The following is a 56,907-nucleotide window of genomic DNA, read 5'->3' as shown; positions in this document are numbered from 1 at the left end:
GAAATCACCGCACGCACGATCGCGCCACTGATTCCCGGCGCCGCAGGGGCAGTCTACCTGCTGCGCGCATCGCGCGATCGCGCCGAGCAGGTGGTGGCCTGGGGCGCAATGGCCGACGGCGACAGCCCGAGCATTGCGCCGGACACCTGCTGGGCGCTGCGTCGCGACCGTACCCATGTGGTGGATGACGCCAGCGCCGGCATGCTGTGCCGCCACGCCGACGCCAATCTTCCGGCGCATGCCAGCACGGTGTGCATTCCGTTGTCGGCCCAGGGCACACAGCTGGGCATGCTGGCACTGCGCAGCGACGACCCCGGCGGCCTGGCCACGTTGACGGTGGCCGAAGCGGCGGCCGAACAGCTCTCGCTGGTGCTGCACAGCCTGCGTCTGCGCGAGACGCTGCGCCAGCAGTCGATCCGCGACCCGCTCACCGGCCTGTACAACCGACGCTATCTGGAAGAAGCGCTCAACCACGAACTGGCGCGCTGCACACGCCGGGTGCAACCGCTCTCGCTACTGATGCTGGACGTGGACCATTTCAAGCGGTTCAACGACCTGCACGGCCACAGCGGCGGCGATCGGGTGCTGGCGGCGATCGGCGAGCTGCTGCTGGCGCAGACGCGCGGCGAAGACATCTGCTGCCGCTACGGCGGCGAGGAATTGACGATCATCCTCCCGGAGGTGGACCTGCCGGTGGCCTGCATGATGGCCGAGAAGCTGCGCGCCGGCATCGAGGCCTTGCAGGTGATGGCCGATGGCGTGTCGCTGCCGAAGATCACCGCATCGTTCGGTGTGGCGAGCTTTCCCGAGCATGCGGGCAACGCCGGGCAACTGCTGCGGCGCGCAGACGAGGCGCTGTATCGGGCCAAGCAGGCCGGACGCAATCAGGTGGTGGGCGCCGCGGTGCTGGCGCGTGCAGAGCCGGCCCCGCTGCCTTTGAGCGATATGGCTGCTCGGCAGCTGTGATCAGCCCAATGCGGCCAGGCGGTGATGGAGTCTGCTGGCCGATCCTGCTGGAACTATTCGTCAGCAGTTATAGCGACTGGCGACGCGCCAGCTAGTGGCAGGCCCCTTGATGGTCTGGGCGGCTATGGGATACGACATGGCGTGCAATGCAAACGCTGCATCTCAATCCGGCACACGGCGCTCGCACCCGCAGCAACTCCAGGCGCAGCGTACCCGCTACTACGGCGCAGCCTCAGCGACAGGCGTGCCCGTCTTCATCGGTGGGAATCAGCCCGGCGCCCGCCAGCATGCCGTCGACGCGGGTGCGGACATACACCGCGTCCTCGGGCTCGGCACTGCGCAGCAACGCTTCAGCGCGCGCCTGAAAATCCAGGTAGTCGAAGTCCGCATCGTGGTCGGCAGCCAGGTGTGGCAGTTCGTCCTGCAGTGCATCCAGGCGGGTATCGAGTTCTTCGCGGCTAGGCATGGCGGACTCCAACGACAAAGGCCATACGGTTGCGGCAAGGCCGTCAAGAATGTGCGAAGCCCTGCCGTGCAACGCTTCATTTTCCTACCCATTGCGGTGGTGTTCGCATACTCAACTTTGTCAGGGCCCGGCCGATAATGGTGCCGACTCCTACAGAACCTTCCATGTGATCCTCCACCTGCGGCGGGATTTCCGCCTCGGCATCGTCAAGATGCTCGGGCCAATCACCGCGCTGTTGCTTTGCCTCTATGCGGTGTACCTGGCCATGACCGGCCAGGTGGCTGCGTGCCTGATCACTGCGGTCGTGGGCGTGCTGGCGATCTGGCGCGGCTGGCAGATGCGCGATGCCGAACGCACCGGCACCGGCGGCGTCTGGCTGGCGTCGATCAATGTCGCCGGCTGCCTGGTGGCCTGCTGGACCGGGGGCGACGGTGCCCTGCCCTGGCTGTTTCCGGTGCTGGCAACCAATTATTTCTTGTGCGGGCCACAACGCGCGGTGTTGCTGAGCCTGCCGTTGATGGCAGCGCTCTTGTTCTTGCCCGGCCTGATCGTCAGCCCCGGCCAGGGCGTGTCGACGGTGGTGGTGACGCTGGTGACGCTGGCGGTGGGCTATGCGTTCTCGTTGCGCATGCAGGACGACCGCGTGCATCTGGAAGAATTGGCCTCGCTGGACGCGCTGACCGGGTTGCCCAACCGGCGCATGCTCGAACGCGCGCTCTCCCACCAGATCGACCAGCGCCAGCCGCAGGAGCGGCTGAACAGCCTGATCATTCTCGACCTGGATCATTTCAAGGAGGTCAACGATCTCTACGGGCACGCCGCCGGCGATGCGGCGCTGTCGGACCTGGCGACCATCCTGCGCTACGAAGTGCGCGAGCCACATCAGGTCTTCCGCTTCGGTGGCGAAGAGTTCGTGGTGCTGCTGCGTGCCGGCTCGCTGGCCGAACTGGAAGCGGCTACCGAGCGTCTGCGCAAGGTGATCCGTAACGGACTGCGTGGCCCGGGCGGGCGGATCACGGTGTCGCTGGGGGCCGCGCGCCACGATGGCGAGACCCACTGGCAGGACTGGTTTTCGCGCGCCGATGCGGCGCTGTATCTGGCCAAGAACAGTGGCCGCGACAGCGTGCGGGTGGCTGACTGAGCGCAGCGCGCGCCAACCCGGACGGCGGCACGCGCGCCATCTGCCTGCCGATGGCGCACCCTGAGCTGGACGCCCCACTGCGGTCGTGCGACGGGGCGGTCCACTGACCGCCCCGCGCGTCCATCAACGCTTGACCACCACCGCCACCGGAGCGGCGGGTGCTTCGCCCTGCTTCCAGCCGCCAAGCGCCTTGTACACCCCGACCACACCGACATTGACCGCCGCCTCGGCCCGCGCCAGGGCATCGTCCGCCGCCAGCTGGGTGCGCTGTGCATCCAGCAGGGTGAGAAAGTCCTCCGAGCCCTCGCGATAGCGGATCTGCGCCAGCTGCTCCGCTCGCCGCGCAGCGTTGGCCTGCTCCACGACGATCGCCAGACGTGCCTGCTGGCGGCCGTACCCGATCAAGGCGTTTTCGGTATCTTCCAGTGCCAGCAGGACGGCCTGCTGGTACTGCGCCAACGCGCCCTCGGCCTGCGCCTTGCTCGCACGCAGGCGCGCACGCACGGTGCCGAAGTCGAACGCCGCCCAGCTGATCGACGGGGTGATCGACCAGGCCTTGGCATTGCCCTCGGTCAACCTGGCGGCATCGCCGGACAGGAAGCCGACAAACCCACTCACGCTGATGCGCGGGAACAGATCCGCCGTGGCCACGCCGACCTGCGCGGTGGCTGCGGCCAGCCGGCGTTCGGCGCTACGCACATCCGGACGCTGACGCAGCAGGCCGGCGGTGTCGCCCAGCGGCAATGGGCGTGCGAACGCCGGCATGCTGCGCGCCACCAGGGTGGCATCCAGCGCGTCGGGCTGTTGCCCCAGCAACACTGCCAGACGATGGCGGTACTGCGCTTCTGCGGTTTCCAGCAACGGAATATCCGCTTCGATCGCCTTCAACCGCGCCAGGCTGCTCTGCACATCCAGCTCGCTGCCGGCGCCCAGGTCCCAGCGCGTCTGCGTGAGTTTCTGGGTGTCGCGCAGATTGGTCAGGGTGCGCTTGGAGACGTCGAGCTGCTTCTGGGTGCCGCGCAATTCGAAGTAATTGCGCGCCACTTCCGCGGCGACAGTGACCTGCACGTCCTGCAGGTTGGCCTGCTCCGCATCCAGATCGGCGCGTGCGGCTTCCGACGCGCGACGCTGGCGACCGAACAGGTCCAGTTCCCAGGCCGCATCCAGACCGAGCGTGGTCTGCTCGGTGAGGAAGCGCTGATTGCCGGCGATCACCTGCTGCTGCTCGCGGCGATCGAAGCTGCCTTGTGCGGTGATGTGCGGGGCCTGGTCGAGCCGGCGCTCCACAAACACCGCGCGTGCCTGCTTCACCCGCGACACCGCAATGCGCAGGTCGTGGTTGGCGAACAGCGCATCGCGCACCAGTTGCTCCAGCACCGGGTCGTCGAATTGCGACCACCAGTTGCCGACCGGCGATTCGGCGCTGAAGGCCGCGTCCTGCGCGCCCTGCAGCGTCACCGAGGCGGGTGGGTCGGGCCGGTAATCCGGCCCGACCGCGCAACCGCTGAGCACCAGCGCGGCCAGTGCCGCGCCGAGCAATGTTCTTACCATGGCAAGGTCTCTCCCAGGTGGGTGTAGCTGCCGGTGGCGCCGTGCGCGTCCAGCAGCGCCATCTGCACGCTGCTGTGCGCGCCCTGCTCCACCTCGATCTCGCCGCCGCCACCGTTCATGTCGGTCTTGACGTAGCCCGGATGCACGGTGTTGACCTTGATCGGGGTGTCGCGCAGTTCGTAGGCCAGATGCACGGTCCAGCTGTTCAACGCGCTCTTGGAGGCGTTGTAGGCCGGCACCTTGAAGTCATAGATCGGCGAGCCGGGCTGGCTGTGCAAGGTCAACGAGCCGAGGATGCTCGACACGTTGACGATGCGCCCAGCCAGCGAACGACGCAGCAGCGGCAGGAACGCCTTGGTCACGCCAACCACCGCGAACAGGTTGGTGTCGAAGGTCCGCTTCCACGCATCCAGGCTCTGCTCGGAGGGCTTGCGCTGGATGTCTTCGACCATGATGCCGGCGTTGTTGACCAGGATGTCCAGGTGACCATGGCGCTGCTCCACCGTGCCCACGGCAGCGGCGATGCTGATGTCGTCGTTGACGTCCAGTTGAATCGCTTCCACCGGCAGGCCTTCGGCCTGCAGCTTGAGCGCGGCGGCGACGGCGTCGTCGCGCTTGCGGCCGGCCAGCAGCGTGTGCACGCCGGCCTGGGCCAGTTGCCGAACGGTTTCCAGGCCGATGCCGCGAGTGGCGCCGGTGACCAGTGCGATCTTGGTGTTGCTCATGTGGTGAATCCTCTTTAATTGGGGGAAGTGACGGGCTTACGCCTTGACGGCGTCATGCGAAACGGCAGCCGGTGCAGCGGGACCGCGACGGGTCACCCACTTGCGCAGTGCCACATAAAACACCGGGGTCAGGAACAGACCGAACAGGGTCACACCCAACATGCCGGCGAAGACGGTGATGCCGGTGACCGAGCGCACTTCGGCGCCGGCACCATGGCCGAACACCAGCGGCACAGTGCCGGCGATGAAGGCGATGGAAGTCATCACGATCGGGCGTAGACGCAGGCGGCAGGCTTCCAGTGCGGCTTCCACGATGCCCTTGCCGTGCATTTCGAGTTCGCGGGCGAACTCCACGATCAGGATCGCGTTCTTGCACGCCAGGCCCATCAACACCACCAGACCCACCTGCACGAACACGTTGTTGTCGCCACCGGTCAGCCACACACCGAACAGTGCAGACAGCAAGGTCATCGGCACGATCAGGATCACCGCCAGCGGCAAGGTCCAGCTTTCGTACAACGCGGCCAGCACCAAGAACGCCAGCAGCACCGCCATCGGGAACACGATCAACGCCGAGTTGCCCTGCGTGGACTGCTGATAACTCAGGTCGGTCCACTCGATGTTCATGCCGTTGGGCAACACCTGCGGTGCCATGCCGGCCAGCTTCTGCATCGCTTCGGTGGACGAGAGTACGCGCGGGTCCGCTTCACCGATGAGGTCGGCGGCCGGGTAGCCGTTGTAGCGGATCACCGGGTCCGGGCCATACGTCTGGCCCAGCGTGACCATGCTGCCGATCGGCACCATTTCGCCATTGGCGTTACGGGTACGCAGGTTGGCGATGTCTTCGACGCTGTCGCGGAACTGTCCATCGGCCTGGGCAATCACCTGATAGGTGCGACCGAAGCGATTGAAGTCGTTGATGTACGACGAGCCCAGGTAGGTCTGCAGCGTGTCGAACAGGTTGGTCAGCGGCACGCCCTGCGCCTTGGCCTTGTCGCGGTCGACCTTGGCATCGAGCTGCGGCACGTTGGCCTGGTAGGTACCGATCGGGAACTGCATGCCCGGCGTCTGCGAGATCGCACCGGACATCGCGTTGACCGCGCTCTGCAGCTGGCCATAGCCCAGGCCCGCACGGTCCTGGATGTACAGCGAGTAGCCCGAGCCCTGGCCCAACCCCAGGATCGGCGGCGGCATGAAGGCGAACGCAAAGCCCTGCTGGATCTGGCTGATGCGTGCATTGAGCTCGGCGTTGATCTGCACCGCGCTGCGGCTGCGCTGACTGAACGGCTTGAGCGTGATGAACACCGTGCCGGTGTTGGGCGTGTTGGTGAACTGCAGCGGATTCAGGCCGGGGAACGCGATGGTGTGATCCACGCCTTCGGTCTGCATTGCGATCTGGCTGATCTGGCGGATCACCTCATTGGTACGTTCCAGCGAGGCGCCTTCCGGCAGTTTGGTACCGGCAATCAGGTACAGCTTGTCCTGGGTCGGAATGAAGCCGCCCGGCACCAGCTTGAACATGAAACCGGTGCCGACCAGCAGCAGCAGATACACCATGAACACCGCACCGCGCTTGCTCAGGGTACGCGACACCGCGCCCTGATATTTGTGCGAGCTGCTGTTGAAAAAGCGGTTGAACGGACGGAACACCCAGCCGAACAGACGGTCGATCAATCGCGACGGGCCGTCCTTCGGCGCGTCGTGCGCCTTGAGTAGCATGGCCGCCAGTGCCGGCGACAAGGTCAGCGAGTTGATCGCCGAAATCACCGTGGAAATGGCGATGGTCACCGCGAACTGCTTGTAGAACTGGCCGGTCACGCCCGACAGGAACGCCATCGGCACGAACACCGCGCACAGCACCAGCGCGATGGCGATGATCGGCCCGGACACTTCGCGCATCGCCTGGTGCGCAGCGGCCAACGGGCTCAGCCCTTCTTCGATATTGCGCTCGACGTTTTCCACCACCACGATCGCGTCGTCGACCACAATGCCGATCGCCAGCACCAGCCCGAACAGGCTCAGCGTATTGATCGAAAAGCCGAGCAGATACAGCGCGGCAAACGTACCGACCACCGACACCGGCACCGCCAGCAACGGAATGATCGACGCACGCCAGGTCTGCAGGAACAGGATCACCACCAGCACCACCAGCAGCACCGCTTCCAGCAAGGTGTGCACCACTGCGCTGATCGAGTCACGCACGAACACGGTGGGGTCGTACGCGGCCGACCAGGCCATGTCCTGCGGGAACTGCTTTTCCAGCTCGGCCATCTTGGCGCGTACCGCGTCCGACAGTTCGATCGCGTTGGCACCGGGCGACTGGAACACGCCCATGCCCACCGCGTTCTGGTTGTCCAGCTGCGAGCGCAGGGTGTAGTTGCCGGCGCCCAGTTCCAGACGCGCCACATCGCTCAACCGCACGATCTCACCGCTGTTGCCGCTGCGGATGACGATGTTGCCGAACTCTTCTTCGGTGGTGAGGCGACCCTGCGCATTGATCGAGAGCAGGAAATCGCTCTTGTTGGGCATGGGTTCTGCGCCGAGCTGGCCGGCGGAGACCTGCACGTTCTGCTCGCGGATGGCGGCAACCACATCGCTGGCGGTCAGGCCGCGCGCGGCCACCTTGTCCGGGTTCAACCAGATGCGCATGGCGTAATCGCCGGCACCGAACACGCGGATCTGGCCCACGCCAGGCAGGCGCGACAACTCGTCCTTAACCTTCAAGGTGGCGTAGTTGCTCAGGTACAGCGAGTCGTACTTGCCCTTGGGCGAGGTCAGATGCACCACCATGGTCAGCGTGGGCGACTGCTTCTGCGTGGTCACGCCCTGGCGGCGCACGTCCTCGGGCAGACGCGCCTGCGCCTGGCTGACGCGGTTCTGCACCTGCACCTGCGCCTGGTCCGGGTCGGTGCCCGGCTTGAAGGTCACGGTGACCATCAGCACGCCGTCCGAGCCGGCGACCGACTTCATGTACATCATGTTTTCCACGCCGTTGATGGCTTCCTCAAGCGGCGTGGCGACGGTCTCGGCGATGACCTTGGGATTGGCGCCCGGATACACCGCGCGCACCTGCACGCTCGGCGGTACCACTTCGGGGTATTCGCTGATCGGCAGCAGCGGCATGGCGATCAGGCCGGCCGCGAAGATGATGATCGACAGCACCGCGGCAAAGATCGGCCGGTCGATGAAAAAACGGGAAAAGTCCATTCGGGTGGTCCTGGAAGAGGTTGCCGCCGGGTGGCGGCGCGGCACGGCGGCCCCGAGCCGGCCTAGTGAAAGGGCCGGCGGTCATGGGCTGCGCTGCAGCGATGAATCAGTTCGAAGCGGTGCGTTTGTCCGCTGCCGGCGCCGATGCCATGGCCACGGCCTTGGCATCGACCGGCATGCCGGGCATGAAGATCTTCTGCACGCCGTCGACCACGACACGGTCACCGGCCGCCAGGCCCTTGCGCACGATGCGCAGACCATCGGCAGCGCGGCCGAGCTCCACATCGCGCCGCTGCGCCTTGCCGTCCTTGTCGACCACATAGACGTACTTGCGGTCCTGGTCGGTCAGCACGGCCTTTTCGTCGACCAGCATGGCCTTGAACTGGCCGCTGCCCAGCAGCTGCACGTGGGCGTACAGGCCCGGCGTGAACTGCCGCTGCGCGTTGTCCAGCACCGCGCGCACGCGGATGGTGCCGGTGCTGCGGGTCACCTGGTTGTCCAAGAAATCCACCCGTCCTTCGTGCGGAAAGCCCTGCTCGCCGACCAGGCCGATGCGCACCGGCAACTGACCGCCGCGTTCGTCCGGACGCTCGCCGTTGCGGGCCATCTGCGAATAGCGCAGGAAGGTGCCTTCGTCGGCATCGAAATAGACAAACACCTTGTCCAGCGACACCAGCGTGGTCAGCACGCTGGCGCTGTCGCCGGCGGTGACCAGGTTGCCGGCGGTGACCATCGCCCGCCCGGCGCGGCCGTCGATCGGCGCACGCACGCGGCTCCAGTCCAGGTTGAGCCTGGCGGTGTCCACCGCGGCCTGTGCGGCCAGCAGGTCGGCATCGGCCTGATCGGCGGCGGCGCGGCGCTGCTCCCAGGTTTCGGTGGAGATGGCCTGCTGGTCGGAGAGTTTGCGTGCACGCGCGGCTTCGCTGCGCGCCAGCGTGGCCTGGGTGCGGGCCCGCACCAGCGCGGCATTGGCGCGGGCGAAATCGGCGCGATAGCTACGGTCGTCGATGCTGAAGAGTACATCGCCCTTCTTCACTTCCGCACCTTCGGTGTAGTTGACCTTGTCGATGTAGCCGGACACGCGCGGACGCAGCTCGACGCTTTCCACCGGCTCAATCCGGCCGCTGAATTCGTCCCACTGGCTGATTTCCTTGATCAGCACCGGGGCGACACTGACGCTGGGCGGTGGCGGCGCGCCGGTCTGCGCAGCGCCGCCGCCACAGGCGGCAAGCACCACCGCGAGCACGGCGGCCGTCAGCACGGGACGCATGGGGAAACGGAACGGGGTGGCGTTCGGGGTCATGGAGACATCTCTCGAGTGGGGATAGGCAAATGCAGACCGGCCAACCGGTCCACCGACGGGGCGGAGGGCAGACGACGGCTGACGGTCACGATGGGTTGTCCGGGCTGGCCAGGCCCGGCGATCAGGGAGACGGCGGCGCGCCCGACATCCACGGCGCGAATCCATTCCGGACAGGCCTCCTTCGCGCGGCCGGGCGTACACACCGGTTGCTCGACCGAGAGCAGGTGCACACGCACGCCCAGCGGCTTGGCTTCTTCATGCAGCACCTGGGCCAGCATGCGGGTGGCGGCGGCGGCGACCGAGCGGTCGCCATGCGCCGACCAGGCACGCAGCGCGCAGGGGCTGCCGAGCAACAGATAGCGGCCGCCACCGTCGGCCTCGGCCAGCAGCGGCAGCAGGTGGCGGGCAGCAGCCAGATGCGGTAGCACGTCGCGCTCCAGGCGGCGGCGCAATGCCGCCACCGGCCGGTCCAGCAGGCGCCCGGCCTTGGGCGGGCTACCCAGGCTGGCGATCACCGCGCCCAGCGGACGAGGGCGCTGGGCCAGCTCGGTGGCCAGGGCCAGCGCGGACGCATCGTCGGCGACCGAGCCGCGCAAGGTATCCAGCAACGGCGAATCGCCATGCTCGGCACGCAGCGCCGCCAGCTTGGCGGCATCACGTCCAATCACCAGCACCGGCATGCCGGCGTCAAGCAGCGCGGCGACGATGCCCGCGCCCACGCTGCCCGCACCGCCTATGACCGCCGTCTCGGATTGGACCATCCCGGTCATGGGACTTTCACTCCCGACATCGGGACAATTCCACGCTGTGCCCAGCGCGCCGGCAGTCCAGTCCGCCGCGCGGGCGCGCCGCCGGCCTGCCGTTTCGGCGATGCGGCAAATGCACGCGAAACGCTGGCGCGCTGGCTTTTTACCGAGGAAATCACCGGATCGAAGGCGCTTTCGATGGCGCTGCGGGACGCGGAAGACAAACCGAAGACATCGCACAACCACATGGCCGTGCTCCTGCATGGAGGGGATGCCGCATAAGCTAGGCCTCAAAGCAGCACTTGATTAGTCCGGATTTAGGGGAATAATCGTCCCGCAAGCGGTCTAATCCCTCCTGACCCTCGGAAGGCAGTCCCATGACACACGATCTCAACGACACCCTGATCTTCGTCAAGGTGGTCGAACAGGGCAGCTTCATCGCCGCCGCCAACGCGCTCGGCCTGCCCAAGACCACCGTCAGCCGGAAGGTGCAGGAACTGGAAACGCGCCTGGGTGCGCGCCTGCTGCACCGGACCACGCGTCGCATCGGCCTGACCGAAGCCGGCTCGGTGTACCACGAGCATTGCCAGCGCATCGCGCGCGAGCTGGAAGAAGCCGAAAGCGCGGTGGGGCAACTGCAATCGGGCCCGCGCGGCTGGTTGCGTTTCACCGTGCCGTATTCGCTGGGCATCACCTGGATCGCGCCATTACTGGGTGAATTCCACGCGCAATATCCGGAAATCCAGCTGGACATGCATCTGGGCAACGAGAAGCTGGACCTGATCGGCGGCGAAGCCGATCTGGCGCTGCGCGTCGGCGCCCTGCCCGATTCGAATCTGGTCGCGCGCAAGCTGGGCAGCCTGCGCACGCAGGTGTTCGCCAGTCCGTCCTATATCGAACGTTATGGTGAGCCGCTGCATCCGGACGAGCTGCAATTCCATCGCACCCTGGCGTTGCGCAAGAACCGCAATGTGCATAACAACCGTTTCTTCTGGTCGCTGAGCGACGGCAGCGACATCCGCGATTTTCCGGTCAATCCGCTGATGGTGGCTAACGACCCGGCGGCGCTCAACGGTGCGGTGTTATGCGGTGAGGGCTTGCTGCTCACCGGCGATGTGATGGCCAAGCCGTTCGTGCAATCGGGTCTGGTACGCCGCGTGCTCGCTGGCTGGACCGGGCCGGAAGTGGATTTCAATGCCGTGTTCGCCGGCGGTCGATTGGTGTCGCCGAAGGTGCGTGCATTCGTGGACTTTCTGGTGACGCGGATGAACTTCGACGCGGACTACATGATGGCGCAGTGCCCTGCCCGTCTGGCCGCGCAAAAAGCCGACCACGACGCGAAGGTCGAAGTGGGCGCAGAAGCGGAACTGCGCGCCGAGGGCAAGCGCATCCTGGAAAACGCCACGGCGTAAGACCGCTTCAAGCAGTCGCCCAATGGAGTAATCCTTCTCCCACTCAGGAGAAGGTGCCCAAAAGGCCGATGAGGGTACGTCTGCGAGCGATGGTTGAATGCCGGTGCGTGTTGCATCAAAGCGATGTAGCGCCAAGCCGTTGAGCAACACAGGTCCCGGACTATCTAGATCAGAAGCTTGGTTAGTCGAGTGCGCGGTGCCCTCGCCAGGCAGTCGGCTGGTGTTTTAAGCTCTACGCACCGACCAACTCGACTGGTCCTTGCCCGCCCACCGTCGCGGGACCTTGAGCGGCATGGATGCCGCGCCAGAGAGTTGGCTGGCTGTTTTATTGAAAGCTCTGCGCAACGAGCAACTTGACTGGTCCTTGCCCGCTCACCGTCGCGGGACCTTGAGCGGCATGGATGCCGCGCCAGAGCCTTATCTGTTCGGAATGTGGCAGCGTAGGTGTCGAGAGCCGGCGTGGGCTGCCGTATGAGCCTGGATCTAAGCGATCGCCTTGGAGCTTGGCACCCACGCCGGAATCTCCCTTGTTTCGCCCGAACAGTTGCCCGAGGTGACACTCGAAACGATAAGACTGGGCAGGCGAGGGAGCTCTCGACATTTCCAGCCTAGCGGAGATCTCCCATGAGCGGAATCGGGATCGATGTGTGCAAGAAGTCCCTGGATGCGGCTGTCTTTCAAGGTGAGGCCCGCCAGTTCAGCAACACGGCAAGCGGGCACTGCAAGCTCGTCCATTGGCTGAGGACACTGCCAGTTAGGCAGGTGGTGCTGGAGGCGACCGGTGGCTACGAGCTGGCCGCGCTGGACGCGCTGCATCAGGCGGGAATCCCGGTGGCACGCGCCAATGCGTCTCGGGCGCGTCACTTGGCCAACGGCTTGGGACTGGCAAAAACCGATCGGCTGGACGCGGGCATGCTGGCGTGTATGGCCGAGAAGATGGAGCTTCATCCCTATGTTCCACTGCCGCCGTGGCAGCGTCATCTGGGCGAGCATGTCCGCGCCCGCCGCCAGCTCATCGATCTGCTGAAGACGGCCAAACAACAGCTGTTGCAGGTGGCGGACAAACCGCTACGCAAGCTGCTGCAGGCCAACGTGAACCAGCTCGTGCGCAGTGTGGCGCGGCTGGATGAACTGATCGCCGGGCAGCTAAAGACGCTGCTCATCGAGCAACCGCACCTGGCGGCGTTGAAGACGCTCAAAGGGGTCGGTCCGGTATTGCTGGCCGTGTTGGCGTGCCGGTTGCCGGAGCTTGGGACGCTCAACGGAAAGCAGATCTCCCGATTGGTGGGGGTTGCCCCGCTATCGCGCGACAGCGGCAAGATGCGTGGGAAACGAGGGATCGGCGGAGGCCGTGCCGATATCCGGCAAGCGCTGTACATGGCGGCGATGTCCTCGGCGCGTCACGAGCCCCGCCTGCGTGATTTTTATAGAGCGTTACGGACACGCGGCAAGGAAGGCAAGGTCGCGATCGTGGCGGTGATGCGCAAGATGCTGGTCATCCTCAATGCGCGCGTGCGCGATGAAAGAGCCGCCACGCAGCCAGCCTGAGCATGCTCGATGGCCATGAGCAGACGCAAAAGCGTGCCGGCCAGCGGCCGCCACCTATGGATGAACACGTCTGAAGGAAACCGATCAGAGCTCGCGGATCGAGATCCTGATCAACACAGTTGCTCCAGGGACGGATTCACGGCGTGTCCTGCGATGGTGGGCGGGCAAGGGCCCTGCAGCAAACGCAAAGACGTCGAGTGCGCGGTGCCCTCACCGCTCGCGGGACACGCCGTTAACCCGTCCATGGGGGCTCGGTGGCGGCATCCATGCCGCCAACGGTCCCGCAATCGGCGAGGACACCACGCCAGACAGTTTGCTGGCTGTTTTATCGAAAGCTTTGCGCAACGACCAACTCGACTGGTCCTTGCCAGCCCACCGTCGCGAGAGCTTGAGCGGCATGGATGCCGCGCCAGAGCCTAGAAAGATGTACTTGCAGCATGTCACGCGATGGTGAATGGGCAAGGGCCCTGCAGCAAAGGCGCACATCAGCTGCTTTTGACGATTAGACATGCAGTGCAAAAAAACAGGCCGCTTCCGCGGCCTGTTTTCAATACATCGCGGGCCAGTCGAATCGACCAAGCCACGATTCAATGCAGCACACTCACCGCATGCCGGTATTGCTGGCGGCGCCTTCGGCGCGCAACGGAATCAGGCGAATTTCGACGCGACGGTTCTGTGCGCGGCCGGCATCGGTGCTGTTGTCGGCAATCGGGTAACGCTTGCCGGCGCCCATGGTTTCCATGCGCTCACGTTGCACGCCCTGCGCGGTCAGGTATTGCGCCACGGCACCGGCGCGTTCTTCGGACAGTCGCTGGTTGACCGCATCGCTACCAACGCTGTCGGTGTGCCCAACCACTTCCACCATGGTCTGGTTGTACTCCCGCAGCGTGGACGCGACCCCGTTGAGCGCGCTGTAGAACTGCGGCTTCAACGCGGACTTGCCGAAGTCGAAGGTGATCCCGTCGGGCAGGTTCAAGGTGATGTTGTCGCCCTGACGCTGCACTTCGATACCCGTATTGGCGGTGCGCTCGCGCAGTGCGCGTTCCTGGCGGTCCTGGTACTGGCCGACTGCTGCACCACTCAGCGCGCCGATGCCGGCACCGACCATGGCATGCTGGCGACGCTCGGTGGCGCTGTCGCCGGTAAGCAGACCTGCAGCCACACCGATGGCGGTACCGATCAGCGCATTGCGGCCGGTGCGGTTCTGCTGTTGCGTCTGCTCGCCGTATTGATCGCGCTGCACATACGAGCCGCCGGTCGCGCAGGCTGACAGCGCAATGGCGCTGGCCAGTGCAACGGCGAGGCTCTTGGTGGCTGCTGGGGACATGGTGTTCTCCTCTCGCCGGACCATCCGGCGCTCAATCGTGTGCGCGAGGATAAACAGACCAACGCGACTGGCGCATGATGAAAGCGGGCGACGGCGACGCGCAGCGGGTTGTCCATTCAGGAAAACGTTTTCTCGCGCGCATCATGGCAAAGCAATCGTGGCGTGCCGACCCGCTGGCCGCACAGCAGCACCAGGATGACGCGTGCCGTACTTGAAAAGCGCCACATTGCAGCAGCACGCGTACCAAAATGCATTGCTGTCGTCAGTCGTCAGCCGCGCGTTTTTGCATACGCCGCCAGTGCGGCGTCACGTCCTTCGGCCAGCCCGATGATGGGCGATCGCGGATACTCCGGCGCAAGCCGCGCCAGCGACAGCGGATGCAGCCACGGAGCGAAGCGCTCCTTCACTGCAAGCTTGCCGAGCTCGGGCACCCAGCGGGTGATGTAGGCCGCTTGCGGATCGAACTTTTCTGCCTGCGTCACCGGGTTGAACACGCGGAAATACGGCGCGGCATCGGCGCCAGTGCCGGCCACCCATTGCCACCCCATGGTGTTGTTGGCCAGGTCTGCATCCACCAGCGTGTCCCAGAACCAACGCGCGCCTTCGACCCAGTGCACGCGCAGATGCTTGCACAGCAGGCTGGCCACGATCATGCGAACGCGGTTGTGCATCCAGCCGGTGTGCCAGAGTTGCCGCATGCCGGCATCGACGATTGGAATGCCGGTGCGGCCACGTTGCCAGGCCTGCAGGACCACCGGATCGGCCTTTGCCCACGCGAAGCCTTCGAAACGCGGATTGAGATTCCGGTTGGTGGTGTCCGGGAAATGATGCAGCAGGTGATACGCAAAATCGCGCCAACCCAACTGGCGGATATAGCCATCGATTTCAGCACCGTTGCGTGCGTTGCGATGCGCTTCAAGGGTGGCGGCAATCCGCCACGGCGCGATCTCGCCGAAGTGCAGATGCGGCGATAGCTGCGAGGTACCGACACGATCAGGTCGGTCGCGATTGTCGCGATACCCGTTGAGCGCGCCGTCGATGAAAATCTCCAGCATTTCGTGCGCGCCAGCCTCGCCAGGCTGCCAGTGCTCCCAGAAGCCGGTGTCCCACTTCAGGTCCGGGCGCAGCGCCAGCGACTCCAGCGCAACGGACGGCAGCGTTGCTGGCAATGGCGGCAGGCTGCGCGGTGCGGCCACCGCGGCCGGCAGCTGCAGCTGCGTCAGCGCATTGCGCCAGAACGGGGTGAACACCTTGTACGGCCCGCCCTGCTGCGTGGACAGCTGCCATGGCTCGAACAACAGCGATGCATTGCAGCTCTGCACGTCGATGCCGCGTTCGCGCAGGTTGCGCTTGATCTGGGCATCACGCGACTGGGTCGCCGGTTCGTATTTGCGGTTCCAGTACACCGCCACCGCACTGGTCTGGGCGACCACCTCCTCCAGCACCTGCTCGCTGCTGCCGGTCCGCACGACCAGCCCACTGCCCAGCGCGCGCAACGATGCCTCCAGCGCGGCGAGCGAGTGATGCCGCCAGCTGCGCGAGGCCGCACCGGGTGTCCATTCGCCTTCTTCGTGCGGCGCATCGATATACAGCGGGATCGGATGGTGCCCGGCATCGAGTGCGGCACGCAGGGCCGGGTTGTCCTCCAGGCGCAGATCGCGACGGAACCAGACGATGGCGTATGACATGCGGACTCGGCAGCGGCGGTGAGGCTGCGCAGCATAAGCCAGCAAACGCAACGATGGCGCGATGCCGGGCGGCGTTCACTGCCGGCATGCCGGTCGTCGTCCTAAGCATGCGCACTGGCAGACCGCGTGCCGCAATCGCTGCGCAAGTGCCAGCGCAGCGACATCGCCACCATCACGCGCCTGCGCCTAGCGGGCGACGCGGGACGTGCCGCGCCGCCGCCGTCCAATGCCCTCCACGCGCGCGGGCACCGGCCGCGCGGCCGTTACTCGAAGCTGCCCACCGAATCGTGCGCCAGATTGTCGAAGCGGGTGTATTCACCGAAGAACTTCAGCTTGCACGCCCCGGTCGGGCCGCCGCGGTGCTTGCCGATGATGATCTCGGCTAGACCCTTGTCCGGCGAATTTTCCTTGTTGTAGTAATCGTCGCGGTAAATGAAGACGATCATGTCCGCGTCCTGCTCGATTGCGCCCGATTCGCGCAGGTCGGCCATCACCGGGCGCTTGTCGGTGCGCGTTTCCAGCGAGCGGTTGAGCTGCGACAGCGCGATCACCGGCACGTTGAGTTCCTTGGCCAGGCCCTTGAGTCCACGCGAGATTTCCGAGATTTCCGTTGCGCGGTTCTCGCTGTTGCCCGGCACCGACATCAGCTGCAGGTAGTCGATCACGATCAGGCCCAGATCGTGTTCGCGCTTGAGCCGGCGGCACTTGGACCGCAGCACCTCCGGCGACACGCCAGGCGTGTCGTCGATGAAGATCTTGGTTTCCTTCAGCATCTTGATCGCGCCGGTCACGCGCGCCCAATCCTCGTCTTCCAGCGCGCCGGTACGCAGACGCTGCGCGTTGATGCGGCCGTTCGACGAGATCAGGCGCATCGCCAGCTGCGAGGCCGACATTTCCATCGAAAATACCGCCACGCCCTTCTTGGATTTGATCGCGGCGTATTCGGCGATGTTTAGCGCAAAGGTGGTCTTGCCCATGGCCGGACGTGCCGCCAGGATGATCAGGTCGGTCGGCTGCAGGCCGGCGGTCATCGCGTCGAAATCGGTGTAGCCGGTGGGAAGGCCGGTGATGTTGCCGCCGTTTTCAAATCGGTTGCGCAGCTCTTCGAAGGCATCCTTCAGCGCGCCCGGCATGGCGACGAAATCGGTGCGGCCGCGCGCGCCGGCTTCGGCGATCTTGAACACGGCTTTTTCTGCGGCCGACAGCAATTCAACGCTCTCGCGGCCTTCCGGCTGGAAGCCATCGTTGACGATGGTGGTCCCCACCTCGATCAGCTGCCGCAGCACCGCCTTGTCGCGCACGATTTCCGCATAGGCGGCGATGTTGGCCGCCGACGGCGTAGTGCTGGCCAGCTCGATCAGGTAGGCGCCATCGCCCACCTGCTCCAGCTTGCCCTGCGACTCGAACCACTCGCCCAGGGTCACCGCATCGAACGGGCGGTCCTTCTCGTTCAATTCGCGGATGGCGCGGTAGATCAGCCGGTGATCGCGCCGGTAGAAGTCGTTTTCGGTGAGCTGGTCGTTGACCCGGTCGAATGCGTCCGGCGCCAGCATCAGCCCGCCCAGCACCGCCTGTTCGGCCTCCACCGAATGCGGCGGTACCCGCAGCTGGTCCAGACGCGGCTCGGGACGATCATAATCGTCGTCGTCGCGATCGCGATTGCGCTTGGAACGGAAACCAGGACGAGCAGACATGGACGAACAGACCTGACGCGGGGAGACGAGGGCAGGAAGCATAGTCATCGGCGGCGCCGACGACCATGCACAACTCTGTGGATAACTGGTGGACAGCCGGTGCATCAGCGTTGTACGCCACCGCTATCGCAGCGGCCGAGACGCCCGCCCCGCCTGGGTTTGCGGCATGCCCCCGGCCCGTCCGGCAGGCCTGGGCCGGGCCGGGAATCGCTGTGGTCAACTCAGCGCTTGGTGCGCTCGATCAGGCTCAGGAAGGCGTCGATGAAGCCCTGCAGGAACGTGCGGCTGTCGGCGTTGGCGAGCTGGTCGTCCGGTCCGAACAGGCCGTCCTTGTACTGCAGGAACACCTCCGGCTGGCCGAGCACATGCATGTTCAGGTAGGCCAGCACGTTGCGCAGGTGCTGCTGAGCGGTGGCGGTGCCGATGGCGCCGACCGAGATGCCGACCACCGCTGCCGGCTTGCCGGAAAACGCGCTGTCGCCATACGGGCGCGAGCCGGTATCCAGCGCGTTCTTGAGCACGCCGGGGATCGAGCGGTTGTATTCGGGGGTCACGAACAACACCGCATCGGCGGCGCGGATTTGCTGTTTCAGGCGCGTGCCTTCGGCCGGGAAATCGCTATCGCGATCCTGGTTGTACAACGGGATATCCCCGATTTCCACGTACTCGAACACGGCCTTGTCGCCGGCCAGATGCTCCAGCGCGCGTGCCAGCTGACGGTTGTACGACGCTGCGCGCAGGCTGCCGACGAGAACGGCGATGGTGAACTTGCTCATGGGAACGCTCCATTGGGGAAACCAGCGCCCGACTCTAGTCAGCCCGACGCGCACACCCGGTGAAACGCCTCAGCGGCTCACCGCCGCCCGCTGCGCGCGCCAATGCGCCTGCCATGCCTGGAACATCAGCACCGTCCACAGGTGCGTATGCCATTTGCGCTCGCCGCCGTTGAAGGCGCGCCAGAGCCCGGCCACGGTATCGGCGGCAAACACGCCCTCGCGCTCCAGCGTGCCATGCGCCAGCAGATCGTCCGCCCAGCGGTGCAGATCGCCGCGCAACCACGCACTGACTGGCGCGCCGAAGCCGCGCTTGCCGCGGTACACCATCGGGTCGGGCAGGTAGCGGCACAGCACGCGCTTGAGCAGGTACTTGCTGACGCCATCGCGGTACTTGAGCGACAGCGGCAACGACCAGGCGAACTCGGCCACGCGCCAGTCCAGCAACGGTGCGCGCGCTTCCAGCCCCACCGCCATGGTGGTGCGATCCACCTTGCACAACAGATCGTCGGGCAGGTAGGCGGCAAAATCGGCCAGCATCATCGCGTCGGCCGGCGTGCCCGAGCCGTGCAGCGGGTCGGCCAGGCTGTAGAAACTGTCCGGCTCGGTGGCGCCCAGCACCACCGCGGCCGGATCGCGCCAACGCGAGATGCGGTTGCGGTAGATGTCGCCGATGCCACGCGCGCCGGCTTCGGCCACCAGCGCGGCCAACCCGCCGGTGCGCGAGGACTCGCCGTTGCTGCGCGCCGCCACCGCCATCAGCCGGCGCAGCGGACCCGGTACCAGGCCGTGCATGCGCCAGTTGCGCAGCGCGCGCTGGTAGCGGCCGTAGCCGAAGAACAGTTCGTCGCCCCCGTCGCCGGACAGCGCCACCGTCACCCCGCCGCGTGCCAGCCGCGCCACCAGGGCCGTCGGCACCTGCGAGGCGTCGGCAAACGGTTCGTCGAACATGTCCGGCAAGGTCGGCACCACCGCCAGCGCATCGGCGCCGCTGACATAGAGCTCGGTGTGGTCAGTGTGCAGATGCGTGGCCACTTCGCGCGCCAGCGGCGCCTCGTCGTGATGCGAGCCTTCGAACCCAATGCTGAAGGTGTGCACCGGATGGGCGCTCTGCGCCTGCATCATCGCGGTGACGATCGACGAATCGGTGCCGCCGGACAGGAACACGCCCACCGGCACGTCGGCCACCATGCGCAGCGCCACCGCATCGCGCAACACGCTGTCCAGTTGCGCTTCGGCCTGCGCATCGGTGCCGGTGAACGGCGCTGCCAGCGCGCGCTGCATCGCTTCGCGCGCATTCCAGAACGGCTGCTGCGCCTGATCCGGCCGGTGCGCGGCAGCGCCCGCCGCCACGGTCTGCGCATCGATCCGCAGCACCCGGCCGGGCATCAGCTTGAAGGTGTGCTCATGGATGCAGGCCGGGGCCGGGATGTAGCCCAGACGCAGCAGCAAGGTCAGCGCGTTGCGATCGACGCCATTGTCGAAATCCGGGTGCTGCCACAACGCCTTGAGTTCGGAACCGAACACCAGGGTGTCGCCGGCCCAGCCGTAGTACAGGGGCTTTTTGCCCACCCGGTCGCGTGCAAGAAACAGACAGTTGTCGCGCTCGTCCCACAGCGCGATGGCGAACATGCCGTTGCAGCGGGACAGGGTGTCGTCCAGGCCCCACTCCACCACCGCCGCCAACAGCACCTCGGTATCGGAATGACCGCGAAAACGATGCCCCAGCGCCGCCAGGGCCGCGCGCAACTGCGCGAAGTTGTAGACCTCGCCGTTGTAGGCCAGCACATAGCGGCCGTCGGCCGAGCGCATCGGCTGATGTCCCAGCGGCGACAGATCCAGGATGCTCAGCCGCTGGTGCGCCAGCGCCACGCCAGCCTGCGCATCGCACCAGGTGCCGGCATCGTCGGGGCCGCGATGACGCACGGCCGCACCCATGGGGCGCACCAGCGCGTCGAGCTGCTCGCCGTGCAGGCGCGGCGAGGCCAGCAGCAATCCTGCCAATCCGCACATCCTCAGCGCCCCTGCGACATGACGGTGGCCGGGCGAGAAGCGCCGGCACACCGCGCACTGCCGGCGTGCCGGCCTTGGCGCGAGTGCGCGGGGGCCGATCCAGCGCCCTGCCCGCCCCCACCTGCTCCGCAGTTGGCTGCAGCAGAATCGGCCACCCGCACGCAGCGTGCGCCGCTCATGCCGCCACCGCCGCAGGGGTCGGCATCGGCACGAATCCAGGCAGCGCCTGCACGCGTTGCAGCCAAGCATCGATCGCCGGCCAACGCTCCAGATCGAAGCCGCCATCTGCCGCACAATGGGTGTAGGCAAACAAGGCGATGTCGGCAATGCCGTAGTCGGCGCCGGTGAACCAGGCGTGCTGCTGCAGGTGCTGTTCCATCACCGCCAGGGCCTGTTCGCCGCGCGCGCGCAGCTGCGGCAGTTCCGCGCGGCGCGACGCATCGCGCGGGGTCCACAGGCTGATGAAACGCGCCACCGCCACATACGGCTCATGGCTGTACTGTTCGAAGAACATCCAGCTCAGGGCCTGCGCGCGCTGCCAGGCATCGGTGGGCAGGTACGGCGTGCCTTCGGCCAGCCAGAACAGGATCGCGTTGGATTCGGTGAGCACACGGCCGTCGTCGCGCTCCACCATCGGCACCTTGCCGTTGGGGTTCTTGGCCAGGTACTCGGGCGTGCGGCTCTGCCCGGCCACGCTATCCACTTCGACCCAGTGATACCGGCTGCCCAGCTGCTCCAGCAGCAGACGCACCTTGTAGCAATTACCGGAGCTGGACATGCCATGCACGGTCAACGGGGGACGCACGGTCGACATCACACTGGCTCCGCGGCAACAACGAGGGGGCTGGCAGTGTCACAGCCCTTTGCGGCTTTGCAAAGCCCTGCGCAGGGTGCTGGCCGGCCATCGCCGGCAGAGTGCGCGCTGCCAGCGCAGGAGCCTGCAGCCGAGGTGGGCCGCATCCCGCCTCAGCCCATCGCCACGATGGCAACCGGCACCCCCAGCACCGTCAGCAGCACGCCCAGCAGCGACAGCGTCAACGCCCAGGCACCGAACGCGCGGCTGCGCGCACAGCCGGTCGTGCCGGCCACCGACTGGATTGCGCTGATCGACCACCACACCGCCCCGAGCATCAGCAGCAACACGCACACCGACAGCTGCGCCATGCCGGCCGGGTCGCTGGCCCCGGTGCGCAGCAGCCCCACCCTGCCCTTGAGCGCCACCAGCGCGGCGAGCACGCACACCAACCATGGCAGCACACTGCCGGCCATCGCCGGCAGCAGGCGATCGAAACGCGCAGCGCTGCCCATCCAGCGCAACAGCAACGTGAGCAGCACGCAGCCCAGCGGCAGCAGCGCACCGACGGCGACGACGCCCGCCAGCTGCATCCACCACGGCAGCGCGTGCAGCCACATCCATGTCGCCACCAGCGTGGTCACGACAAACACGGCCCACGCGCTCATGCGCAACCGGACTTGTTGCGGCATGCGTTGCGCCGTGCCATGCGGGTTGAACAGCATCCCGCCCAATCCGCCAGCACGCCACCACGGCAGGCACGCCAGTACCAGCACGATCAGCGCCAGCAAACCGGCCAACGGTTCGCCCAGCGCACGCCAGTCCGGTGGCTGCGAGCGCCGCCGCGGCTTGAGATCGTGATGAAGTACAGCAGGTCGCGCGCACGCTCCATGTCGGCCGATGCACGTGCCACCTCCCCGGCGGGAATGCGATCGGTAAAACGCTGCCATTCGCCCACGATGACCAGGCGGTCATCGCGCACTGCGATCGTGCGCGAGAAGCGGAACCAGGGGTTGGCCACGATCTGCGTATCGCTTTCAACGGTCACCGCCGGGTCGGCCTGCACGCGCACGGTCTGCCGTGCCAGCTGCGGTCCACCCAGCGCCAACGGGCTCTTGCGCGCCTGCGCGGGCAAGGCCTGCATCCACTCGCCGAGCTGGAACAACGGGAAGCCGAGCTCGTCGCCTTCCCTGGCCGGCCATTCCAGCCGATAGGTTTCGTGGGTGCGCACGTTCAGCGCGTCGGCAGCGTCGATGGTCGGCTCGCTCACCTGGGTCAGCGCGGTGTAGTAGTGCTGCATGAACTCCAGATAGTGCTCGCCCACAGCGGGCGCACCATTGGTTTCGAAACCCGACGCCACCTGCTCCCCGCGCCCCTGCCGGTAGATGGTGTCCACCGCAAAGCGCGCCACGCGCTGCGGCTTGCGCAGCGACACGACCACGTCCTCGACCACCTCGACCTGCGGCAACGTCGGCATCGGCGCCGGCACCGCCACCAGGGCGTCCTGCCCGGCCAGCACCGGCAATCCGCGCACGAACGGCAGTGGCTGGCGCTGCGCAAGCGCACCGTCCTCGCGGTCGCGCGTGGCATCCACCCAGATCTCGCCCTGGGGCAGATGCGCACGCACCACCACATGGTTGAACGCGTACGGACTGGGCAGGCGCTGATCCAGCGTGCCGCCCTTGTTGCTGCTGACCAGCACCGGCTCGGCGCGGATGCCGGCCAGCTGCAGCAGCGCAATCAACAAGGTCGCCTTGTCCTTGCAATCGCCATAGCGGTTGCGCAAGGTCACTTCCGGCGCATGCGGGGCGTGCGAGTTCTCGCCCATGTCCAGCCCGACGTAACGGATCTCGCCCTGCACGAATGCCACCGCGCGCAGCAACGCGCCCTGTGGATCGTCGCTGCGCAGCCGCAGGCTCTGCGCCATGCCGGCGGCCACCTGCGCGTCCTTGAATGCATCCGGATACAGCTGCGCCGCCCACGCCGCGACCGCCGCCCAGTTGCCGGCGGTGGAGATCTCGATCAACCCGTATGGGTCGACATCGTCGGGAGCGTCCTTTTCCGGCTGCACGGCGGCGATCGTGCGTGCGCCGATGTTCAACAGCGTGACCCCGTCCGCGGTGCTGACGTTTCGGCTGAAGCCTGGCGCGCTGATGCGCCACTGCAACGCCATCGCGGCGGGGTAACGCACGCGGACCCGACGTTCGCCCAGCGGCACCCCATAGCGTGCATCGAACACGTCGTGATAGCCCTTGCCGAAGACCGGATTGCTGCCAGTGACGGTCACGCCATAATCGACCCGGTCCCCCACGCGCAGATCCGGCAGGGTGATCGACAGGGTCAACGCGCCATCGATCAAGCCATCCTCCAGCCCGCTTTCGCGGCGCAGGCGCGCGTAGTGGGCCCGGCCGCGCATGTCGATGCGCTTGCCGTCGCGCCACACGTCCAGGCTGTTGAGCTCCAGCGTCTGGTACTGCGGCTGATAGTCGACGGAAATCTGGCCGGCCTCGTCCAGGCTCTTGGCACGTTGCACCGTGTAGCTCAATCGCCGGTAGGCGCGCGGCGCGCGTCCGGTGAGATCGACCTGGTCGGACACCAGCTCATAGCGCAGCCCGCTCGCGCCCGGCACATGCTCGGGCACCGCATCGGCCACCACCCATGCCGGCACCGGCGCCATCGTGGGCGCCTCGCTGGCCTGCGCCGGTACGGCCGCCCCGGCGGTGATCGCACACCACACCCACACCATCCACATCACGCCACGCAGGCGTCCCATCCCATCCTTGCCGATCAACACCCGCTCCTCGTCAAAACGCATTGAACCCCGTCAACGCACGTCCCACCACCAGCTGATGCACGGTTTCGGTGCCCTCGTAGGTGATCACCGATTCCAGGTTCAGCGCATGCCGGATCGCCGCATGCTCGGTGGTGATGCCGGCCGCGCCCAGCAGCTCGCGGCATTCGCGCGCCACGTCCAGCGCCATGCGGCAATTATTCCACTTTGCCAGCGAGATCTGCTCCGGTCGCACGGTGCCGGCGTCCTTCAGCCGCCCCAACTGCAACGCCAGCAACTGGGCGGTGGCAATGCGCCGCGCCATGTCGGCCAGCTTGATCTGCGCGCTCTGGGTGGCCGCCAGGGGCCGGCCGAACAGGATGCGCTCGCCGCTATAGGCCAGCGCCTCGCGCAGGCAGGCCACCGCCGCGCCGATTGCGCCCCAGGCGATGCCGTAGCGAGCCTGGTTGAGGCAGCCCAGCGGCGCCTTGAGGCCGGCCGCGTTCGGTAGCCGCATGGGTTCTGGCACGAACACGTTGTCCAGAAACAACGCCGACGTGACCGACGCACGCAGGCTCATCTTGTGCGAGATGTCCTGCGCGCCGAAACCGGGGCTGTCGGTCTCCACCAGAAACCCGCACACACCATCATCGGTCTGCGCCCAGATGACGGCCAGGCCGGCAATGCTGCCGTTCGTGATCCACAGCTTGGCACCGTTCAAGCGCCAGCCGTCGCCCTCGCGCACCGCACGCGTGGTCATGGCGGCCGGGTCCGAACCCCCTTGCGCCTCGCTCAGCCCGAAGCAGCCGATCACCCGGCCGGCGGCCATCTCCGGCAGCCAGCGCCGGCGTTGCGCCTCGCTGTCATAGGCATGGATCGGATACATGCACAGCGAGGATTGCACGCTGACAAAACTGCGCACCCCGCTGTCGCCACGCTCCAGTTCCTGGCAGATCAGCCCATACGCCACCGCGCCCAGGCCCGCACCGCCATCTTCCACCGGCAGGCTGGCGCCCAGCACGCCCAGGCCCGCCAATTCCGGCACCCACTCGCGTGGAAACCGCGCGGCGTCGAAGGCATCGCCGATGGCAGGCAGCACGCGGTTGTCGGTGAAGCGCGCCACCGCATCCTGCACCGCCCGCTCGTCGTCGGTGAGCAGCCCACGCACATCGAACAGATCATCGGCACGCACCGGCATCGCCGCTTCCAAGCAGGGAGTTGCGGCAAGTATCCGTCAGTTGCCGGGCGCACGCGGCCTCGTTGCGCAGGGGCGCGGGCAAAAAAAGAGCCGGCGATGCCGGCTCTCGTTGACGCAGGGAGGCTCAGCCCATCACTGGCGGCTGCTCATGCCGTCCTGACGGATGCCCGCATCTCCCGCGGTCGAGGCGGTCTGGGTCACCAACTGACCATCGACGACCGCAAGGCGATCGCTCGTCGGCTTGTCGTTCATGCGCACGGTCTTTTCGAACCCGTCGTAGCGATACGTCACGTCGTAGGCCACCACATTGTCGGCATCGCCCAGCGAAATGCGCTCACCCGGCTTGTTGTCCATCCGCATGGTGCCGGTGGTGCCATCGGCATTGCGGTAGGTCACGTCATAGCCCACCACGCGCGACGACGAGGAGTTGGCATTTTCGGTGTGGCACTGGCGCTCGGTGCGATCCACCACGCGGCCGCCGACATGGTTGCGGTCCACGCGGTTGCCGATGAACCCGCCGCCCACCGCACCTGCGGCCGTGGCCAGCTTGCGGCCGTTGCCGCCACCGACCTGGTTACCGATCAGGCCACCGATGACCGCGCCGGCCACGGTGCCGCCGACATTGCCATCGCGCTCGGGCAGACGCTCCTGCACCACGACGTCGCGGCACACTTCGCGCGGCGAAGAGCTGGTGGTGGTTTCGCGGATGGCGTTGCTGTTGATGACCTGGGCGTACTGGGGCTCGCGCTGGGTGATCGGGGCGACCCGAACCACGTCGGCGTATTCCAGACCGCGCGGCGCCGGCTGGCCATTCGCCACGAAGTCGCCCGACGACGGACGATTATTCATGAAGGCGGCCGTAGCCACGCCTCCAACCAGCAAGGCACCAGCAGCGACCAGTATAGTTGTCGTATTGCTCTTCATAACCAGCTCCCTGCGGACGCACCGCGTTGTTGACGGCGTGATTCCAGCATGTGAACCCTGAACGAAAACGCCCTCGCTCATGAACGGCTCGGTTAAGTTCAGCTAGCGGTTACTTCATGCACTTCTAACAGGCGGAGCTCTCGCATGCGAAATCCTCTCACCGCACGCACCCTGGAATGGGCGGCCAAGCTGCGCTATCCCACGTTGTTCAAGCTGGCAGCCACGCTGTTCGTGGTGGATGTGCTGGTGCCGGATGTCGTGCCATTTGTGGACGAACTGCTGTTCGGGCTGACCACGCTGCTGCTGGCGAACTGGAAAACCCGGAAGGCGCGGCTGCCGGCATCGGTGCGCCGCGACTGATGCAGTTGATCGATAGCCACTGCCATCTGGACGCGAGCGAATTCGATCACGACCGCGCCGAGGTGATTGCGCGCGCACGCGCGGCCGGCATCCTGCAGCAGGTGGTGCCGGCGATCACTGCCGCCAGCTGGCCGGGCCTGCGAGAGGTCTGTTCCCAGGCGCCGGGACTGCATCCGGCCTATGGCCTGCACCCGATCTTTCTCGACCAGCACCAGCCCGGCCATCTGGAGCTGCTGGCCGAGTGGATCACGCGCGAGCGCCCCTGCGCCATCGGCGAGTGCGGTCTGGATTTCTATCTGGACGGCCTGGACGCGGGCGCGCAGCGCGACTATTTCGATGGGCAATTGCGCCTGGCCAAGCGCTTCGACCTGCCGGTGATCGTGCATGCACGCCGCGCCACCGAAGAAGTCATCGCCCGCATCAAGGCAGTCGGTGGCCTACGTGGCGTGGTGCATAGCTTTGCCGGCAGCCCCGAGCAGGCGCAGCAGTTATGGAAGCTGGATTTCCTGATCGGCCTGGGCGGCCCGGTCACCTACCCGCGCGCCAATCGCCTGCGCGGCCTTGCCGCACGCATGCCGCTGCAACAGCTGCTGCTGGAAACCGACGCACCGGATCAGCCCGACGCCAGCATCCGCGGCCAGCGCAACGAGCCGGCATTGCTGCGCACGGTGCTGGACTGCATCGCGCAGCTGCGGGGCGAAGATGCCGCCGTCATTGCCGAGCAGACCACGGCCAACGCGTGCCGCCTGTTCGGTTTGCCGGCCTGGCCTGGTCCGCGCAGCGCACTGCCGCAGCGCGGGTGATGCTCACGGCGCCGCCGCAGCCTAGGCCACCGGCGTGGACGCGGTGGTCCTGGGCTTGAGCAACATCTCCAACGCCTTGCCCACCGCCACGAATGCGAAGGTGCCGGTGATGTGGGTAGCCGCCCCCAGCCCGGCGCCGCAGTCCAGCTTGAGGGTGGCGTCGGCATCGAGCTGGGGGCGAATCCCGCACACGCTGCCGTCGGCTTGCGGGTACTTGACGTTTTCCAGCGAGTACACCGCCGGCACGCCGAAGTAGCGCTGCGCATTCTTGGGGAAATTGAACTCGCTGCGCAGCTTCTTGCGGATCAGCGCCAGCATCGCATCGTGCTCGGTCCGCGAGACATCGCGCACGCGCACCAGGGTGGGATCGGTACGCCCGCCGGCGGCGCCGACGGTCAGCAACGGCAGCTTGCGTCGGCGGCACCAGGCGATGGTTTCCACCTTGACCCGGAAACTGTCGCAGGCATCGATCACCAGATCGAACCCATCGCCCAGCAGCGTTTCGATATTGCCGGCAGTGAGAAACGCCTCCACCGCATCGGCCTCGATCTCCGGGTTGATCGCCATGCAACGCTCGGCCATCGCGCGCGCCTTGTTGCGCCCGTACTGCCCGGCCAGCGCCGGCAATTGCCGGTTGGTATTGGACACGCACAGGTCGTCGGCATCGATCAGGCGGATGTGGCCGACGCCTGTACGCGCCAGCGCTTCCACCACCCACGAGCCCACCCCGCCCATGCCGACCACCGCCACGCGACAGGCGGCCAGGCGCTCTACCGTGCCGACCCCGTATAGCCGGTCGATACCGGCAAAGCGTTCACGCCATTGTGCTTTCATCGCCTTATTTTACGCGCGCCATCCACCGCGCGTCCGCCCAACGCCAGACCTCGCTGCCGGAGCACGCGTCATGACCGACTCCCCTCCTAATCAATCGCGCACGGCGCGTTACGGCTTCATGCTGGTCCTGGGGGGATTGATCGGACTGGTGGCCACGGTGATGGTGGCGCGTGTGCTGCAGGCCAGACGCGACCCGGTCCCGGACAGCCTGATGCAGGTCATGGCCTACCAACTGCGCGCCCTGCAAGCGCCGCCCACTGCAACCTGCACCCTGGCGCAGCAACGCGCGCGGTTGCGCTCGCTACGCCTGCTCGCTGACGAACTGGAGCCCGCATTCGCGAACCTCGGCGAGGACCGCCGCTTCGTCGAACATGCCGACGCGCTGCGCGCGACGCTGGACCGCGCGCAACCCGCGCCGGCCACCGACTGCGCGGCAGTTGCCGAATCGGGACCGCACATCGCCGACGCCTGCGAGGCCTGTCACCGTGACTTCCGATGAAGAGGGCGCTCGGGTTTCGTTAAGCCTGGAGTGATCCAGTTGGCAGACTGTTCACCTGGACCATCCCAGGATGACATCGCCGCGGCCCCGACCGCCTTCAGAACCATCCGGAGACACCTCATGAAGACCCGACTGCTCGTTATCGGCCTGGCTGCAACCGCAACCCTGGTCGGTTGCGCCACCTCCCAGCCCCAGTACGGCAGCTATCGCGGCGACCGCGGTTACGATCAGGGCTATTCGCAGCCGGCACCGCGCTGCGTTGATTGCGGCATCGTCACCCGCATCGACGCGGTGGGCCCGACCCGCACCGCGCCGACCGGCACCGGTGCGGTGCTTGGCGGCATCGTCGGTGCCGTCGCCGGCCGCCAGATTTCCAAGGAAACCGGCGGCAGCAAGGGCAACAAGAACGTGTCGGCCGTGGCCGGTGCCGCCGCCGGCGCGCTTGCCGGCAACGCCATCCAGAACAACGTCACCAGCGACAGCTTCGACGTGCAGGTGCGCATGGACGATGGCCGGGTGATCGTGGTGAACCAGCGCGATCTGGCGGGTGTCCGCGAAAACGCCTACGTGCGCGTGGTCAACGGCCGCGTGGTGCTGCGCTGACCGGCGCAGGTCTCCAGGCCGCAGACAGCAGAAAGGCCCGGTGACGGGCCTTTCTGCTGTCCGTGCAACGTGCTGGCACGCTGCGGCGCTTAGACCACCTGCACCGCATCGGCCTGCAGACCTTTCTGGCCCTGCACGACGGTGAAGCTGACCTTCTGCCCCTCCTTGAGACTCTTGAAGCCCTGGATCTGGATCGCGCGGAAATGGACGAACACGTCCTCGCCATTTTCGCGGCTGATGAATCCAAAGCCCTTGGCATCGTTGAACCACTTCACGACACCATTCTCGCGTTCGATGTTGGACATCTCGACTGACTCCCTACGACACTGTGATGGACTGGCGGTGGTGGCTGTGATTGCAAGGAGGAAGCGAGGTACATCGATGTAGCGGATCGAACGATCTACCGCATCAGGCCACGATTCACGGTGACCTTTGCAAACAGCAGCGGCTGCAACTTAACCCGCGCAAAACGAATTTTCAAGCACCCCTTGCGCATTTTTGTCAAGCCTGAAATAGGACATTTCTAAACCATCATGGACACCACCGCCGTCTATTACGTGTTGGCCGGAGCGCTCGTGCTGACCGGCCTGGCCGGGGTGATCCTGCCCGCCCTGCCCGGCCTGCCGCTGGTATTTGCCGGGCTGCTGGTCGCCGCCTGGGCCGATGGCTTCACCCATGTGGGGTGGATTGCGCTGGTGATCCTGGGCTCGATCACGGCCGGCTCCTTCCTGATCGATTTCCTGGCGACCGCCTACGGTGCCCAGCGCGTGGGCGCCAGCAAGACGGCGCTGTGGGGCTCGGTGATCGGCGCCATCGCCGGCATCTTCTTCATGCCGATCGGGTTGTTCGTCGGGCCGTTTGCCGGGGCCTGGCTTGGCGAGTACTACCAGACCCGCAAGAGCGGCCAGGCCACCAAGGTCGGCATCGGGACCTGGCTGGGCATCATGCTCGGCACGGCGACCAAGCTGGCACTGGGGCTGTGCATGCTCGGCGTGTTTGCGATCGCCTGGTTCTTCTAGCGCCTGGCGATTGCTGCAGTGGTTCGGCAAACGCGCACTTGCCACGCCTGACCGGCTGCGGCGATGACATGCCTGGCAAGCGCCGTGCTGGCAGCCGCGCTGCCCACTGCCGGCGTCCATCCGACCGTGGCGGCGTGCCCAGGCATCGTGGCAAGACGCAACACCGCGTGCGTTGCCCACATCGCACCGACGAATGTTATTGCTGTGTACACATCGCGTATGCAGACGCGACCATTAAGCTACATATCTCTGCGCCTGCCCGGCGCAACACCTCGGCCCGACTGACCATGTCCAAGCACCGCACCCGCCCCTTGATGCTGATTGCTCTGGCCGCTGCGCCGCTGGCGCAGGCGCAGGAAATCGCCCCGCAACCGGCTTCGCCGCAGGCCTGCACCTCGGTGACCTCGGACGCGGCGCGCCTGGCCTGCTACGACCAGGCCCTGGGCCATACCCCGCAGGCCGTGCAGGAGGCAGATGCCGCAGCGCAACTGGCCAAGCAGGCCGACAAGCCGGATGACGCCCGCAAGCTCAGCCGGGTGGGCGATTTCTTCCGTGCCGATGGCCAGGACCCGTCGAAGGAAGAAGCCGTTGCCAATGCCGGGCGTGGCTCGCTGCTGGACCGCCGCTGGGAGCTGGCCAAGGATTCCAAGCTGGGCACGTTTCAGTTGCGCGGCTACAAGCCGGTCTATCTGCTGCCGGCGTTCTGGACCAGCGACAGCAACCGCACCCCGCAGTCGCCCAACCCGGCCAACTCGGTCAATACCCCGCAACAGCTGGACAGCGCCGAGCTGAAGTTCCAGCTCAGCTTCAAGACCAAGGTGGCCGAAGACCTGTTTGGCGACAATGGGGATATCTGGATGGGGTACACCCAGAGCTCGCGCTGGCAAGCCTACAACTCCGATGCCTCGCGCCCGTTCCGCGAAACCAATTACGAACCCGAAGCGATGCTGGTGTTTCGCAACAACTACAGCATCTTCGGCTGGAAAGGCCGCATGAGCGGCATCAGCCTCAATCACATGTCCAACGGGCGCGCCGATCCGCTGTCGCGCTCCTGGAACCGGGTGATCCTCAATTTCGGGCTGGATCGCGAGAACTGGGCACTCAGCCTGCGCCCGTGGTTCCGCATCAAGGAAGACCGCGCCGACGACAATAATCCCGACATCGAGGATTACATGGGCCGTGGCGATGCCACCCTGGTCTACAACAAGGACGGCCACGAGTTCGCCTTGATCGCACGCCATTCGCTGCGCGGCGGCGATCGTTCGCACGGTTCGGTGCAGCTGGATTACGGCTTTCCGATCACCAACCTGCTGCGTGGCCATGTGCAGGTTTTCGACGGCTACGGCGAAAGCCTGATCGACTACAACCACAAGGCCACCTACATCGGCCTGGGCGTGTCGTTGCTGGAGTGGTTCTGAGGCCTTGCGGTGCGCCCGGCCGGCGCACCGCACGCGATTGGAATGCAGGGCCGCGCGGCTGCAGCCTGTCGCAGGCGCAAAGCGCAACGCAAAAAGCCGGCATTGCTGCCGGCTTTTTTGCGTCTGCATGGCGCAGTCATGCATTGCCAATGACAGCGGCTTACACGATGCAGGCGGCACAGCCGTGCAGCCTGCATCGCGTGCTGCCGGCTGCAGGCCGGCGGCTCAGACGTCGAAGAAATCCACCTTGCCGTCTTTCAGCGTGTAATAGGCACCCACGACCTTGCAGGCACCGGCGCGCAGGGGTTCGAGCAAGGCAGGTTCGGAGGCAGCGCGCAGACGATCGACGGTGCGCTTGACGTTGGCCTTCACCGACGCGCCCAGCAGATCATCGCCACCCTTGCTCTTGGCGGTCAGCACCGCCGGGACGATGGGCTCGATCATGGCGCCAATGGCACCCGGGAAGAATGCGTTCTGCTCCACTACCGATACCGCTGCTGCCACGGCGCCGCAGCTCTCGTGCCCCATCACCACCACCAGCGGTACGCCCAGCTGGCTCACTGCGTATTCGATCGAGCCCAGCGCGGTGGTGTCCACGGTGTTACCGGCGTTGCGGACGATGAACATTTCACCGAGTCCACGGCCAAACAGCAGCTCCGGCGGAACCCGCGAGTCCGAGCACGACACCAGGATCACGAACGGGGTCTGGCCCAAGGCCAGCTCCAGCCGGCGCTTGCTGTCGGAGATCACCTTCTTGGGGCGGTTCTCGACGAAGGCGGCATTGCCGTCGCGCAGGACCTGCAGTGCCTGCTCGGCGGTCAGGTCGGTCTTTTTCGAGGGCGCCGCGCGCACCGCGAACGGGAGCGAGCCGGCAGCGGCGGCGATCGGTGCGCAACAGGCGCCCTGCAGCAATTTTCGACGGGATGCGGAATGCGACATGGACGAGCCCCTGCTCTCTGGTTGGTGTCGCGATCGTACTATGTGGCAAGCGTGACAAAACCGCTCCGGCCGAGGTTATGCGCACCGGAGTTCGCAGCCGCGTGCCGCCGGTTCAGGTCCAGTCCGCCAGGCCCTCGCGCCGATAGGTTTCCTGAAACGCGGGGCGCGCTTTCATACGCTGCGCATGCGCTTTGAGGGCCGGCCAGGTGTCGCTCGGCCGCGGCATGTTGCGCGACCAGCGCATCATCATGGTCAGCATGAAATCGGCAGCCGACAGCGTGTTCCCGAGCAGGTAGGGCCCGCCCGCCTGCAGATGCGCATCGACCTGGGCCCAGGCGGTTTCCACCTTCTCGCGTGCCTGCGCCTGCGCGCTGTCGGCATGGACTGCGCCGGCCGGTTCGTGCGGGTAGAACCAGGCGCGGTAGGCCGGCTGCAGGGTATTGGCGCAGAAGAACATCCACTTGTAATAGGCCGCACGCTCCGGGGTGCCCACCGGCGGTGCCAGCCCGGCCTGCGGATAAAGGTCGGCCAGGTGCAGCACGATCGCTGCCGCCTCGGTCAGGACCTGTCCATCCAGCACCAGGGTCGGCACCACGCCGGCGGGATTGAGTGCCAGGTAATCGGCTTGTTTATGCTCGCCGCGCTCGAAATCCAGTGGATGCAGCACGTGGGCAACATCCAGTTCGATCAGCAGCCAATGCACGACCAGGGCGGCGGTGCTGGGGGTGTGGTACAGCGTGGTAGTCATGCGGATTCCCGGGTGAGATGAGGTTAGCTGAGGTCACGAAACGAAGGGGAGATCGTCGGGCAGGCGGTGCCGGCGTCCGCCGTCGGTGCGATTGGTCCATTCAAGGCGCTACTTGCGCGCCGTCCACGCGCACACGACAGCCGCCTGCGTTGTTCATTGGCCGCTGTTGTCGGTACAGGCACGCAGGCAGGCAAGCTTGCGCGGTTCGCAGCGGCTGTCGTCGCTCTGCTGGCTGCAATCGAAGACCTGCGCCATGCAGTTGGCCCGCTGCGCCGGGTTTTGCGCGTCGTCGCAGCGCTTTCCCCGTGGCGCTATCGACGCGCTGCAGCTGCTCTCGCTTGGTCGGTTGGCGCGACACTGCCTGGCACTGTCGTTGCATTGGGTGATGCAACGTTCGCCCGCCGTCGGCCCGCTGAAGCGTGTCGAGGTTGCACTCGGTTCGAGCGGCGTGGGTTCGGCGAACGGCACCGGTGCGGTGGGCGGCGGCGCGTAGTTGCCCGAAGGAAACAGCACCGTGGACGCGGCCTTTTGCTGCGCGGCTGCGTCAACACTGGCGCACATCGCCATGATCAGGCACAGACCTCGGAGCATTCCTGTTCTCCCGGGACATCGGCAATCGAAGGTCGAGCATAGCCGCTTCCGGCCTGGCGGTACGCCTGCGGTGATGGCGAAAGCGGCGTCATGCGCGCTGCGTGCGCATCGATGCGCACGCAGCGTTACACACACATGATCGCCACGACAGTCAGCTCCAGGCGAGGGCATGCTGGCGGAAGCGGCAATGCGGTGCGCATGACCGCTTCCTGAGGGTGCTTACTCGACCACGACCGGAATCTTGCCGATCCGCGACTGCCACAGCCGCGGGCCAGTCTTGTGCACCGACTCGCCGCTGGAGTCCACCGCGACGGTGACCGGCATGTCCTTGACTTCGAACTCGTAGATCGCCTCCATGCCGAGGTCTTCGAACGCGAGCACGCGCGCGGCCTTGATCGCCTTGGATACCAGATACGCCGAACCGCCGACCGCCATCAGGTACACGGCCTTGTTGTCGCGGATCGCATCGATGGCGGCGTCGCCGCGCTCGGACTTGCCGACCATGCCCAGCAACCCGGTCTGTTCGAGCATCTGGCGGGTGAACTTGTCCATGCGGGTGGCTGTGGTCGGGCCGGCCGGGCCCACCACTTCGTCGCGCACCGGGTCGACCGGGCCGACGTAGTAGATGAAGCGGTTGGTGAAATCCACCGGCAGCGATTCGCCGCGGTTGAGCATGTCGATCATGCGCTTGTGCGCGGCGTCGCGGCCGGTCAGCAGCTTGCCGTTGAGCAGGATCACCTCGCCCGGCTTGAAGCTGGCGACCTCGTCGCGGGTGATGGTGTCCAGGTTCACCCGGCGCGCATTGGTCGGGTTGTAGGTGAGCTTGGGCCAGTCTTCCAGCGACGGCGGGTCCAGCATCACCGGGCCGCTGCCGTCCAGGGTGAAATGCGCGTGGCGGGTGGCCGCGCAGTTGGGGATCAGCGCCACCGGCAGGTTGGCGGCATGGGTCGGGTAATCCTTGACCTTGATGTCCAGCACGGTGGTCAGGCCGCCGAGGCCTTGCGCGCCGATGCCGAGCGCGTTGACCTTTTCGTACAACTCCAGGCGCAGCTCTTCGGCGCGGTTGGAGGCACCACGCGCCTGCAGGTCGACGATGTCAATCGGTTCCATCAGCGCCTCCTTGGCCAGCAGCATCGCCTTTTCGGCGGTGCCGCCGATGCCGATGCCCAGCATGCCCGGCGGGCACCAGCCGGCGCCCATGGTCGGCACGGTCTTGAGCACCCAATCGACGATGGAATCGGACGGATTGAGCATGGCGAACTTGCTCTTGGCCTCCGAACCGCCGCCCTTGGCCGCGACGATCACCTCGACATGGTGGCCGGGCACGATCTTGGTGTTGACCACCGCCGGGGTGTTGTCTCGGGTATTGGTGCGCTTGCCGGCCGGGTCGGCCAGCACGCTGGCGCGCAGCTTGTTGTCCGGATGGTTGTAGGCACGGCGCACGCCTTCGTTGACCATGTCTTCCACGCCCATGGTGGCGTCGTCCCAGCGCACGTGCATGCCGATGTCCAGGAACACGGTGACGATGCCGGTGTCCTGGCAGATCGGGCGGTGGCCTTCGGCGCACATGCGCGAATTGATCAGGATCTGCGCAATGGCGTCCTTGGCGGCCGGCGATTCCTCGCGCTCATAGGCAGCGGACAGGTTCTTGATGTAGTCGACCGGGTGGTAGTAGCTGATGTACTGCAGCGCATCGGCGACGGACTGGATGAGGTCTTCCTGCTTGATCGAGGTCACGGCTGGCTCTACGGCTGGCGGGGGGCAATGCGGGCATTTTAGAGCAAACCGCGGGCGCGTCCGGGCGCGGCGTCTATCGCTGCGATTGACCGATGCAGCGGATGGCGCGCAGAACACGCCGCGGGGCCCCTGTCGGGATGATGGCAGTCGGCAGGCGGGCCGACTATCGCCGGGCAGCGGCTGGCGGCAATCTCGGCACCCCGATGGGTAAGTCTCTCCTGCAGGCGCTGCCTCCCTGCCCGATTGCCCGACACCCCGCGCCCACGTCGCGCGCGGCACACTAGTACGATGTCAGCTTCCCGTTCCGGCGCCACTGCGCCCGCTCCCCGTACCGGCCCTACCCTGCGCGAACGCCTGGATGCGCTGCGCAACCTGCCACCGTTCCTGCGCCAGATCTGGCAGACAAGCCGCTGGCTGAGCGCAAGCAGCATCGGCCTGCGCGTGCTGCGCGCGTTGATGCCGGTGGCCTCGCTGTATATCGGCAAATTGATCATCGACGAGGCGATCCACCTGGTCGGCCAGCCGCCGGCATTCGAGTCGTTCGCCCAGGCCTTGGGCAGCGGCCGTCTGAACCGCCTGCTGGAACTGCTGGCGCTGGAACTGGCGCTGGCGATCGGTTCGGACCTGCTCGGCCGGCTGGTCGGCTACGCCGATGCGCTGCTGTCGGAATTGTTCAACAACGCCGCCAGCGTGCGCCTGATGGAGCACGCCGCGCAGCTGGATCTGGAGGATTTCGAAGATCCCGACCGGCAGGACAAGCTGGATCGCGCGCGGCGCCAGACCATGAACCGCATGAACCTGATGAGCCAGCTGTTCGGCCAGGTGCAGGACGCCATCACCGTGATCAGCCTGGCGGTGGGCCTGGTGGTGTATGCGCCGTGGTTGATCGTGCTGCTGGCGGTGGCGCTGATCCCGGCCTTCATCGGCGAGGCGCACTTCAATGCGCTCGGCTATTCGCTCAACTTCCAGTGGACGCCGGAGCGGCGCCAGCTCGATTACCTGCGCCAGGTCGGCGCCAGCGTGGAGACGGCCAAGGAAGTCAAGATCCTCAACCTGCACCGCTTCCTGATCGCGCGCTACCGCCGGCTGGCCGACAAGTTCTTCCAGGCCAACCGCGCACTGGCGCGCAAGCGTGCGTTGTGGGGTGCGCTGCTGGCAGCGCTGGGCACGCTGGGCTACTACATGGCCTATGGCTACATCGCCTGGCGCACGGTGCGCGGCGATTTCAGCATCGGCGACCTCACCTTCCTGGCCGGCAGTTTCCTGCGTCTGCGCCAGTTGCTGGAAGGCCTGCTGATCGGGTTTTCGCAAGTCGCCGGCCAGGCCTTGTATCTGGACGATCTGTATTCGTTCTTCAACATCGTGCCGGAGATCCGCTCGCGCCCGAACGCCTTGCCGGTGCCGCGCCCGATCCGCCAGGGCTTCGTGTTCGAGGACGTGGGCTTCCGCTACCCGGATGCCGAGCAGTGGACGGTGCGGCATCTGGATTTCGAACTGCGCGCCGGCGAAGTGCTGGCGCTGGTCGGCGAAAACGGCGCCGGCAAGACCACCCTGGTCAAGCTGCTGGCGCGGCTGTACGACCCAGACGAAGGCCGCATCCTGCTCGATGGCCACGACCTGCGCGATTACGACCTGGACGATGTGCGCGCCAACCTGGGGGTGATCTTCCAGGATTTCGTGCGCTATCACCTGAGCGTGGGCGAGAACATCGGCGTGGGTCAGGTCGAGGCAATGGACGATGCGCCGCGCATCCGTGCGGCTGCGCAGCGCGCGATGGCCAGCGAGCTGATCGACAGCCTGCCCGAGCGCTACGAGCAGCTGATCGGACGCCGTTTCAAGAACAGCGTGGATCTGTCCGGGGGCCAGTGGCAGAAGATCGCGATTGCGCGCGCCTACATGCGCGACGCGCAGCTGATGATCCTGGACGAACCGACCGCCGCGCTGGACGCACGCAGCGAATTCGAGGTGTTCCAGCGCTTCAAGGAACTGTCGGACAACCGCACCGCGGTACTGATCTCGCACCGCTTTTCCAGCGTGCGCATGGCCGACCGCATCCTGGTGCTGGCCGCGGGCCGCATCGAAGCGGCCGGCACCCATGCCGAGCTGATGGCGCAGGGCGGGCGTTATGCGGAGCTGTTCGAGCTGCAGGCGGCCGGGTATCGGTGAGGCGGGGAATCGGGAGTCGGGAATGGGGAATCGTTAGAAGCGGCTTCGCGGCGGCTGATAGGTACTGAACCTCCCGATCCTGGAGACGCCCACATCTTTCGGCGCTGCACCCAATTCCCGATTCCCGACTCTCCATTCCCAGCCAAATGAGAGTTCATCTCATTTGGCTGGCTTGAGGTAGAATTGCTGGGTACTCCTCCCACGACACTCACCGGTATGTCTTCCGCTTTCGGCGCCGAAACGGTGCTTGAGGTCCGTCACTGGACCGATGCCTACTTCAGCTTCACCACCACCCGCGATGCCGGTTTCCGTTTCGAGAACGGGCAGTTCGTGATGATCGGGCTGGAGACCGAAACGCGCCCGCTGCTGCGTGCGTATTCGATCGCCAGCGCCAATTGGGAAGAACATCTGGAGTTCTTCAGCATCAAGGTGCCGGACGGCCCGTTGACCTCGCGCCTGCAGCACATCCAGCCGGGCGACAAGGTGCTGGTCGGCAAGAAGCCCACCGGCACGCTGCTGATCAGCGACCTGCATCCGGGCCGCAACCTGTACCTGCTGGGCACCGGCACCGGCCTGGCGCCGTGGCTGTCGATCATCAAGGACCCGGAAACCTACGAGCGTTTCGACAAGGTGATCCTGACCCAGGGCGTGCGCTTCGTTCAGGATCTGGCCTACCGCGACTACTTCGAACGCGAGCTGCCGCAGCACGAATTCCTTGGCGACCTGCTGCGCGACAAGCTGCTGTACTACCCGGCGGTGACCCGCGAAACCTTCGCCAACCAGGGCCGCCTGACCGAGCTGATGGCCGATGGCCGCATGCAGCAGACGCTGGGCCTGCCGACCCTGGATCCGGCCAACGACCGCTTCATGATCTGCGGCAGCCCGCAGATGCTGGCCGATCTGCGTACCCTGCTGGACGCCCGCGGGTTCCAGACCTCGCCGCGCATCGGTACGCCGGGGCATTACGTGTTCGAGCGCGCGTTCGTCGAGAAGTGATGCGACGCGCGTGAGACGTCAGCGCGATGCGGCGTTTACGCAGCCGCGACGCCGGCATGCACTGTCGTAGGAGCGCACCCGGGCGCGATGAAGCGTTCCCGGTAATGCCTCATCGCGCCCAGGTGCGCTCCTACGGTTCAACTAACGCGCGCTCGATGTCGGCGGCCAACGCTTCCGGCTTGGTGGTTGGCGCATAGCGCTCCAGCACGTGGCCGTCGCGGCCGATCAGGAACTTGGTGAAATTCCACTTGACCGCCTCGGACCCGAGCACGCCGCGCTGTTCGCGCTTGAGCCATTGCCACAGCGGATGCGCTCCGTTGCCGTTGACCTCGATCTTCGACGACAGCGGAAAATCCACTGCGTAATCCAGCGAACAAAACTGGCGGATCTGCGCCGCATCGCCAGGTTCCTGGTGCCCGAACTGATCGCATGGAAAGCCGATCACCACCAACCCACGTTCGCGATACCGCTGCCACAGCGCCTGCAAGCCCGCGTACTGCGGGGTAAACCCACATTTGGACGCGACATTGACCACCAACACCACGCTGCCGACGTAGTCGCGCATCGATTGGGTGCGACCGTCCAGGTCGGTGAATTCAAACGTGGCAAGGTCGCTCATGGCGTGCTCGGATGCGCAGGGAAGCGGCAGCGTAGCGCAGCTGTGGCTGTGCAGCACGGCAGCGGCACGGCCGGCTGGGGCTTCCTTGAAAGTGCGAAGCACGGCGCCGCGATGGCGGGGCCGTCCACATGTGTCGGTTTTTCAGAAGATCCGCCTCGGCGCCCGGAGCTGTCACGCCAGACAACGCCGGCGAGCGAACACAGCCCCCAGCACGTCATCGCCGGACCAGCACAGGTCCGCACCGCGTTACGGCGCGTGCATGCTGATTGCCGCCCCCCGCACAGCGCCCAGGCGAGCGCGGTCCGGCGGCGCCAACCAGGCAGCGAACCCGCCATCACGTCGACCGGCCAGCGGGCTCAAGCCGGCCGCGCCCGTCAGTGACTGAGCAATGGCCCTGCCGGCCATGCCTTTTGTCACACGCCTGTCCTGCCCGGCTGGGGTAGCCTCGGCGGTTCGCACTTTGGAGCCACCCTCTTGACCACCCGCCTTGCCTTTGCCCTGGCCGCTTCCCTGGGACTTGCCATGCCGTCCTACAGCATCGCCGCCCCCGCCACCACGCAGGCCGCCACCCAGGCCAACCCCTTCTTTGCCGACAGCACGCTGCCGCTGCATTACCCGCAGTTCGACAGGATCACCGACAGCGACTTCGCACCCGCCTTCGATGCCGGCATGGCCGAGCAACTGAAGGAAGTGGACAAGATCGCCAACCAGAAAGCCAAGCCGAGCTTCGACAACACCCTCATCGCGCTGGAAAAGAGCGGCGCCACGCTCGACCGCGCCACCACGGTGTTCTTCAACCTGGTCGGTGCCGACACCAACGACGCACGCAAGAAGTTGCAGGCCGACTATTCGGCGAAGTTCGCTGCGCACCGCGATGCGATTTCGCTCAACGGCAAGCTGTTCGCGCGCATCCAGAGCCTGTACGACCAACGCACCAAGCTGGGCCTGGACGCGCAAGGCGTGCGCCTGGTCGAGAAGTACTACAGCGATTTTGTGCGCGATGGCGCCAAGCTGTCGGACGCGGACAAGACCACGCTCAAGGCGATGAACGCCGAACTGGCCAACCTGGGCACCACCTTCAGCCAGAACGTGCTGGCCGAGGTGAATGCCGCTGCGGTGGTCGTCGATGACGTCAAGCAGCTCGACGGGCTGTCCGAGGAGCAGATTGCCGCTGCCGCCGAAGCCGCCAAGGCGCGCAAGCTCGACGGCAAGTATGTGATCGCACTGCTCAACACCACCGGCCAGCCACCGCTGACCCAGTTGAAGAACCGCGAGCTGCGCAAGAAGATCTACGACGCGTCGGTGTCGCGCGGCAGCCATGGCGGCCAGTACGACAACACCGCGCTGGTGTCGCGCATCATGAAGCTGCGTGCCGACAAGGCCAAGCTGCTCGGCTTCCCCACGTATGCCGCCTACTCGCTGGAAAACCAGACCGCCAAGACGCCCGAAGCGGTCAACGCGATGCTCGGCAAGCTGGCACCGGCCGCAGTGGCCAACGCCAAGCGCGAAGCCGCCGATCTGCAGGCGATGATCGACAAGGAACAGAAGGCCGCGCGCAAGCCGACCTTCAAACTGGAAGCCTGGGATTGGGCCTACTACAGCGAGAAGGTGCGCCAAGCCAAGTACAACTTCGACGAGTCGCAGCTCAAGCCGTATTTCGAGCTGAAGAACGTGCTGGAAAACGGCGTGTTCTATGCGGCCAACCAGGAATACGGCCTGACCTTCAAGCAGCGCACCGACCTGCCCACCTACCGCGACGACATCACCGTCTATGACGTATTCGATGCCGACGGCAAGCAGCTGGCGATCTTCATTGCCGACATGTATGCGCGCGAATCCAAGCGTGGTGGCGCCTGGATGAACTCCTACGTGTCGCAGTCCGAGCTGACCGGGTTCAAGCCGGTGGTGGCCAACCACCTCAACATTCCCAAGCCGCCGGCCGGCCAGCCGACCCTGCTGACCTGGGACGAGGTGACCACCATGTTCCATGAGTTCGGGCATGCGCTGCACGGCATGTTCTCCGACGTCAAATACCCGTATTTCTCCGGCACCAGCGTGCCGCGCGACTTCGTCGAGTTTCCCTCGCAGGTCAACGAGATGTGGGCCGACGAGTCGTCAATCCTGAAGAACTACGCCAAGCATTATCAGAACGGCACGCCGATGCCGCAGGCGCTGCTGGACAAGGTGATCGCCGCCTCCAAGTTCAACCAGGGCTTTGCCACCACCGAGTACCTGGGTGCGGCGATGCTGGACCAGAACTGGCATCAGGTCAGCGCCAACCAGGTGCCGGACGCCGCCGGCGTGATGGCATTCGAGGCCAAGGCCCTGCAGCAGGACGGTATCGCCTATCCGCCGGTGCCGCCGCGCTACAAGACCCCGTATTTCAGCCACATCATGGGCGGCTATGCGGCGGGCTACTACGCCTACATCTGGTCGGAAGTGCTCGATGCCAACACCCAGCAGTGGTTCAAGCAGCACGGCGGACTGAGCCGCGCCAACGGCGATCGCTTCCGCAAGACCCTGCTCTCGCGCGGCGGCAGCGTGGATGCGATGGAGCTGTTCCAGAACTTTGCCGGCCATGCACCGCAGATCGAGCCACTGCTCGAAAAGCGTGGCCTGAGCGCGCAAGGCGGCGATGGCGCCACCCCGGAAGCGCCGCAGTCCAAGCCGTAATGGCCGCTGCATAGGCAACGACGCCGCCCGGAGCGATCCGGGCGGCGTTGTCGTTTCAGGCGATGTCGGGTGCGAACGCTACGCTGCCTGATCAGAGCTCGACTGCGTCCACTCCATCGAGCAACTTCTTCAACAGCTTTTCCAGGCGTACCTGTTCGGGTTCGCTCATGCCTGCGGTTTCTGCATGCAACAACGTACATGCGTCGGGCAGCAGGCTCTCGATCAGCGCCAGGCCTGCCGGCTGCAGGGTCAGCACGATCTTGCGTCGATCGTCCGGGCTGCTGCCGCGCGCGATCAATCCCTTCTCGCACAGCTGGTCGGTCAGGCGCGTGATGTTGGCAGGCTTTTCGCTGGCCGCCTCGGCCACTTCGGTCGGTGTGATCGCCTGCTCCGGCGTGCCGTACAACATCATCAGGATCTCGTATTCCGGCGGACTGATCCCATAGGGCTTGAGCCGCACGCAACTCTGCGTGTGCAGGCGCTTGTAGAGATGCTTGATCAACCTCACCAGGACAGCCGGCTCCCGCGGAAAGGCTGGATAGCGCGCGCAGGTGTGGTCCACGCGGTTCGCGGTTTGATCGAAACTGCTCATATCACCCGTTTGATTACATTACTGAATGGCCAGGCCATTCAATCACATCGCTTGCAGGGCAACGGCTCAGTGAGCGAAAAGATGTGCATATTCCGGCGCGACCCACGGCAAGAGTGTGGATGCAGCCACCTCGGCCGTTTGTGTGCCATCCGAATAAGGGCCGACCTGATACGGCGGAAACACGAAGCGCACTGCAGCGATCTGCCCGGTGGCATTCAACACCGGCACGAACTGCGCGAAGTTGTCCACCTGCGCGGCAGTGCCCTCGGCAATCATGCGATCGGCAGAGGCCACCTGCTCGGCCTGTTCTTCCACCGGTACACGATCGGCTTCCACGCGCTGGGTTGCGGCGGCGTGCAGCTGCGCCGCGACGTCGCGGCCGATCTTTTCCCAGCCCGCCGGATCGGGAACCATGGCCTGCGCCGTCAATTGCCTGCGCTCCTTGACCAACCACACGAAGCGGGCCACCAGGGGGTCGCCGTGTGCGCCGCCGGTGTAGCGGCTGCCATCGGCGGAGACGACGATCAGATCGGCCGTCTGCACGAGCGTTTCGAAAGCCAGCGACAACTCGTAAGGCGCTGCAGGCTTGTCGTTGCCCAAGCCGGACACCGCCTCCATCAACTCGCCGCGGGCGGCATTTGCATAGTTGCGGATCAGTGCGGTCAGTTCCGGGTACGCATCCAACCCGCGCGGGTAGCTGATGCCCACCATGTAGGCAGGCGTTTGCTCGATCACATCTTCCAGCGGGCCGCTCTGCACCAGCAAAGGCTCCTGCGCGGGCGTTGCGCTCGCGGCCGCATCGGCCGCCGGTTCGGCGAATTCGGGCGTGGCGGGTTCGCGCCGGGTACAACCCGCCAACAGCGCCAGCAACAGCAGGCCCCGTACACCATTCACTGCAAGCAACCGCCCCATTCCCACCTGCTCCCCTGATCGAACCATCTGCTGCCGGCACTCAGGCCAGCAGATCCTGAAATTGTTGATGCCGGCGGACGTACGCCGCGGCGTAGCTGCAGGCCGGCATCACCGTCAGCCCATGTTCGCGCGCGAAGTTCAAAGCGGCCTCGACCAGCGTGGCGGCAATGCCTCGCCCTGCGATCGCGTCCGGGACCAACGTGTGCGTAATGGTCATGCGCATGCCGTCGCGGTCATAGATCAGCTCGGCACGTTGTCCATCGGTGTCTACAACGAAGTGCTGCTGACCCGGTTCGTGTACGGCGTGCACTGTCGCTGCCTCCATCGTGGTCTGCGCCTGGCAGTAAGTGTTTGCCCAGTGTGACCAGCGCGACGCCGCGCCTGCGTGAAAATGAATCCACGCTGTGACCGCCCGCGCGGCCTGGCAAACCTGTTCTCAAGTTCGCTCAGGCAACGCCGATAGCTGACTCGAAGGCGCTCGCTGCAACCGGTCTCCGGCATGGCCAGCTCCCTCTTACCTACGAGGAGTCACCGCATGCACAACGATTCGGCCGGACACACCGCAGACAGCGACAGCTCGTTGCTCGAGGGCCTGTTCCAGTTCGCCATCACCGGCGACACCCATAACCCCGATTTCGCCCAGCTCAACGATACCGTCTACCAGCGCCTGCAGCAGGCCTATGGCGCGACCTCGGGTGCAGCGATCGGTAGCACCACCGATCAGGAACGCAACGCGGCCTAAAGGCCAGCGTCGCTGCATCTGGCGGGGCTGGCGACGCCATCGTGCCGGCCCTGGTGCCGTCCGCGGGATCCGCCGATTGGCACCGCTGAAACGTGCGTGGCCACCCCTGCCTGGCGGACGCCTCGCTGCCGCCGCCACTCAGCCAAAGCGCGGATTGGACAGCTGCTCCAGAAAGACCTGCCACACACGCGGCTCCATGATCAGCATGAACATCACCCCGAACGCTGCGCCGGCCAGGTGCGCGCTGTGGTTGATGCGGTCGCCGCCGCGGCGGTCCATCCACAGGCTGTAGCCCACATAGAACACCGCATAGATGATCGCCGGTGCCGGAATGAACAGCACCAGGATGATCGTCCACGGCTGCAGCAGGATGAAGGCGAACAACACCGCCGACACCGCACCGGACGCACCCAGACTCAAATAGTTGGGGTTGTGCTGGTTCTTCAGGTAGCTGGGCAGGATCGACACCACCAACGCGGCCAGATAGAACAGCGGATAAGTCAGCACGCTGCCGGTCAGCTGTGTCATCACGTTCTCGATCACCCGGCCGAAAAAGAACAGCGTGATCATGTTGAAGACCAGGTGGCCCAGGTCGGCATGAATGAAACCGTAGGTCACCAGCCGGTCGTACTGCCGGTTCTTGTCCAGCGCCGGCGGCCACAGGATCAGCCGGTCGGCCAGCTTGCGGTTGTTGAACGCCATCCACGAGACGATGCCGGTGATGGCGATCAGGATCAGGGTAATCATGCAGACCTCAGGCAGAACGGTAATTGTCGACCATGCGATAACGGCGCGCGTACAGGCCGAAGGCCAGCGCCGCCAGAAACGCAAACGCCGCGAAGAAGAACATCAGGAATGCCGCCTCGCTCAGCCCAGTATCGGCGATCTGCGAGGTCACCGTCGCGTTGCGCACCGCCACGTTCGATAGCAGCACCCACAGGTTGCCGACGGTGGTGGTGAGATACCAGAAACTCATCACCACGCCCTTCATCGAGGCCGGTGCCTGGCTGTAGGCGAACTCGATGCCGGTGGCCGACACCAGCACCTCGCCGAAGGTGAGCAAGGCATAGGGCAGGATCTGCCAGGCGATGTGCATCGGCTCGCCGCCGTCCATGACCACCTGGATCGCCCCGACCGCAATCCACGCCACGCCACTGAAGGCAATGCCGCTGGTCATGCGACGCAACGGCGTCGGCTCCCAGCCGCCACGGCGTAGCAGCGGATACAGCACCAGGTTGTTGAAGGGAATCAGCAGCATTACCAGCAACGGGTTGAGCGCCTGCATCTGCGAGGCGGTGAACCAGGCCGGCATGGTCATTTCGCGTCCCTGCAGCACCCAGGTGGACGCCTTTTGATCGAACAGGGAAAAGAACGGCGTCACCAGCGCGAAGATCACCAGCACGCGCAGCAAGGCACGCACACCTTCCACGGCCGCGTCCGGATGCGTGCCGCGTGCACGCTCCAGTTGCCACCAGGTACCGCCGCCGATCCCGGCCAGCAGCAGCACCAGCGCCATGCACAGGCAGATCACGATGCCCAGCGGCGCCACTAGCGCCAGGCAGGCCAGTGCAGCCACCACAGAGAGGACGGCCAGCACCAGGCCGGGCCGCCCCTGCCCCGGCGCGCGTGCCAGCAACGCCGTCCGCACCACCGCACCGAACCCGTGCGGATCTTTCGGCGGCAGCGGCACCCGCACGTAGCGGCTGCGGCCCAGCCAGAACACCAGCGTAGCCACGAACATCAGGATGCCGGGGATGCCGAACGCCCAGGACGGACCCAGATTTTTCAAGGCCAACGGAATCAGCAGCGAGGCGAACAGCGAGCCGAAATTGATGATCCAGTAAAAGGCGTCGAACACCACCTTGGCCAGGTGCTTGTTGGACTGGTCGAACTGGTCGCCCATGAACGAGGCCACCAGCGGCTTGATGCCGCCCGCGCCCAGCGCGATCAAGCCCAGCCCGACAAAGAACCCGCTGCGGCTGCCTTCGAACGCCGCAAGACAGGCATGCCCGGCGCAGTACACCAGGCTGAACCACAGGATGGTGTTGTATTTGCCGAAGAAGCGATCGGCCAGCCAGCCCCCCAGCAGCGGGAAGAAATACACCCCGATCATGAAGCTGTGCAGGATGTGCTTGGCTTCGGCCTCGCGGCCCGGCGCGCCAACCTCCTGCAGCAGCAGTGAGGTGATCAAGAACTGCACCAGGATGTTGCGCATCCCGTAGAAGCTGAAACGCTCGCAGGCTTCGTTGCCGATGATGAAGGGAATCTGGCGCGGCAGGCGCGCACCGGCGGTAGGGCCCGGCAAGGTGGAGGTGGTCAAAGGCGGTCCGGTCGAGCGGTAGACAGGCGCTATCGTACCGGCGCCAGGACGTCGCCGGCCATGGTCCTGCCGTGCGCAGCGCACCGCACGGCCAAGGCGCAGGGCACCGGTGCGTTCGATGCCATCAAACGCCTGTGCATTGCGCATGGAGGCGCAGCGAAAAGCAGCGCCGACCGGGCGCTCGCGCTCGCTGCTGGCCGCTGCCCATGCCGCAGTGCAGATTGGCCTGCCCGCTCGGCTCGGCTACATTGCAAACGTTTTCCTGGAACACTGGACTGCTGGATGCCCCGCTTCACCCGCCTGGCCCTGAGCCTGTTGCTGCTGACTTCCCCCCCTGCCGCGCTTGCCGCCACACCACTGACCACGCAGGCCGAGCGCAGCGGGTTCGTGCAGACCGGCCGCTATGACGAAGTCATCGCGCTGTGCGATGCCTTCGCGCAGCGCTACCCGCAGGCGGTGCGCTGCGAGGAGTTCGGCACCACGCCGGAAGGCCGGCCGATGAAGGCCTTGGTCGTCTCCACCAGTGGCGCGCTCGACGCGCAGTCGGCCGCACAGCGCAAGCTGCCGGTGGTGTTGATCCAGGGCGGTATCCACGCCGGCGAGATCGATGGCAAGGACGCGGGCTTCCTGGCATTGCGCGAATTGCTCGACGGCAAGGCCGGCAAAGGCGTGCTCGACAAACTGGTGTGGGTATTCGTGCCGGTGTTCAACGTCGATGGTCATGAGCGCTTTGGCGCCTGGAACCGGCCCAATCAACGCGGCCCCGAACAGATGGGCTGGCGCACCACCGCGCAGAACCTCAACCTCAACCGCGATTACGTCAAGGCCGACGCACCCGAGATGCAGGCCATGCTGCGCCTGGTGCAGCAGTGGGACCCGCTGATGTATGTGGACCTGCACGTCACCGATGGCGCCAAGTTCGAGCACGACGTGTCGGTGCAGGTGGAGCCGGTGCATGCCGGCGATGCGACCTTGCAGCGCGACGGCACGCGCTGGCGCGACGCGGTACTGGCGGATCTGAAAAAACAGGGCTCGCTGCCGCTGCCCTACTACCCGTCCTTCGTACACGAGGACGACCCTGCCTCCGGTTTTGCCGACGATGTCTCGCCGCCGCGCTTCTCGCACGGGTATTTCCTGCTGCGCAACCGCTTCGGCATGCTGGTGGAAACGCATTCGTGGAAGGACTACCCCACACGCGTGCGGGTTACCCGCAATGCCATCGTGTCGGTGCTGCAGCAGACTGCACGCAATGGCACGCAGTGGCGCGCCGATGCACTGGCCGCCGATCAACGCGCCATGCAGCTGGCTGGCACATCCGAGCCGTTGAGCTTTGCCGCCGGCCCGCAGGCGCGTACGGTCGCGTTTCGCGGCTATGCATACACACGCACGCCGTCGCCAATTTCCGGCGCGTTGATGACGCACTACGACGAGCGCACACCGCACATCTGGAAAGTGCCGCTGCGCGACCAGATCAAGCCTGATGTGGTGGTGGATGCGCCGCGCGGCGGCTATCTGGTGCCGGCCGCGCAAGCGGCCCTGGTGGGCGAAAAATTGCGCCTGCATGGCATCGATTTCCAGACCATCGGCAGTGCGGCCACGCGCCAGGTGCAAACCTTCCGCGCCGACAAGGCCAGTTTTGCCGCGCGCTCGAATGAGGGTCACCAGACGCTCGACCTCGTTGGGCAATGGCGCGATGAAAGCCGCGATGTGCCGGCTGGCTCGCTGTTCGTGCCGATCGCCCAACCCAAGGCACGCCTGGTGATGGCGATGCTGGAACCGCAGGCGCCGGACTCGCTGCTGCAGTGGGGCTTTTTCAACACCGCGTTCGAGCGCAAGGAATACATGGAAGCCTACGTCGCCGAAGAGGTGGCGCGCGACATGCTCGCCAACGATGCCGCATTGAAGGCGCAATTCGAACAGCGCATCGCCAGCGACCCGGACTTTGCCAAGGACCCGCAGGCACGGCTGGAATTCTTCGCCAAGCGCCATTCTTCGTGGGATGAGCGCTATCAGCTTTACCCGGTCCTGCGCACCGCGCAGACCGGCTTCTAACCGCCACGCCGACTCCGGCAGGCGGCAGCGCGGCATAGCCGCGTCCACCCGATTCGGGCACTTCGGTGCCCACAAGTTCGTTACGACCCAGCACTACAAGGACACCCCGTGCCACCTCTCGACATGAAAACGTTTACACACCTCCAGAACCGCCCGCGCCCCCTGGTCCTGGCGGTAGTCATGGGCCTGGGCATCGCCCTGGCTGCACCGCTGGTTGTCGCACAAGGCGCGCCGTCGTCGCAGCCGTGGATGGACACCGCATTGACGGCGGACCAGCGTGCCGACCGCCTGCTGGCGCAGATGACCGACGACGAAAAATTCCAGATGCTGCGCAGCTATTTCGGCCTGGGCACCGACAAGATCCCCAAGCCTGAAGGTGCGCTGGGCTCGGCCGGTTACGTGCCTGGCGTTCCGCGCCTGGGCATCCCCGCGCAGCAGCTCGCCGATGCAGGCGTGGGCGTGACCAACCCGGGGGGTATCCGCAAGGGCGACTTCGCCACCGCGATGCCATCGGGCCCGTCCACTGCATCGAGCTGGAACCCGCAGTTGGCGTACGCCGGCGGCAAGACCATGGGCCGCGAATCCTGGCAGCAGGGCTTCAACGTGTTGCTGGCCGGCAGCGTCAATCTGCAGCGCGACCCGCGTAACGGGCGCAATTTCGAATATGCCGGCGAAGATCCGTTGCTGGCCGGCACCATGGTCGGCGAGTCGATCCGCGGCGTGCAGAGCGAACATGTGTTGTCGACGATGAAGCACTACGCGCTCAACGACATGGAGACGCGGCGCAACTTCCACAGCGCCGACATCGGCGAGCAGGCGATGCACGAATCGGATCTGTTGGCATTCGAGATCGCATTGAAGGTCGGCGACCCGGCCTCGGTGATGTGTTCGTACAACAAGATCAACGGCACCTATGGCTGCGAGCACGATTACCTGCTCAACCAGGTGCTCAAGCAGGAATGGAAATACCCCGGTTACGTGATGTCCGACTGGGGCGGCGTGCACAGCGGCTCCAAGGCGGCGTTGGCCGGGCTGGATCAGCAATCGGCCGGCGAAGTGTTCGACGCGGCGGTGTTCTTCGATGCGCCGTTGCGCATGGCGGTGTCGGCCGGCGTGGTGCCGCGCGCGCGTTTCGACGACATGGTCAAGCGCGTGTTGCGCAGCCTGTTCGCGCATGGCGCGTTCGATCACCCGACCCAGCGCCAGCCGATCGACGGCAAGGCCGGCCTCTTGGCTGCGCAGCATGTGGCCGAGGAAGGCAGCGTGTTGCTGCGTAACGAGCAGGCCACCTTGCCGCTGTCCAGGGACGTGCGCCGCATTGCCGTGATCGGCGGCTACGCCGACAAGGGCGTGATGTCCGGCGGCGGCTCCTCGCGCGTGGACTACACCATCAACGGCGGCAACGCGGTACCGGGCATCACGCCGACCACGTGGCCCGGCCCGGTGATCATCCACCCGTCTTCGCCGTTGCAGGCGCTGCGCGCCGCGTTGCCGAATGCGCAGATCGATTACGTGGACGGCAAGGACCGTGCGGCGGCCGCACGTGCGGCGAAGACCGCCGATGTGGCGATCGTGTTCGCCACCCAGTGGGCCGCCGAATCGGTGGATCTGCCGGACATGCGCCTGCCTGAAAACCAGGACGCCTTGATCGAAGCGGTGGCCAAGGCCAACCCCAAGACCACCGTGGTGCTGGAAACCAACGGACCGGTGCGCATGCCGTGGGCCGAGCGCGTGCCGGCGGTGCTGCAGGCGTGGTACCCGGGCATCGGTGGCGGCGAGGCGATCGCCAACCTGCTGACCGGTGCGGTGAACCCGTCCGGCCACCTGCCGGTGACCTGGCCGGTGGACGAGTCGCAGCTGCCGCGCCCCTCGATCCCGGGCCTGGGCTTCAAGCCGGCCAAGCCGGGCGAAGACAGCATCGACTACGCCATCGAAGGCGCCAATGTCGGCTACAAGTGGTTCGCCGCACGCAATCTCACCCCGCGCTACCCGTTCGGCCACGGCCTGTCGTACACCCAGTTCCGCATGGGCGGGCTGCGCGTGGACGCCAACGGCAGCCACCTCACCGCCAGCTTCGAGGTGGAAAACATCGGCCCGCGCGAAGGTGCCGCGGTGCCGCAGCTCTACGTCACCCTCCCCGACGGCCACGCCACCCCGCTGCGCCTGATCGGCTGGCAGAAGCTCACGCTCAAGCCAGGCGAAAAGCGCAGCTTGCAGGTGGTGGCCGAGCCGAAGACCTTGGCCGACTTCGATGCCAAGGCACGTCACTGGACGATTGCGGCGGGCACCTACCGCGTGCAACTGGCGCGCTCGGCGAGCGAACCGGTGCAGAGCGTGGAGGTCGCCCTGGAGGCCACCCAGTTGCCGTGAGCGGCACGCGGCGGACGCGTGCTGCGCGCATCCGCCGCCCCGCCGCCGCCCTGGTCACGCGCATCGCAAGCGACGCTAAAATTTTGCAAAAGATGCGTTGACAGCCACGCGCGCAACTTGCACAATTCGCCCCCTGAGTCGCCCAGGTGGCGGAATTGGTAGACGCACTAGCTTCAGGTGCTAGCGGGGGCAACTTCGTGGAGGTTCGAGTCCTCTCCTGGGCACCACGACTCAAGGTAGATCGTAAAAAACCTCGCTTCGGCGGGGTTTTTTGCGTTTGGGCATCAGTGTTGCGAGGTCTGCATTTGCCAAGGCCTGCGTCAGGGCCATGCATCGCATCGAACTGCTCGGCGCCGCGGCAATCTGCCAATCCGGCCAAATCCCGAACGAAGAAAAACCCCGCATTTCAGCGGGGTTTTTCATGCTCAACCAGCTGCCGCGCTCAGCGCTCAATGCCCACCAGCCGCCGCCGCGCCACCGGCACCCGCACCGAACGGCGGCTTTGCCAGCCACAGGAAGAAGATGATCGCCAGGAAGGTCCAGCCAAGCAGGTAGAAGATGTCGTTGAAGCCCATCTGCGAGGCCTGGTGGTTGATCATGTTGTTGAGCGAGGCCGCGCCGCGTTGCAGGTCGCCCTGCCCCATTGCGGTGACCTGCTCCTGCATGCCCGGCGTGTAGACCGAGATGTGTTCGGTGATGTGCGCGTGGTGCACCTGGGTGCGGCGTGCCCACAGATAGGTGGTCAACGATGCGGCAAAGCTGCCGCCCAGCGTCCGCAAAAAGGTCGCCAGGCCGGAGCCCGCAGCAATCTCGCGCCCATCCAGATCCGACAACAGGATCTGCAACACCGGCATGAAGAACAACGCGACGCCCACGCCCATCACCAGCTGAATGGTCGCGACGTGGCCGAAGTCCACCTGCAGGTTGAAGTTGGAGCGAAAGAAGCTGGTGAACGACATGAAGACAAAGGCGATGGTCGCCAGCATGCGCAAGTCGAAACGCAACGCATACTTGCCCACGAACGGCGTCATCAATACCGGCAGGATGCCGATCGGCGCGGTGGCCAGGCCGGCCCAGATCGCGGTGTAGCCCATGTCGCGTTGCAGCCATTGCGGGATCAGCAGGCTGACGCTGAAGAACGCCGCATACGCCACCACCATGGCCAGCGTGCCGGCGCGGAAGTTGCGATGCCGGAACAGCTTGAGGTCGACGATGGGGTCCTTGTCGGTGAGTTCCCAGATCACGAACACCACCAGCGCCACCGCAGCGACGCAGGCCAGCACCACGATCTTGTCGGACGAGAACCAGTCTTCGTCATTGCCCAGATCCAACACCAGCTGCAGCGCGCCCACGCCGACCACCAGCAGGATCAGGCCGATGTAGTCCATGCGCGGCTTTTCGAGTTGCTCGGGGCGATTGCGCAACTGCGAGCCCACGATACTGCTGGCGATGATGCCCAGCGGCACGTTGATCAGGAAGATCCATTCCCAGCTGTAGTTGTCGGTGATCCAGCCGCCGAGGATCGGCCCGGCGATCGGCGCCACCACGGTGATCATCGCCAGCAAGGCGAGCGCCTGCCCGCGTTTTTCGCGTGGGTAGATCGACACCAGCAGGCTCTGGGTGATCGGGTACATCGGCCCGGCCACGAAGCCCTGCAGCGCACGCGACACCACCAGCATGCCCATGCTCTGCGCCAGGCCGCACAGCAGCGAGGCGATGGTGAAGGCCAGCGTGGACCACACGAACAATTTGGTCTCGCCAAACCGACGGCTCAGCCAGCCGGTCAGCGGCAAGGCGATCGCGGTGCTGACCGCGAACGAGGTGATGACCCAGGTGGCCTGCTGCGAACTGGCGCCGAGATTGCCGGCGATGGTCGGCAGCGAGACGTTGGCGATGGTGGTGTCCAGCACCTGCATGAACGAGGCCATGGCCAGGCCCACGGTGCACAGCGCCACGCTGGCCGGGCGAAAGCCGGCGGCGGGCGCCGGCGCCGCCGGGCCGCCGGGCGCGGTGGGAGCTTGCGAAGACATGGTGGCTCAGCCCGCCTTGGTGGCAGCCTGCGACGGCAGGTTGTCCTGGATGATGCGATGGATGTCGGCGTCGGCGGCCTGCAACTGCTGGGCATACACGTCGGTGGAGAAGACCGCACCGGTCGCAGGCTTGGTCGGCAGCACGCTGCCCTGCTGGTCGTGCAGATTGACCTCGACCTTCATCGACAGGCCGATGCGCAATGGATTGCCCGCCAGCTGCTTGCTGTCCACCGCAATGCGCACGGGCACGCGCTGCACGATCTTGATCCAGTTGCCGCTGGCGTTCTGCGCCGGCAACAGCGAGAACGCGCTGCCGGTGCCCAGGCCCAGGCTCTCGATGCGGCCGGTGTAATCCACGCCACCGCCGTACAGATCCGAGTGCAGCTCCACTTCCTGGCCCAGGCGCATGTGCTTGAGCTGGGTTTCCTTGAAGTTGGCTTCCACCCACACCTGCTCCAGCGGCACCACCGCCATCAGCACGCTGCCGGGCTGCACGCGCTGGCCAACCTGCGCCGAACGCCGCGCGACATAACCGGACACCGGTGCCACCACGCCGGTACGTGCGTGATTGAGATAGGCCTGGCGCACCTGCGCGGCGGCGGTCTGCACGTCCGGCTGGCTGGCCAGGTCGCTGTCGTCCACCAGCGCGCGATTACGCTCGAAGCTCTCGCGCGAGCCGCTCACCGCGGCCTCGGCAGCCGCCAGTTCTTCGCGGGCATGCGCCAGTTCTTCATTGGAAATGGCACCGCTGGCGGCCAGATTCCTGCGTCGCGCAAAGTCGGCACGGGCGCTGCGCAGCGTCACTTCGCGCGCAGACACTTCGGCCTGCGCACCTTCCACGCTGCGGTACAGACCGCGCACCTGGCGCACGGTCTTGGCCAGGTTGGCTTCGGCCTGCTGCAGCGCCACCGCGGTGTCGGCCGGGTCCAGCTGCACCAGCAACTGGCCGCGCTCCACGCGCATGCCGTCTTCGGCGCCGATGCTGACCACGGTGCCGCCTACCATCGGGGTGATCTGCACCTGGTTGCCCTGCACGTAGGCGTCGTCGGTGTCTTCGTGCCAACGGCCGACCAGGAAGTACCACGCCACCAGACCGATGATCGCCAGGATCACCAGAATGGCCACGATGCGCAGCGCCGCACGGCGCTTGCTGGGCGCAGCCGGCGCGGGTTGGGAAGAAGTTGGAGTGCTCTGGCTCATCGTCGCTGTCTCAGGAATTCGGTTGTGCGGAGGTGGTCGCGGTGCGTGCGGTGTCGCGTGCGGGCTCCGGCGTGAATCCGCCGCCCAGCGCACGCTGCAACCTCACCGAGGCAAGGAGTTGTTGCGACTGCAGCCCGGCCATGCGCTGGCGTGCGACGAGCAACTGCTCCTGCACGCTGAGCACTTCCAGATAGCTGCCGATGCCGGCGCGGTAACGCTGCTGCGCCAGCCCGAACGCGGCGTTGACCGTCTGCACGGCCTCGTCCTGCGCCTGCACGCGCTGCTGCAGCGAGCGCACCGCGTTGACCTGGTCGGCCACTTCGCGCAGCGCGGCAATCACCTTCTGGTTGTAATCGGCCACGGCCAGGTCGTACTGCGCATCGCTGCCCGCCAGATTGGCGCGCAGCTTGCCGCCGTCGAAGATCGGCAGGCTCAATGCCGGCGCCACCAATCCGAACACCGAGCCGCTTTCCAGCAGCTTGCCGATATCCGGGTTGACCACCCCACCCAGCGCAGTGAGGTTGAGGCTGGGATAGAAGCGCGTCTTGGCCACCGCGATGTCCTTGTCGGCGGCCTCCACGCGCCAGCGCGCGGCCACTACGTCGGGGCGACGGCCCAGCAGATCGGCCGGCAGGTTGCTCGGCAGCTGCATGGCGATCGATGCGGCGATGGCAGGCCGTGCGATGTCCAGCCCGCGATCCGGGCCCTGCCCGACCAACGCGGCCAGCGCAGTGCGGGCTTCGTCGATCTGCTGCTGCGCGGCCTGCACCTGCTGCTGCGCGGCCGGCACGCGCGCCTGCGCCTGGCGCACCTGCAGCTCGCTATCGATCCCGGCGCTGCGGCGTTGCCGGGTCAGCTCCAGGGTCTTCTGCGCGCGGCCCAGCTCATCGTTGGCCACGTCGTGCAGGCTCCAGGCATAGGCAAGCTGCGCGTAGCCTTCGGCGATCGCTGCGGACAGGTTCAGGCGCGCGGCCTGTGCATCCACCTCGGCCGCATGTGCCTGATCCACCGCCGCTTCCCAGGCACTGCGCTTGCCGCCCCACAGATCCACGCCATAACGGAAATCCAGCACCACCTGCGCGCTGCCGCCGTAACTGCCGCCCAGTTCCTCGCCGACCATCGATTCGGGCAACTGCAACCCGGTATAGCCGCCGGACACCGACAGGCTGGGGCCACGGTCGGCCTGGGCCGAACCGATGCGCGCCTGCGCCTGCCGCAGCCGCGCATCAGCTGCAGCAAGGCTGGGGCTGTGCTGCAGGCCTTCGGCAATCAGCGCGTCCAGCTGCGCATCGCCGAGCGCGCGCCACCAGTCGCTGGCCGGCCATGCGGCGGAACTCAGCCCGGCCTGCGTCAGAGTGCGCTCGGCATGCACGTCGCCGGGCTGCAGCACGGTGCCTTGCGGGGCCAGGCCACGGCTGCTGGCACATGCAGCCAGCGCCAGGCTCAGCGCGGTGAGGACGAGCGGCCGCGCCAGGCGCGTCGAGCGCGGCGTCTGGAGAAGGGAACTAGCAGCGTTCATGAGTTGAGTGCATCGCGGACACGGATGAGAAGAGAGGTGAGTTGCTCGCGCTCGGACGCCGACAGGTCGCGCAGGCCGTGCTCGATGGCACGCTCGCCACGCGCGCGCAGCCGCTCCCATAGCGCCAGGCCTTGGTCGGTCATGACGATCTGCAGCGCGCGGCGGTCCTGCGCATGCGGCTCGCGCCGCACCGCGCCAAGCGCCTCGAGCTTGTCGAGCAGGCGGGTGACCGCGCTCGGGGTCTGGTCCAGTGCCAGCGCCAGCTCGTTGGCCGTGCAGGGCGAACGCACTGCCAGGACCTTCAGCCCCACGTAGTGGCTGAAGCCGAAGTCGGGCAGCTCGCCTTTCATCTCGGCGTCGAGTTGGCGCATCAGCGCGTCGCGCACCTGGCGCAACAGCAGGCCGAACGACGGCGAGGCGGTGGGAGGTAGATCCATGCCAGACATTTTGTTCCGAAAAATATATTTGTCAACGCAAATATCTTATGCGGTATTAAACCGCGCGCAAGGATCGCCACGATACGCGCCGCGATTGCTGGCCCGGTAATACAATTGCGCCAATGACTATCGAAAACCCGCCAACCACGGTCGATGCCCTGCCACCCGGCATCCGGGCCAGTTTCGAGTGGGCACACGGGCCGGTGCTGATCGCGTTCCTGGCCGACCTGCGTGCGGTGTGGGCACCGGAAACCGCCTGGCATTCCCACGTGCGCGGCCAGCTGATGTTTGTCGAACAGGGGGTGCTCACCGTGCACACCGAACAGGGCACGCTGTCGCTGCCACCCGGCTGCGCCGGCTGGATGCCGCCCGGCCGGCAGCACACCGTGGAGCTGGCCGGGCCGATGCGCGGCTGGGGCGTGGTGGTACGGCCCGATGCCTGCCATGCCCTGCCCGCGCAGGGCGGCGTGATCCGCCTGACCG

49 protein-coding genes, 1 tRNA gene and 1 pseudogene (2 of these 51 running past the window's edge) are annotated in these 56,907 nt (G+C 66.1%); 19 read left to right on the top strand and 32 right to left on the bottom strand.

Annotated elements, in window-relative coordinates:
• Positions 1 to 966, top strand: partial view of a sensor domain-containing diguanylate cyclase gene (locus tag ACCQ10_RS07695; protein WP_372362685.1) — the 3' portion only. The gene continues 777 nt to the left of window position 1, outside the view; only the last 966 of its 1,743 coding nucleotides appear in the window; its start codon lies off the left edge, out of view; the stop codon is at positions 964 to 966.
• Between the two features lie 232 nt (positions 967 to 1,198).
• Here the strand turns inward: ACCQ10_RS07695 and ACCQ10_RS07690 are convergent, their stop codons facing one another.
• Positions 1,199 to 1,504, bottom strand: coding sequence for a hypothetical protein (locus ACCQ10_RS07690; RefSeq protein WP_372362684.1), 306 nt, complete (start codon positions 1,502 to 1,504; stop codon positions 1,199 to 1,201).
• A 94-nt stretch (positions 1,505 to 1,598) separates the two neighbouring features.
• Here ACCQ10_RS07690 and ACCQ10_RS07685 point away from each other — a divergent pair, with 94 nt between their 5' ends.
• Positions 1,599 to 2,573 carry a GGDEF domain-containing protein gene (locus tag ACCQ10_RS07685; RefSeq protein WP_372362683.1) on the top strand — a complete coding sequence of 325 codons (975 nt, stop codon included), beginning with the start codon at positions 1,599 to 1,601 and terminating at the stop codon, positions 2,571 to 2,573.
• Positions 2,574 to 2,696: 123 nt separating this feature from the next.
• Here the strand turns inward: ACCQ10_RS07685 and ACCQ10_RS07680 are convergent, their stop codons facing one another.
• From ACCQ10_RS07680 to ACCQ10_RS07655, 6 genes are all read right to left on the bottom strand, one after another.
• Positions 2,697 to 4,124 carry an efflux transporter outer membrane subunit gene (locus ACCQ10_RS07680; RefSeq protein ID WP_372362682.1) on the bottom strand — a complete coding sequence of 476 codons (1,428 nt, stop codon included), beginning with the start codon at positions 4,122 to 4,124 and terminating at the stop codon, positions 2,697 to 2,699.
• Positions 4,118 to 4,849, bottom strand: a complete 732-nt coding sequence (locus tag ACCQ10_RS07675) for an SDR family oxidoreductase (RefSeq protein ID WP_166743256.1) — start codon at positions 4,847 to 4,849, stop codon at positions 4,118 to 4,120. The genes ACCQ10_RS07680 and ACCQ10_RS07675 overlap by 7 nt, the downstream gene beginning before the upstream one ends.
• Positions 4,850 to 4,885: 36 nt before the next feature.
• Positions 4,886 to 8,056, bottom strand: coding sequence for an efflux RND transporter permease subunit (locus ACCQ10_RS07670; RefSeq protein WP_047696763.1), 3,171 nt, complete (start codon positions 8,054 to 8,056; stop codon positions 4,886 to 4,888).
• Positions 8,057 to 8,162: 106 nt separating this feature from the next.
• Positions 8,163 to 9,359, bottom strand: coding sequence for an efflux RND transporter periplasmic adaptor subunit (locus ACCQ10_RS07665; RefSeq protein WP_039403326.1), 1,197 nt, complete (start codon positions 9,357 to 9,359; stop codon positions 8,163 to 8,165).
• Positions 9,356 to 10,129, bottom strand: coding sequence for an SDR family oxidoreductase (locus ACCQ10_RS07660; protein WP_047696767.1), 774 nt, complete (start codon positions 10,127 to 10,129; stop codon positions 9,356 to 9,358). The genes ACCQ10_RS07665 and ACCQ10_RS07660 overlap by 4 nt, the downstream gene beginning before the upstream one ends.
• Positions 10,126 to 10,353 (bottom strand): hypothetical protein, encoded by a 228-nt coding sequence (locus tag ACCQ10_RS07655; RefSeq protein WP_372362681.1) that lies wholly within the window; start codon positions 10,351 to 10,353, stop codon positions 10,126 to 10,128. Before ACCQ10_RS07655 ends, ACCQ10_RS07660 begins: the two co-directional genes overlap by 4 nt.
• 129 nt (positions 10,354 to 10,482) lie before the next feature.
• Here ACCQ10_RS07655 and ACCQ10_RS07650 point away from each other — a divergent pair, with 129 nt between their 5' ends.
• A complete protein-coding gene (locus ACCQ10_RS07650) occupies positions 10,483 to 11,517 on the top strand; it encodes an XC_2801 family transcriptional regulator (RefSeq protein WP_166750359.1) in 1,035 nt (344 codons plus the stop codon).
• A gap of 624 nt (positions 11,518 to 12,141) precedes the next feature.
• The gene (locus ACCQ10_RS07645; RefSeq protein WP_184386145.1) at positions 12,142 to 13,065 is read left to right on the top strand and encodes an IS110 family RNA-guided transposase; all 924 of its coding nucleotides are present in this window, start codon (positions 12,142 to 12,144) and stop codon (positions 13,063 to 13,065) included.
• 601 nt (positions 13,066 to 13,666) lie between these two features.
• Here the strand turns inward: ACCQ10_RS07645 and ACCQ10_RS07640 are convergent.
• From ACCQ10_RS07640 to ACCQ10_RS07600, 9 genes and pseudogenes are all read right to left on the bottom strand, one after another.
• A complete protein-coding gene (locus ACCQ10_RS07640; protein WP_039403338.1) occupies positions 13,667 to 14,392 on the bottom strand; it encodes a YiaD family glycine zipper/OmpA-like lipoprotein in 726 nt (241 codons plus the stop codon).
• A 269-nt stretch (positions 14,393 to 14,661) separates the two neighbouring features.
• The gene (locus ACCQ10_RS07635) at positions 14,662 to 16,080 is read right to left on the bottom strand and encodes a cryptochrome/photolyase family protein (protein WP_372362680.1); all 1,419 of its coding nucleotides are present in this window, start codon (positions 16,078 to 16,080) and stop codon (positions 14,662 to 14,664) included.
• 263 nt (positions 16,081 to 16,343) lie between these two features.
• A complete protein-coding gene (locus ACCQ10_RS07630; protein WP_039403345.1) occupies positions 16,344 to 17,774 on the bottom strand; it encodes a replicative DNA helicase in 1,431 nt (476 codons plus the stop codon).
• A 221-nt stretch (positions 17,775 to 17,995) separates the two neighbouring features.
• Positions 17,996 to 18,550, bottom strand: coding sequence for an NADPH-dependent FMN reductase (locus ACCQ10_RS07625; RefSeq protein WP_372362679.1), 555 nt, complete (start codon positions 18,548 to 18,550; stop codon positions 17,996 to 17,998).
• 69 nt (positions 18,551 to 18,619) lie between these two features.
• Complete coding sequence (gene asnB, locus ACCQ10_RS07620; RefSeq protein WP_372362678.1) at positions 18,620 to 20,560, bottom strand: asparagine synthase (glutamine-hydrolyzing); 1,941 nt, start codon at positions 20,558 to 20,560, stop codon at positions 18,620 to 18,622.
• A gap of 175 nt (positions 20,561 to 20,735) precedes the next feature.
• Entirely contained in the window at positions 20,736 to 21,374 is a 639-nt protein-coding gene (locus ACCQ10_RS07615; protein ID WP_039403353.1) for a glutathione S-transferase family protein, read from the bottom strand.
• Positions 21,375 to 21,526: 152 nt separating this feature from the next.
• A pseudogene (locus ACCQ10_RS07610) lies at positions 21,527 to 24,126 on the bottom strand (DUF3857 domain-containing transglutaminase family protein).
• A 31-nt stretch (positions 24,127 to 24,157) separates the two neighbouring features.
• Entirely contained in the window at positions 24,158 to 25,333 is a 1,176-nt protein-coding gene (locus tag ACCQ10_RS07605) for an acyl-CoA dehydrogenase family protein (protein WP_372362677.1), read from the bottom strand.
• Positions 25,334 to 25,453: 120 nt separating this feature from the next.
• Complete coding sequence (locus ACCQ10_RS07600) at positions 25,454 to 26,245, bottom strand: glycine zipper 2TM domain-containing protein (RefSeq protein ID WP_372362676.1); 792 nt, start codon at positions 26,243 to 26,245, stop codon at positions 25,454 to 25,456.
• 144 nt (positions 26,246 to 26,389) lie between these two features.
• On the opposite strand from ACCQ10_RS07600, the gene ACCQ10_RS07595 reads away from it, so the two are divergent.
• Both ACCQ10_RS07595 and ACCQ10_RS07590 read left to right on the top strand, forming a co-directional pair.
• A complete protein-coding gene (locus ACCQ10_RS07595) occupies positions 26,390 to 26,605 on the top strand; it encodes a DUF6116 family protein (protein ID WP_372362675.1) in 216 nt (71 codons plus the stop codon).
• Positions 26,605 to 27,408, top strand: coding sequence for a TatD family hydrolase (locus ACCQ10_RS07590; protein ID WP_372362674.1), 804 nt, complete (start codon positions 26,605 to 26,607; stop codon positions 27,406 to 27,408). Before ACCQ10_RS07595 ends, ACCQ10_RS07590 begins: the two co-directional genes overlap by 1 nt.
• A gap of 21 nt (positions 27,409 to 27,429) precedes the next feature.
• On the opposite strand, the gene ACCQ10_RS07585 is transcribed toward ACCQ10_RS07590, so the two are convergent.
• Positions 27,430 to 28,242, bottom strand: coding sequence for a tRNA threonylcarbamoyladenosine dehydratase (locus tag ACCQ10_RS07585; protein WP_372362673.1), 813 nt, complete (start codon positions 28,240 to 28,242; stop codon positions 27,430 to 27,432).
• A gap of 70 nt (positions 28,243 to 28,312) precedes the next feature.
• Here ACCQ10_RS07585 and ACCQ10_RS07580 point away from each other — a divergent pair, with 70 nt between their 5' ends.
• Together ACCQ10_RS07580 and ACCQ10_RS07575 are read left to right on the top strand one after the other, a co-directional pair.
• On the top strand, positions 28,313 to 28,741 hold the full coding sequence (locus tag ACCQ10_RS07580; protein WP_372362672.1) for a hypothetical protein: 429 nt from the start codon (positions 28,313 to 28,315) through the stop codon (positions 28,739 to 28,741).
• Between the two features lie 120 nt (positions 28,742 to 28,861).
• Complete coding sequence (locus ACCQ10_RS07575) at positions 28,862 to 29,344, top strand: glycine zipper 2TM domain-containing protein (RefSeq protein ID WP_039403373.1); 483 nt, start codon at positions 28,862 to 28,864, stop codon at positions 29,342 to 29,344.
• A gap of 89 nt (positions 29,345 to 29,433) precedes the next feature.
• Here the strand turns inward: ACCQ10_RS07575 and ACCQ10_RS07570 are convergent, their stop codons facing one another.
• On the bottom strand, positions 29,434 to 29,649 hold the full coding sequence (locus tag ACCQ10_RS07570; RefSeq protein WP_003483561.1) for a cold-shock protein: 216 nt from the start codon (positions 29,647 to 29,649) through the stop codon (positions 29,434 to 29,436).
• Positions 29,650 to 29,877: 228 nt separating this feature from the next.
• On the opposite strand from ACCQ10_RS07570, the gene ACCQ10_RS07565 reads away from it, so the two are divergent.
• Positions 29,878 to 30,363 (top strand): DUF456 domain-containing protein, encoded by a 486-nt coding sequence (locus tag ACCQ10_RS07565; RefSeq protein ID WP_372362671.1) that lies wholly within the window; start codon positions 29,878 to 29,880, stop codon positions 30,361 to 30,363.
• A gap of 287 nt (positions 30,364 to 30,650) precedes the next feature.
• Positions 30,651 to 31,781, top strand: a complete 1,131-nt coding sequence (locus tag ACCQ10_RS07560; protein WP_047693564.1) for a phospholipase A — start codon at positions 30,651 to 30,653, stop codon at positions 31,779 to 31,781.
• Positions 31,782 to 32,006: 225 nt separating this feature from the next.
• Here the strand turns inward: ACCQ10_RS07560 and ACCQ10_RS07555 are convergent, their stop codons facing one another.
• Both ACCQ10_RS07555 and ACCQ10_RS07550 read right to left on the bottom strand, forming a co-directional pair.
• Complete coding sequence (locus ACCQ10_RS07555) at positions 32,007 to 32,720, bottom strand: carbonic anhydrase (protein WP_039403438.1); 714 nt, start codon at positions 32,718 to 32,720, stop codon at positions 32,007 to 32,009.
• A 112-nt stretch (positions 32,721 to 32,832) separates the two neighbouring features.
• Positions 32,833 to 33,468, bottom strand: coding sequence for a glutathione S-transferase family protein (locus ACCQ10_RS07550; protein WP_039403446.1), 636 nt, complete (start codon positions 33,466 to 33,468; stop codon positions 32,833 to 32,835).
• Positions 33,469 to 33,664: 196 nt separating this feature from the next.
• Between ACCQ10_RS07550 and ACCQ10_RS07545 the strand changes: the two genes are divergently transcribed.
• Positions 33,665 to 33,961, top strand: a complete 297-nt coding sequence (locus ACCQ10_RS07545) for a hypothetical protein (RefSeq protein WP_372362669.1) — start codon at positions 33,665 to 33,667, stop codon at positions 33,959 to 33,961.
• Between the two features lie 317 nt (positions 33,962 to 34,278).
• Here ACCQ10_RS07545 and ACCQ10_RS07540 read toward each other — a convergent pair whose 3' ends face one another.
• The gene (locus tag ACCQ10_RS07540; protein ID WP_372362668.1) at positions 34,279 to 35,796 is read right to left on the bottom strand and encodes a fumarate hydratase; all 1,518 of its coding nucleotides are present in this window, start codon (positions 35,794 to 35,796) and stop codon (positions 34,279 to 34,281) included.
• A gap of 288 nt (positions 35,797 to 36,084) precedes the next feature.
• On the opposite strand from ACCQ10_RS07540, the gene ACCQ10_RS07535 reads away from it, so the two are divergent.
• Both ACCQ10_RS07535 and ACCQ10_RS07530 read left to right on the top strand, forming a co-directional pair.
• Positions 36,085 to 37,962 carry an ABC transporter ATP-binding protein gene (locus tag ACCQ10_RS07535; protein ID WP_372362667.1) on the top strand — a complete coding sequence of 626 codons (1,878 nt, stop codon included), beginning with the start codon at positions 36,085 to 36,087 and terminating at the stop codon, positions 37,960 to 37,962.
• Positions 37,963 to 38,178: 216 nt separating this feature from the next.
• On the top strand, positions 38,179 to 38,958 hold the full coding sequence (locus tag ACCQ10_RS07530) for a ferredoxin--NADP reductase (protein WP_039414483.1): 780 nt from the start codon (positions 38,179 to 38,181) through the stop codon (positions 38,956 to 38,958).
• Positions 38,959 to 39,088: 130 nt separating this feature from the next.
• Here ACCQ10_RS07530 and ACCQ10_RS07525 read toward each other — a convergent pair whose 3' ends face one another.
• Positions 39,089 to 39,577 carry a glutathione peroxidase gene (locus ACCQ10_RS07525; protein ID WP_039414480.1) on the bottom strand — a complete coding sequence of 163 codons (489 nt, stop codon included), beginning with the start codon at positions 39,575 to 39,577 and terminating at the stop codon, positions 39,089 to 39,091.
• Between the two features lie 474 nt (positions 39,578 to 40,051).
• On the opposite strand from ACCQ10_RS07525, the gene ACCQ10_RS07520 reads away from it, so the two are divergent.
• A complete protein-coding gene (locus tag ACCQ10_RS07520) occupies positions 40,052 to 42,250 on the top strand; it encodes a M3 family metallopeptidase (RefSeq protein WP_372362666.1) in 2,199 nt (732 codons plus the stop codon).
• 91 nt (positions 42,251 to 42,341) lie between these two features.
• Here the strand turns inward: ACCQ10_RS07520 and ACCQ10_RS07515 are convergent, their stop codons facing one another.
• The 3 genes from ACCQ10_RS07515 to ACCQ10_RS07505 all read right to left on the bottom strand — a co-directional run bounded on the left by ACCQ10_RS07515 (position 42,342) and on the right by ACCQ10_RS07505 (position 44,079).
• On the bottom strand, positions 42,342 to 42,842 hold the full coding sequence (locus tag ACCQ10_RS07515; RefSeq protein WP_104579979.1) for a MarR family winged helix-turn-helix transcriptional regulator: 501 nt from the start codon (positions 42,840 to 42,842) through the stop codon (positions 42,342 to 42,344).
• A 66-nt stretch (positions 42,843 to 42,908) separates the two neighbouring features.
• Positions 42,909 to 43,754, bottom strand: coding sequence for a DUF3298 and DUF4163 domain-containing protein (locus tag ACCQ10_RS07510; RefSeq protein WP_372362665.1), 846 nt, complete (start codon positions 43,752 to 43,754; stop codon positions 42,909 to 42,911).
• Between the two features lie 40 nt (positions 43,755 to 43,794).
• Positions 43,795 to 44,079, bottom strand: a complete 285-nt coding sequence (locus tag ACCQ10_RS07505; RefSeq protein ID WP_372362664.1) for a GNAT family N-acetyltransferase — start codon at positions 44,077 to 44,079, stop codon at positions 43,795 to 43,797.
• A gap of 210 nt (positions 44,080 to 44,289) precedes the next feature.
• Here ACCQ10_RS07505 and ACCQ10_RS07500 point away from each other — a divergent pair, with 210 nt between their 5' ends.
• On the top strand, positions 44,290 to 44,496 hold the full coding sequence (locus ACCQ10_RS07500; protein ID WP_039414464.1) for a hypothetical protein: 207 nt from the start codon (positions 44,290 to 44,292) through the stop codon (positions 44,494 to 44,496).
• Positions 44,497 to 44,634: 138 nt separating this feature from the next.
• Here the strand turns inward: ACCQ10_RS07500 and ACCQ10_RS07495 are convergent, their stop codons facing one another.
• Both ACCQ10_RS07495 and ACCQ10_RS07490 read right to left on the bottom strand, forming a co-directional pair.
• Positions 44,635 to 45,243, bottom strand: coding sequence for a rhomboid family intramembrane serine protease (locus tag ACCQ10_RS07495; protein ID WP_039414461.1), 609 nt, complete (start codon positions 45,241 to 45,243; stop codon positions 44,635 to 44,637).
• 7 nt (positions 45,244 to 45,250) lie between these two features.
• Positions 45,251 to 46,816 carry a POT-type proton-dependent oligopeptide transporter gene (locus ACCQ10_RS07490; protein ID WP_372362663.1) on the bottom strand — a complete coding sequence of 522 codons (1,566 nt, stop codon included), beginning with the start codon at positions 46,814 to 46,816 and terminating at the stop codon, positions 45,251 to 45,253.
• Between the two features lie 282 nt (positions 46,817 to 47,098).
• On the opposite strand from ACCQ10_RS07490, the gene ACCQ10_RS07485 reads away from it, so the two are divergent.
• The 3 genes from ACCQ10_RS07485 to ACCQ10_RS07475 all read left to right on the top strand — a co-directional run bounded on the left by ACCQ10_RS07485 (position 47,099) and on the right by ACCQ10_RS07475 (position 51,465).
• Positions 47,099 to 48,868, top strand: coding sequence for a M14 family metallopeptidase (locus ACCQ10_RS07485; protein WP_372362662.1), 1,770 nt, complete (start codon positions 47,099 to 47,101; stop codon positions 48,866 to 48,868).
• A gap of 180 nt (positions 48,869 to 49,048) precedes the next feature.
• The gene (locus ACCQ10_RS07480; protein ID WP_372363077.1) at positions 49,049 to 51,238 is read left to right on the top strand and encodes a beta-glucosidase family protein; all 2,190 of its coding nucleotides are present in this window, start codon (positions 49,049 to 49,051) and stop codon (positions 51,236 to 51,238) included.
• 140 nt (positions 51,239 to 51,378) lie between these two features.
• Positions 51,379 to 51,465: transfer RNA gene (locus tag ACCQ10_RS07475), tRNA-Leu, on the top strand.
• Between the two features lie 4 nt (positions 51,466 to 51,469).
• Here the strand turns inward: ACCQ10_RS07475 and ACCQ10_RS07470 are convergent.
• The 5 genes from ACCQ10_RS07470 to ACCQ10_RS07450 are packed head-to-tail and all read right to left on the bottom strand — an operon-like array spanning position 51,470 to position 56,424.
• Entirely contained in the window at positions 51,470 to 51,661 is a 192-nt protein-coding gene (locus ACCQ10_RS07470; protein WP_372362661.1) for a hypothetical protein, read from the bottom strand.
• Between the two features lie 26 nt (positions 51,662 to 51,687).
• On the bottom strand, positions 51,688 to 53,268 hold the full coding sequence (locus ACCQ10_RS07465) for a DHA2 family efflux MFS transporter permease subunit (protein ID WP_047693582.1): 1,581 nt from the start codon (positions 53,266 to 53,268) through the stop codon (positions 51,688 to 51,690).
• Positions 53,269 to 53,274: 6 nt separating this feature from the next.
• Positions 53,275 to 54,468: an HlyD family secretion protein gene (locus tag ACCQ10_RS07460; RefSeq protein WP_372362660.1), complete on the bottom strand. Its 1,194-nt coding sequence runs from the start codon at positions 54,466 to 54,468 to the stop codon at positions 53,275 to 53,277.
• Positions 54,469 to 54,478: 10 nt separating this feature from the next.
• Positions 54,479 to 55,987: an AdeC/AdeK/OprM family multidrug efflux complex outer membrane factor gene (locus ACCQ10_RS07455; RefSeq protein WP_372362659.1), complete on the bottom strand. Its 1,509-nt coding sequence runs from the start codon at positions 55,985 to 55,987 to the stop codon at positions 54,479 to 54,481.
• Positions 55,984 to 56,424: a MarR family winged helix-turn-helix transcriptional regulator gene (locus ACCQ10_RS07450; RefSeq protein ID WP_372362658.1), complete on the bottom strand. Its 441-nt coding sequence runs from the start codon at positions 56,422 to 56,424 to the stop codon at positions 55,984 to 55,986. Before ACCQ10_RS07450 ends, ACCQ10_RS07455 begins: the two co-directional genes overlap by 4 nt.
• Positions 56,425 to 56,546: 122 nt before the next feature.
• On the opposite strand from ACCQ10_RS07450, the gene ACCQ10_RS07445 reads away from it, so the two are divergent.
• A protein-coding gene (locus ACCQ10_RS07445) for an AraC family transcriptional regulator (RefSeq protein WP_372362657.1) crosses the window boundary here: on the top strand, positions 56,547 to 56,907 show its beginning. It continues 491 nt past the right edge of the window; the window shows 361 of its 852 coding nt (coding positions 1-361); it begins with the start codon at positions 56,547 to 56,549; the stop codon falls past the right edge of the window.

The organism is Xanthomonas sp. NCPPB 1325 (genome assembly GCF_041477645.2).
Lineage (GTDB): Bacteria > Pseudomonadota > Gammaproteobacteria > Xanthomonadales > Xanthomonadaceae > Xanthomonas > Xanthomonas cannabis.
Note: the sequence above shows the minus strand (reverse complement) of the source record. Positions and strands in the feature narration are given on the sequence as shown.

Coding starts and splice junctions, on each gene's coding strand:
- ACCQ10_RS07505 (WP_372362664.1), bottom strand. CDS start 44,079: ATGGAGGCAGCGACAGTGCACGCCGTACACGAACCGGGTCAGCAGCAC.
- ACCQ10_RS07660 (WP_047696767.1), bottom strand. CDS start 10,129: ATGACCGGGATGGTCCAATCCGAGACGGCGGTCATAGGCGGTGCGGGC.
- ACCQ10_RS07665 (WP_039403326.1), bottom strand. CDS start 9,359: ATGACCCCGAACGCCACCCCGTTCCGTTTCCCCATGCGTCCCGTGCTG.
- ACCQ10_RS07515 (WP_104579979.1), bottom strand. CDS start 42,842: ATGAGCAGTTTCGATCAAACCGCGAACCGCGTGGACCACACCTGCGCG.
- ACCQ10_RS07615 (WP_039403353.1), bottom strand. CDS start 21,374: ATGTCGACCGTGCGTCCCCCGTTGACCGTGCATGGCATGTCCAGCTCC.
- ACCQ10_RS07500 (WP_039414464.1), top strand. CDS start 44,290: ATGCACAACGATTCGGCCGGACACACCGCAGACAGCGACAGCTCGTTG.
- ACCQ10_RS07670 (WP_047696763.1), bottom strand. CDS start 8,056: ATGGACTTTTCCCGTTTTTTCATCGACCGGCCGATCTTTGCCGCGGTG.
- ACCQ10_RS07510 (WP_372362665.1), bottom strand. CDS start 43,754: ATGGGGCGGTTGCTTGCAGTGAATGGTGTACGGGGCCTGCTGTTGCTG.
- ACCQ10_RS07635 (WP_372362680.1), bottom strand. CDS start 16,080: ATGTCATACGCCATCGTCTGGTTCCGTCGCGATCTGCGCCTGGAGGAC.
- ACCQ10_RS07460 (WP_372362660.1), bottom strand. CDS start 54,468: ATGAGCCAGAGCACTCCAACTTCTTCCCAACCCGCGCCGGCTGCGCCC.
- ACCQ10_RS07680 (WP_372362682.1), bottom strand. CDS start 4,124: ATGGTAAGAACATTGCTCGGCGCGGCACTGGCCGCGCTGGTGCTCAGC.
- ACCQ10_RS07450 (WP_372362658.1), bottom strand. CDS start 56,424: ATGGATCTACCTCCCACCGCCTCGCCGTCGTTCGGCCTGCTGTTGCGC.
- ACCQ10_RS07555 (WP_039403438.1), bottom strand. CDS start 32,720: ATGTCGCATTCCGCATCCCGTCGAAAATTGCTGCAGGGCGCCTGTTGC.
- ACCQ10_RS07480 (WP_372363077.1), top strand. CDS start 49,049: ATGGGCCTGGGCATCGCCCTGGCTGCACCGCTGGTTGTCGCACAAGGC.
- ACCQ10_RS07590 (WP_372362674.1), top strand. CDS start 26,605: ATGCAGTTGATCGATAGCCACTGCCATCTGGACGCGAGCGAATTCGAT.
- ACCQ10_RS07625 (WP_372362679.1), bottom strand. CDS start 18,550: ATGAGCAAGTTCACCATCGCCGTTCTCGTCGGCAGCCTGCGCGCAGCG.
- ACCQ10_RS07525 (WP_039414480.1), bottom strand. CDS start 39,577: ATGAGCGACCTTGCCACGTTTGAATTCACCGACCTGGACGGTCGCACC.
- ACCQ10_RS07650 (WP_166750359.1), top strand. CDS start 10,483: ATGACACACGATCTCAACGACACCCTGATCTTCGTCAAGGTGGTCGAA.
- ACCQ10_RS07580 (WP_372362672.1), top strand. CDS start 28,313: ATGACCGACTCCCCTCCTAATCAATCGCGCACGGCGCGTTACGGCTTC.
- ACCQ10_RS07655 (WP_372362681.1), bottom strand. CDS start 10,353: ATGTGGTTGTGCGATGTCTTCGGTTTGTCTTCCGCGTCCCGCAGCGCC.
- ACCQ10_RS07485 (WP_372362662.1), top strand. CDS start 47,099: ATGCCCCGCTTCACCCGCCTGGCCCTGAGCCTGTTGCTGCTGACTTCC.
- ACCQ10_RS07455 (WP_372362659.1), bottom strand. CDS start 55,987: ATGAACGCTGCTAGTTCCCTTCTCCAGACGCCGCGCTCGACGCGCCTG.
- ACCQ10_RS07575 (WP_039403373.1), top strand. CDS start 28,862: ATGAAGACCCGACTGCTCGTTATCGGCCTGGCTGCAACCGCAACCCTG.
- asnB (WP_372362678.1), bottom strand. CDS start 20,560: ATGTGCGGATTGGCAGGATTGCTGCTGGCCTCGCCGCGCCTGCACGGC.
- ACCQ10_RS07530 (WP_039414483.1), top strand. CDS start 38,179: ATGTCTTCCGCTTTCGGCGCCGAAACGGTGCTTGAGGTCCGTCACTGG.
- ACCQ10_RS07675 (WP_166743256.1), bottom strand. CDS start 4,849: ATGAGCAACACCAAGATCGCACTGGTCACCGGCGCCACTCGCGGCATC.
- ACCQ10_RS07565 (WP_372362671.1), top strand. CDS start 29,878: ATGGACACCACCGCCGTCTATTACGTGTTGGCCGGAGCGCTCGTGCTG.
- ACCQ10_RS07495 (WP_039414461.1), bottom strand. CDS start 45,243: ATGATTACCCTGATCCTGATCGCCATCACCGGCATCGTCTCGTGGATG.
- ACCQ10_RS07585 (WP_372362673.1), bottom strand. CDS start 28,242: ATGAAAGCACAATGGCGTGAACGCTTTGCCGGTATCGACCGGCTATAC.
- ACCQ10_RS07465 (WP_047693582.1), bottom strand. CDS start 53,268: ATGTCTTCGCAAGCTCCCACCGCGCCCGGCGGCCCGGCGGCGCCGGCG.
- ACCQ10_RS07560 (WP_047693564.1), top strand. CDS start 30,651: ATGTCCAAGCACCGCACCCGCCCCTTGATGCTGATTGCTCTGGCCGCT.
- ACCQ10_RS07640 (WP_039403338.1), bottom strand. CDS start 14,392: ATGTCCCCAGCAGCCACCAAGAGCCTCGCCGTTGCACTGGCCAGCGCC.
- ACCQ10_RS07630 (WP_039403345.1), bottom strand. CDS start 17,774: ATGTCTGCTCGTCCTGGTTTCCGTTCCAAGCGCAATCGCGATCGCGAC.
- ACCQ10_RS07600 (WP_372362676.1), bottom strand. CDS start 26,245: ATGAAGAGCAATACGACAACTATACTGGTCGCTGCTGGTGCCTTGCTG.
- ACCQ10_RS07570 (WP_003483561.1), bottom strand. CDS start 29,649: ATGTCCAACATCGAACGCGAGAATGGTGTCGTGAAGTGGTTCAACGAT.
- ACCQ10_RS07535 (WP_372362667.1), top strand. CDS start 36,085: ATGTCAGCTTCCCGTTCCGGCGCCACTGCGCCCGCTCCCCGTACCGGC.
- ACCQ10_RS07645 (WP_184386145.1), top strand. CDS start 12,142: ATGAGCGGAATCGGGATCGATGTGTGCAAGAAGTCCCTGGATGCGGCT.
- ACCQ10_RS07470 (WP_372362661.1), bottom strand. CDS start 51,661: ATGAAAAACCCCGCTGAAATGCGGGGTTTTTCTTCGTTCGGGATTTGG.
- ACCQ10_RS07595 (WP_372362675.1), top strand. CDS start 26,390: ATGCGAAATCCTCTCACCGCACGCACCCTGGAATGGGCGGCCAAGCTG.
- ACCQ10_RS07550 (WP_039403446.1), bottom strand. CDS start 33,468: ATGACTACCACGCTGTACCACACCCCCAGCACCGCCGCCCTGGTCGTG.